General features: G+C 41.4%; 46 protein-coding genes and 2 pseudogenes (1 of these 48 running past the window's edge). 25 read left to right on the top strand and 23 right to left on the bottom strand.

Annotated features, from left to right (window positions below; translation table 11 throughout):
- Positions 1-896, top strand: partial view of a DNA helicase PcrA gene (gene pcrA / locus A4S05_RS08020; RefSeq protein WP_069069301.1) — the end only. It extends 1426 nt beyond the left edge of the window; only the last 896 of its 2322 coding nucleotides appear in the window; its start codon lies beyond the left edge, outside the window; it ends in the stop codon at positions 894-896.
- A gap of 51 nt (positions 897-947) precedes the next feature.
- Here pcrA and A4S05_RS08015 read toward each other — a convergent pair whose 3' ends face one another.
- The 5 genes from A4S05_RS08015 to A4S05_RS07995 form a co-directional block, all read right to left on the bottom strand.
- Positions 948-1241, bottom strand: coding sequence for an antibiotic biosynthesis monooxygenase family protein (locus A4S05_RS08015; protein WP_069069300.1), 294 nt, complete (start codon positions 1239-1241; stop codon positions 948-950).
- A gap of 93 nt (positions 1242-1334) precedes the next feature.
- Positions 1335-1985 carry a retron system putative HNH endonuclease gene (locus A4S05_RS08010; protein WP_069069299.1) on the bottom strand — a complete coding sequence of 217 codons (651 nt, stop codon included), beginning with the start codon at positions 1983-1985 and terminating at the stop codon, positions 1335-1337.
- Entirely contained in the window at positions 1982-3421 is a 1440-nt protein-coding gene (locus tag A4S05_RS08005; RefSeq protein WP_069069298.1) for an AAA family ATPase, read from the bottom strand. The genes A4S05_RS08010 and A4S05_RS08005 overlap by 4 nt, the downstream gene beginning before the upstream one ends.
- 58 nt (positions 3422-3479) lie before the next feature.
- Positions 3480-4013 (bottom strand): GAF domain-containing protein, encoded by a 534-nt coding sequence (locus A4S05_RS08000; protein ID WP_069069297.1) that lies wholly within the window; start codon positions 4011-4013, stop codon positions 3480-3482.
- A 4-nt stretch (positions 4014-4017) separates the two neighbouring features.
- A complete protein-coding gene (locus A4S05_RS07995; RefSeq protein ID WP_069069296.1) occupies positions 4018-4938 on the bottom strand; it encodes a metallophosphoesterase family protein in 921 nt (306 codons plus the stop codon).
- 135 nt (positions 4939-5073) lie between these two features.
- Here A4S05_RS07995 and A4S05_RS07990 point away from each other — a divergent pair, with 135 nt between their 5' ends.
- The 6 genes from A4S05_RS07990 to A4S05_RS07960 all read left to right on the top strand — a co-directional run bounded on the left by A4S05_RS07990 (position 5074) and on the right by A4S05_RS07960 (position 12116).
- Complete coding sequence (locus tag A4S05_RS07990) at positions 5074-5949, top strand: hypothetical protein (RefSeq protein ID WP_069069295.1); 876 nt, start codon at positions 5074-5076, stop codon at positions 5947-5949.
- A 37-nt stretch (positions 5950-5986) separates the two neighbouring features.
- Positions 5987-6820, top strand: a complete 834-nt coding sequence (locus A4S05_RS07985) for an ATP-grasp domain-containing protein (protein ID WP_069069294.1) — start codon at positions 5987-5989, stop codon at positions 6818-6820.
- 106 nt (positions 6821-6926) lie between these two features.
- On the top strand, positions 6927-9332 hold the full coding sequence (locus A4S05_RS07980; RefSeq protein ID WP_069069293.1) for a GH116 family glycosyl hydrolase: 2406 nt from the start codon (positions 6927-6929) through the stop codon (positions 9330-9332).
- 441 nt (positions 9333-9773) lie between these two features.
- The gene (locus A4S05_RS43050; protein ID WP_069069292.1) at positions 9774-10028 is read left to right on the top strand and encodes a cysteine peptidase family C39 domain-containing protein; all 255 of its coding nucleotides are present in this window, start codon (positions 9774-9776) and stop codon (positions 10026-10028) included.
- A 1354-nt stretch (positions 10029-11382) separates the two neighbouring features.
- Positions 11383-11562: a hypothetical protein gene (locus A4S05_RS07965; protein ID WP_069069290.1), complete on the top strand. Its 180-nt coding sequence runs from the start codon at positions 11383-11385 to the stop codon at positions 11560-11562.
- 83 nt (positions 11563-11645) lie between these two features.
- A complete protein-coding gene (locus A4S05_RS07960) occupies positions 11646-12116 on the top strand; it encodes a HetP family heterocyst commitment protein (protein WP_069069289.1) in 471 nt (156 codons plus the stop codon).
- Positions 12117-12895: 779 nt separating this feature from the next.
- Here the strand turns inward: A4S05_RS07960 and rpe are convergent.
- Complete coding sequence (gene rpe / locus A4S05_RS07955; RefSeq protein WP_069069288.1) at positions 12896-13603, bottom strand: ribulose-phosphate 3-epimerase; 708 nt, start codon at positions 13601-13603, stop codon at positions 12896-12898.
- A gap of 144 nt (positions 13604-13747) precedes the next feature.
- Between rpe and A4S05_RS07950 the strand changes: the two genes are divergently transcribed.
- Both A4S05_RS07950 and A4S05_RS07945 read left to right on the top strand, forming a co-directional pair.
- Complete coding sequence (locus A4S05_RS07950) at positions 13748-15343, top strand: S8 family serine peptidase (protein ID WP_069069287.1); 1596 nt, start codon at positions 13748-13750, stop codon at positions 15341-15343.
- 369 nt (positions 15344-15712) lie between these two features.
- Positions 15713-17044 (top strand): serpin family protein, encoded by a 1332-nt coding sequence (locus tag A4S05_RS07945; RefSeq protein WP_069069286.1) that lies wholly within the window; start codon positions 15713-15715, stop codon positions 17042-17044.
- Between the two features lie 50 nt (positions 17045-17094).
- Here the strand turns inward: A4S05_RS07945 and A4S05_RS07940 are convergent.
- Together A4S05_RS07940 and A4S05_RS07935 are read right to left on the bottom strand one after the other, a co-directional pair.
- Positions 17095-17445: pseudogene (locus tag A4S05_RS07940) on the bottom strand (four helix bundle protein).
- Between the two features lie 80 nt (positions 17446-17525).
- On the bottom strand, positions 17526-18692 hold the full coding sequence (locus A4S05_RS07935; protein WP_069069285.1) for an AI-2E family transporter: 1167 nt from the start codon (positions 18690-18692) through the stop codon (positions 17526-17528).
- Between the two features lie 109 nt (positions 18693-18801).
- Between A4S05_RS07935 and A4S05_RS07930 the strand changes: the two genes are divergently transcribed.
- The gene (locus tag A4S05_RS07930) at positions 18802-19266 is read left to right on the top strand and encodes a hypothetical protein (RefSeq protein WP_370684412.1); all 465 of its coding nucleotides are present in this window, start codon (positions 18802-18804) and stop codon (positions 19264-19266) included.
- Positions 19267-19552: 286 nt separating this feature from the next.
- Positions 19553-20977 (top strand): LCP family protein, encoded by a 1425-nt coding sequence (locus A4S05_RS07925; RefSeq protein ID WP_069069284.1) that lies wholly within the window; start codon positions 19553-19555, stop codon positions 20975-20977.
- Between the two features lie 84 nt (positions 20978-21061).
- Here the strand turns inward: A4S05_RS07925 and A4S05_RS07920 are convergent, their stop codons facing one another.
- From A4S05_RS07920 to A4S05_RS07900, 5 genes are all read right to left on the bottom strand, one after another.
- Complete coding sequence (locus A4S05_RS07920; RefSeq protein ID WP_069069283.1) at positions 21062-22108, bottom strand: anthranilate phosphoribosyltransferase family protein; 1047 nt, start codon at positions 22106-22108, stop codon at positions 21062-21064.
- A 112-nt stretch (positions 22109-22220) separates the two neighbouring features.
- Complete coding sequence (locus A4S05_RS07915; protein WP_069069282.1) at positions 22221-22865, bottom strand: FHA domain-containing protein; 645 nt, start codon at positions 22863-22865, stop codon at positions 22221-22223.
- On the bottom strand, positions 22843-24981 hold the full coding sequence (locus A4S05_RS07910) for a substrate-binding domain-containing protein (RefSeq protein WP_069069281.1): 2139 nt from the start codon (positions 24979-24981) through the stop codon (positions 22843-22845). Before A4S05_RS07910 ends, A4S05_RS07915 begins: the two co-directional genes overlap by 23 nt.
- A 43-nt stretch (positions 24982-25024) precedes the next feature.
- Entirely contained in the window at positions 25025-25705 is a 681-nt protein-coding gene (locus A4S05_RS07905; RefSeq protein ID WP_069069280.1) for a response regulator transcription factor, read from the bottom strand.
- Positions 25706-25753: 48 nt separating this feature from the next.
- Positions 25754-26872, bottom strand: coding sequence for a sensor histidine kinase (locus tag A4S05_RS07900; protein ID WP_069069279.1), 1119 nt, complete (start codon positions 26870-26872; stop codon positions 25754-25756).
- Between the two features lie 718 nt (positions 26873-27590).
- On the opposite strand from A4S05_RS07900, the gene A4S05_RS07895 reads away from it, so the two are divergent.
- The 9 genes from A4S05_RS07895 (at position 27591) to A4S05_RS07860 (ending at position 37037) form a co-directional block, all read left to right on the top strand.
- Positions 27591-28430 carry a Pvc16 family protein gene (locus tag A4S05_RS07895; RefSeq protein WP_069069278.1) on the top strand — a complete coding sequence of 280 codons (840 nt, stop codon included), beginning with the start codon at positions 27591-27593 and terminating at the stop codon, positions 28428-28430.
- A gap of 30 nt (positions 28431-28460) precedes the next feature.
- Complete coding sequence (locus A4S05_RS07890; RefSeq protein WP_069069277.1) at positions 28461-30122, top strand: phage tail sheath family protein; 1662 nt, start codon at positions 28461-28463, stop codon at positions 30120-30122.
- A 145-nt stretch (positions 30123-30267) separates the two neighbouring features.
- Positions 30268-30723, top strand: a complete 456-nt coding sequence (locus tag A4S05_RS07885) for a phage tail protein (RefSeq protein WP_069069276.1) — start codon at positions 30268-30270, stop codon at positions 30721-30723.
- Positions 30724-30745: 22 nt separating this feature from the next.
- Complete coding sequence (locus A4S05_RS07880) at positions 30746-31240, top strand: phage tail protein (RefSeq protein ID WP_069069275.1); 495 nt, start codon at positions 30746-30748, stop codon at positions 31238-31240.
- 11 nt (positions 31241-31251) lie between these two features.
- Positions 31252-31599 carry a hypothetical protein gene (locus tag A4S05_RS07875; protein WP_069069274.1) on the top strand — a complete coding sequence of 116 codons (348 nt, stop codon included), beginning with the start codon at positions 31252-31254 and terminating at the stop codon, positions 31597-31599.
- Between the two features lie 357 nt (positions 31600-31956).
- Positions 31957-32403: a phage tail assembly protein gene (locus A4S05_RS07870; protein ID WP_370684411.1), complete on the top strand. Its 447-nt coding sequence runs from the start codon at positions 31957-31959 to the stop codon at positions 32401-32403.
- Entirely contained in the window at positions 32367-32549 is a 183-nt protein-coding gene (locus tag A4S05_RS44170; protein ID WP_084227029.1) for a DUF6760 family protein, read from the top strand. The genes A4S05_RS07870 and A4S05_RS44170 overlap by 37 nt, the downstream gene beginning before the upstream one ends.
- Positions 32546-34537, top strand: a complete 1992-nt coding sequence (locus A4S05_RS38655; RefSeq protein ID WP_084227027.1) for an FHA domain-containing protein — start codon at positions 32546-32548, stop codon at positions 34535-34537. Before A4S05_RS44170 ends, A4S05_RS38655 begins: the two co-directional genes overlap by 4 nt.
- Before the next feature lie 319 nt (positions 34538-34856).
- On the top strand, positions 34857-37037 hold the full coding sequence (locus A4S05_RS07860; RefSeq protein ID WP_069069273.1) for a CHASE2 domain-containing serine/threonine-protein kinase: 2181 nt from the start codon (positions 34857-34859) through the stop codon (positions 37035-37037).
- Positions 37038-37160: 123 nt separating this feature from the next.
- On the opposite strand, the pseudogene A4S05_RS07855 reads toward A4S05_RS07860, so the two are convergent.
- Positions 37161-37415, bottom strand: a pseudogene (locus A4S05_RS07855) (Hsp20/alpha crystallin family protein); the annotation flags it as partial.
- 540 nt (positions 37416-37955) lie between these two features.
- Here A4S05_RS07855 and A4S05_RS07850 point away from each other — a divergent pair.
- The 3 genes from A4S05_RS07850 to A4S05_RS07840 all read left to right on the top strand — a co-directional run bounded on the left by A4S05_RS07850 (position 37956) and on the right by A4S05_RS07840 (position 44802).
- On the top strand, positions 37956-39050 hold the full coding sequence (locus A4S05_RS07850) for a TIGR03032 family protein (protein ID WP_069069272.1): 1095 nt from the start codon (positions 37956-37958) through the stop codon (positions 39048-39050).
- A 78-nt stretch (positions 39051-39128) separates the two neighbouring features.
- Positions 39129-43667 (top strand): beta strand repeat-containing protein, encoded by a 4539-nt coding sequence (locus tag A4S05_RS38650; RefSeq protein WP_084227026.1) that lies wholly within the window; start codon positions 39129-39131, stop codon positions 43665-43667.
- A 475-nt stretch (positions 43668-44142) separates the two neighbouring features.
- Positions 44143-44802: a hypothetical protein gene (locus tag A4S05_RS07840; RefSeq protein WP_256090869.1), complete on the top strand. Its 660-nt coding sequence runs from the start codon at positions 44143-44145 to the stop codon at positions 44800-44802.
- 176 nt (positions 44803-44978) lie between these two features.
- Here A4S05_RS07840 and A4S05_RS07835 read toward each other — a convergent pair whose 3' ends face one another.
- The 3 genes from A4S05_RS07835 to surE all read right to left on the bottom strand — a co-directional run bounded on the left by A4S05_RS07835 (position 44979) and on the right by surE (position 47222).
- A complete protein-coding gene (locus A4S05_RS07835) occupies positions 44979-45719 on the bottom strand; it encodes an MGMT family protein (protein WP_256090868.1) in 741 nt (246 codons plus the stop codon).
- Between the two features lie 69 nt (positions 45720-45788).
- Positions 45789-46448, bottom strand: coding sequence for a PAP/fibrillin family protein (locus A4S05_RS07830; protein ID WP_069069269.1), 660 nt, complete (start codon positions 46446-46448; stop codon positions 45789-45791).
- Between the two features lie 93 nt (positions 46449-46541).
- Positions 46542-47222, bottom strand: a complete 681-nt coding sequence (surE, locus tag A4S05_RS07825; RefSeq protein ID WP_069069268.1) for a 5'/3'-nucleotidase SurE — start codon at positions 47220-47222, stop codon at positions 46542-46544.
- 404 nt (positions 47223-47626) lie between these two features.
- On the opposite strand from surE, the gene psb32 reads away from it, so the two are divergent.
- Positions 47627-48364, top strand: coding sequence for a photosystem II repair protein Psb32 (gene psb32 / locus A4S05_RS07820; protein ID WP_069069267.1), 738 nt, complete (start codon positions 47627-47629; stop codon positions 48362-48364).
- Between the two features lie 171 nt (positions 48365-48535).
- On the opposite strand, the gene A4S05_RS07815 is transcribed toward psb32, so the two are convergent.
- The 3 genes from A4S05_RS07815 to A4S05_RS07805 form a co-directional block, all read right to left on the bottom strand.
- Positions 48536-48919 (bottom strand): DUF4346 domain-containing protein, encoded by a 384-nt coding sequence (locus tag A4S05_RS07815; protein ID WP_069069266.1) that lies wholly within the window; start codon positions 48917-48919, stop codon positions 48536-48538.
- Positions 48920-49007: 88 nt separating this feature from the next.
- Complete coding sequence (locus tag A4S05_RS07810) at positions 49008-50189, bottom strand: GNAT family N-acetyltransferase (RefSeq protein WP_069069265.1); 1182 nt, start codon at positions 50187-50189, stop codon at positions 49008-49010.
- Between the two features lie 138 nt (positions 50190-50327).
- Positions 50328-51068 carry a RibD family protein gene (locus tag A4S05_RS07805; RefSeq protein ID WP_069069264.1) on the bottom strand — a complete coding sequence of 247 codons (741 nt, stop codon included), beginning with the start codon at positions 51066-51068 and terminating at the stop codon, positions 50328-50330.
- Between the two features lie 294 nt (positions 51069-51362).
- Between A4S05_RS07805 and A4S05_RS07795 the strand changes: the two genes are divergently transcribed.
- Positions 51363-53480: a sensor histidine kinase gene (locus A4S05_RS07795; protein WP_069069262.1), complete on the top strand. Its 2118-nt coding sequence runs from the start codon at positions 51363-51365 to the stop codon at positions 53478-53480.
- A gap of 60 nt (positions 53481-53540) precedes the next feature.
- Here the strand turns inward: A4S05_RS07795 and A4S05_RS07790 are convergent, their stop codons facing one another.
- The 3 genes from A4S05_RS07790 to A4S05_RS07780 are packed head-to-tail and all read right to left on the bottom strand — an operon-like array spanning position 53541 to position 57532.
- Complete coding sequence (locus A4S05_RS07790) at positions 53541-54785, bottom strand: hypothetical protein (protein WP_069069261.1); 1245 nt, start codon at positions 54783-54785, stop codon at positions 53541-53543.
- A 3-nt stretch (positions 54786-54788) separates the two neighbouring features.
- Positions 54789-55514 (bottom strand): hypothetical protein, encoded by a 726-nt coding sequence (locus A4S05_RS07785; protein ID WP_069069260.1) that lies wholly within the window; start codon positions 55512-55514, stop codon positions 54789-54791.
- Positions 55511-57532: a serine protease gene (locus tag A4S05_RS07780; protein ID WP_069069259.1), complete on the bottom strand. Its 2022-nt coding sequence runs from the start codon at positions 57530-57532 to the stop codon at positions 55511-55513. The genes A4S05_RS07785 and A4S05_RS07780 overlap by 4 nt, the downstream gene beginning before the upstream one ends.
- Positions 57533-57671: the final 139 nt, after the last annotated feature.

Raw genomic sequence — 57671 nt, 5'->3', positions numbered from 1 at the left:
TTGGCAAAACCACTATTGATGCTTTGATGAACGCCTCCCAACAATTAGGCACAACCCTGTGGGAAATACTCAGCGACGAAACATCAGTTAATACATTAGCTGGACGAGCGACAAAAGCTGTAAATAACTTTGCCGCCATGATTAGCCGTTGGCAAGCACAAATCGGCACGCTTCCCGTGACTGAGGTTTTGCAAGGAATATTAGAAGATTCTGGTTACGTTCAAGACTTGATGAGTCAAGGCACAGATGAAGCCACAGATCGGGTACAAAACGTCCAGGAACTTTATAACGCAGCACTGCAATTTCAAGAAGAAAATGAAGAGGTTTCCCTCCGAGACTTTCTGAGTAGCGCCGCCCTCAGTTCCGATTTGGATAACTTAAAAGAAGGGCAAACAGCCGTTTCATTGATGACTTTGCACGCTTCCAAAGGTTTAGAATTTCCCGTAGTATTTTTGGTGGGATTAGAACAAGGACTATTTCCCGGCTATCGTTCGCTGGGTGATCCTGCATCTTTGGAAGAGGAACGCCGCCTGTGTTATGTGGGGATTACTCGCGCTCAAGAAAGGTTGTATTTATCACACGCGCGGGAACGTCGTTTGTATGGTTCTCGTGAACCTGCGATGCGATCGCAATTTCTCGACGAATTACCAGAAGAGTTATTATCTACCAAACGCGCAAGCCGTCAAAGTTATACCAAAAGCGCTTCTACTTCTAATGGTAAACAAGACTCAACACAGAATTGGCAAGTGGGCGATAGAGTATTACATAAAACTTTTGGGCTTGGTGAAATCACGCATGTATTTGGAACAGGTAATAAAATGTCTGTAGCAATTAAATTTGCCAGCTTGGGGCAGAAAATTGTTGACCCAAGAGTAGCACAGTTGCAAAAAGTTTGAAAATAAAACCATAGATTCCCAACTTTTCAAAAAAGTAGGGAATCTTGTTTTTCATATTTCAATTTCTTCAAAGTGTTCAACAGTGGGAAATGGTTCATAAAAATGATGCAGGAGTTTTTTCCACTCTTGATACTCAGCAGAATTTCTAAATCCTACAGTATGAGATTCTAAAGTTTCCCATCTGACAAGTAATAAGTATTTACCTTGGACTTCTATACATTTATGCAATTCATGGGATAAATATCCGTCCATTGAAGAAATAATTTTAGAAGCTTTTTTGAAAGCAGCTTCAAAATCCGGTTCTAGTCCAGATTTGACATTAAGAATAACTGCCTCAAGAATCATAAAGTTTTGCGGTGAGTATTAATGTAATGTTATTTAGTATAAAGTAAATGTGATATTTAAGGCGGGTTACACTTACGCAGACATTTTACTCAATCAAAAATAGTTTTTAAGTAAATAGCTAATTGCAGCACAAAACGGAGTATGTTGTCCATCAACATCAGGTTTTTCGTAACCTTCAGCAAGTAGTTGTATTTCTATTTCAGTCAAACCTTCAGTAGCTAGTAATGCAGCATCAATTGCTACTCTACGCATCTTTTGCAATTTGTCAATGTCAAGTGCAAGCTTCTTAATTGTTGTTTCAGCAACAGCTTTTTTGCCTGGATTATCTGTTGGTTGAATTTCACCTGAAGCAGGATATTTAAAAAAATTACCACAGTCTATTTCCAAAGGTGAAACCATCAAATTTTCGTCGTACCAATACTTTTTCTTATGTCCGCAATGCACCGGAACAGTAGGAGGTTCTTCACTTTCTCCTTGACATGAAGCGATCAGATTTGTGTACTCAAGTGCCAGATTTGGATAAGTACTACGAGGTTTTAGGTGTTCTATGTGGCTAGTTGCTCTAGTGATACGCATTCCACAATAGCAACAGATATATCCCTGTTCTTTTAGTAAAGCATCATGTACAACAGGTTTTTCTGGTGTTTGAAAATTATCATCCCAGCTAGGTTTCCAATCATCATTTTCCAGAGCCTTCCACTTGGTAAATTTTTCTGGTTCCTGACTCTTTTTAATGTACTTCATCGGTTTAGAATTTCCTTCCGCCGAATTAGTACATCCGCTTTAACAAACTCTGGCTCATCTGCTCCAATTTCAATAGCCAATTGTTGACGTAATTGCCTAGCACCTTCAATATTTCCAGCATCAATTAGTCGAAAAAGCTCTAAAAGACTTTCCTTAATTTCCTGTGGACGTTCTGGAACACCCATGAGGTCTTCTAAGATACGATTACTGTCTCTCCCAAAGGAACTTTCTGGTTTTTTGGCAATAACACCTTCGTCTGTTTTTTCTAGAATATAAATTCCTTCCGGTTTGACTTGGCTAAGTACTTGAGGCGAATGGGTAGTGACAATAAATTGGCAATTGGGGAATGTTCTTGTCAAAGCTGGAATAATTTCTCGTTGCCATTTGGGGTGTAAGTGTAACTCAATTTCATCAATTAAAACAACACCCTCACCTTCGAGTGGTTCTGTTAAACCTGGGTTAGCGATCGCTAATCGTCTTGCTAAATCTCCCACCATAGCCAGCAGGCATTTCTCCCCATCAGATAGCTGATTAACGATGAGTTTCTCATTTCTTTTTCTGACAGTCATTCGCAGAGGTGAACGCTCAACTCGTAAGTTTGAGAATTCTGGTATCAATGAAGATATAGCTTGTCTGACTGTTTCTAATTGTTTGTCTCGATAATCAGGATTATCTCTTCGTCTCTCGTTCTCTAAGTCTTCTCGATTTCTAAACCATTCAAAAAATGTTTTGAAGTCTATTCTTCCTCCTGTAAGTGCCTGATTATATGCATCCACTTGCTTAAATGAACTTACCTCTGAAATCTCTAAAGGCATGTCAATAACAGCACGATTAACAGGGTAGTAAATTACTAAAGGAATGTTGGCTTCAAAACTATTTTCTAACTGATGACGCAGAGCATCAACTACAGCTTGTAAACCTTTCGTGTATTGAAGACTAGAAAGAGTAGCAGGATTATCATTATCCAAACTAACAGGATCAGATATTTCAGGATCAATAGTTGTAAATATAGAGTTTAATATTGGTTGCAATTGCTGATATTCACTATTTGATATTTGTTGCATCTGCAACTTTTCCTTGAGCAAAACGCTAAACTGAAAAAGCTCTCTATGTCTTGTCAGAGATTCTTGAATAACACCTGAACTAATTTTAGTTATATTTAAAACTATCTCCTGCGAATCTATTAGAAATGTAATTTCATTATGTGTTTCCTCACAGCCATTACTAATGTCTTTATTATTAAAAAAACGTATGGAATCTGAAGAGCTTTGAATATATGCTGTAAACTGTGATAAAAAAATAGCTAGACAATCAAGAATGCTCGATTTCCCAACGCCGTTAATACCAATTAGTACCGTTGGCCCCGTTTCATCAAACTCCAGGGTCAAATCGCCAATTCCACGGAAGGATTGCATTTCCAAGCGTTTGACTTTCATAGTTTTAACAACGCTGAACGTAGTAATTCAATACAGTTAAGAAATCGGTAAAAAACAGCTAATCAAAAGCAGACTTGACATAAGAAACTGTCAAAGGTGTAATTTTTTCGACAAGATTATTAATCACCCCTCGTTCATATTCAGTCCAAACTCTGGGATTACCAAAAATGCATGGTTGTAAAATTCCCCAGAGTTGGCCATTTTGGCGGATATGGGCATGAATCAGGGCGCGATGTCCAAAATACTTCTGTTCAAATTCGCGATTTAAAACCTGAGAATCAGCAGTTTCTACATCTTCGACAAAGATTGAAGGTTCAGCACGTAGCGCAGCCGCAAACATTGGATCATCATCTACTAAAGTTGGGGGCTGCGCTTCCCATTTTTCATTGTAGACGGTAGGTACATCTGGAGTGCGAATCCAACAAAATGCAACTCTACCAAGGTTTGTCTGTGGATTGTGCAGGTATAGAAAACATCTGTCAGACTGTAAAAAATCGCCTATAGCTGGCAATAATGCAGAAAATATAGCATCTGGTGTTTGAGATGATTCTACAATATTGTTGAGTGCAGAAGGAAGTTCTGGCTGAGTCATCTAACTAAGCTGATTTTAATTGAATAATCCCTTTATCAAAAACGCGCTTATCAGTAGCGATCGCACTTACTTCTATTCTATCTGGATACACCTCATACGCTGCAAAACTCAGCTTCTCAGCAGAATGCTCTGTCCATTCTGAACGCCCTACAGGACGAGTACCTGCACCACCACCAGTAACTAAATAAGTCGTTCCATTAATAGTACGAGTGCGTTCATAATGGTGTTCGTGACCATTTATATAAACTTGAACGCCGTATTTTTGAAACAGCGGAGTAAAAGTTTTAATAAACTCTGTATTAGTCCCATAGACACCAGATGAATAAATTGGATGGTGGCCAAATACGACTTTCCAAGGGGCTTTACTAAGACTTAATTCTTTTTCTAACCAAGGTAGTTGATTTTTCCAATCAGCATTACTGTTAGTATCTAAAGCAAAAAATTGCACAGAGCCACGGCTAAATGTATAGTAGCGTCTTCCCTTCATATTAAAGCCGGCATACTTGACTTGTGGATCACCATTAGCAGTACGAATATCGTGATTACCTAAACAAGCCTGAAATTTCACACCTTGCTTTAGCAAAGATTGATAAGGACGCTCAAAAACTGCATTAATTTTCTCGATTTCGCCGTTATTGTAAATATTATCTCCAGCTAAAACGACTAAATTATAAGGATTTTGTTTGTGATACGCATTCATTGCTCCAGCCACAGCATACTGTCCTTTAGCTCCAGTCCCCGTATCTGCTACAGACAAAAAACGTAATAACAAGTCTTTTTTGACTGGGTTGGCGGCTATAGCTGTTGTTAAATCACTAATATCAGCACTTTGATTATTTTGACGAACTAACATCCAGGAAAAAAATCCTGTACTAATGGCGCTGAGGCTGCTTAAAAATAAAAATTGACGACGTTTTAGTTTCATAGCTCACCAAATTTAATAAATAGTCAGATTAGCCGAAGCAATGTGCAACGAAATGATACATTAAGGCAAAAGAAGGCAGCATCAGTAATAATATACGTTGTTTGTCTTTGATTCGCTGCTTTTGGTGAAAGTTCCATGTCACAAGACAATCAGTCAAAACCGACGGATGAGCAAGTAACTCAACCTCCCCAAAAACCTTACCAGAGAGTTCAGCCCTTTTGGAAGGCTAAAATTATCCAACTTCTCCGAGGGACGATTGGGGTTTTAGAAACAACGGTGGACAAACTGGAGACAGCACCCCTACCTGGTACTGAGGAAACACCCAGGTTTTTCCAGCAGCTTCAGTTGCGATGGGGTGGACTGTTAAGGACAATCCGCTTGTTTTTACCATCAAATTTGTCAACAAAGTTATCAGATACGGCTTTGACGGGAATTGTTACTGGAATTGCTGTAATTCTCGTTTGGACGACTACGACTGTCTTTACTGGTAAACCTACTGAAATAGCAGCAGTTCCCCCAGTTGAGGAGGTTCCTGTACCGACACCAACGATAACTACGCCACCGGAGTCAGTTGCACCTGAACCACAGCCACCAGAGGAAATTACGCCGCCGCCAGAAGTAGAAACCACCCCACCAACGCCGGAACCGGAACCAGAAGTAACTCCCACGCCAACGCCAACACCGACACCAATCATAGAATTGACACCAGAACAAGCCTTGATTGCGGCTATTGAAAATCAGGTAGCCGAAATTAGCGATCGCATTGCCTCTGGTCTGATAAAGTCAATTGAAGCCAACTTTCGCACGAGTAATCTGACAGTCAAAATTAGTGATGATTGGTATACTCTCCAAGAATCTCAGCAAGACAAACTAGCTGCGGAGATATTACAACGCTCTCAAGAACTTGATTTTACCCATTTAGAAATTATCGACTCCCAAAAGAGGCTAATAGCTCGTAACCCAGTTGTTGGTACTGAGATAGTAATTTTTAAACGGCAAACAACCAGTTAAAATAATTCGTAATTTAGAGGTTTAATTTTAATTATTTATGTTAGACAACGTTTCGCTATTGCTGCAAGCTTGTAACAACTTAAACATCAGCTATGAAGTTATTCATCCTGCTGAAAACTTAATCAAAATCAAACTCAATAATAAACCCCATTATTTTTGTAACTATAGTACTCCACTGATTAATCAAGCAGTATCACATCTTATGAAAGATAAGGAATACACTTATCATGTTTTAAATAAAAAAATTAAACTTCCTCGGACAGTAGGTTTTCTTTCTCCTTTTTGTGACATAGAGTATAAAATCTACTTAAAATTTCCAACTATTCAAAATATCGTATTAGAAATAAAAGAAAATTTTGAAACGCCAGTGATTGTTAAAAGGAATTCTGGCTCTAGCGGACATAATGTATTTTTATGTCAGAATCAAGATGAAATTGAAAATGCTTTAAAAGAAATTTTTAATGTGAATTTTAAAAAGTATGATTATGTCGCTCTTGCTCAAGAATTTATTGACATAAAATCTGAATATAGAGCAGTTTTCTTAAATAAAGAGTTAGTTTTGCTCTATGAAAAAGATATAAGTAATGCAGAGTTCGCAGGAAATCTTAGCCCTCTGCACTGGAATGGTGCAAAAGCAAAGTATATCAACGATCCACAAATATTGTCAGATATTGCTAATTTTGCTAAACCAGTTTTTGAAGAATTAGACCTTGATTATGGTGGCTTAGATATCGTATTAGACCGAGATAATCAATATTGGTTAATTGAAATCAATTCTCACCCAAATTTTAGCATTTTTACTAGGGACAATGGAGAGGAACATGTGCTGAAAATTTTTGAAAAAATGATAATTAGCCTAGCTTCAAAATAACCCCGTCTAATTGTTGCTCCAGCGCTGAAGCCTCTGAAGCGTCAAGAATCACCGAGGCTTCAGCCCGGTGAGTATTTCAAGTAACTGCACGCTGTAACATCAGGTGATGACAAATCAACTTTCCCCGAAAATTCCCTCTTGTACTTGGAGCCGTCCTATCGGCTTAGGCTGGGACAAACCTTATACCGTCCGCTACGCAAGTAATATTGATGATGGCCCTTGGCATGGTACGCCTTTAGGTGGCTTTGGTGCAGGTTGCATCGGTCGTTCTTCACGGGGAGATTTCAACCTGTGGCACATCGACGGTGGTGAACATACCTTCAAAAACGTTCCCGCTTGTCAATTCAGTGTGTTTGAATCCAGTGGTACATCTTCCCAAGCCTACGCTTTGTCTACGCAAGCACCCGATGATAGCACTCTCCAAGCTTGGCAGTGGTATCCGACACTTGCCGACACAAAAGGAACGGGCAATTATCACGCGCTATACCCACGTAGCTGGTTTGTGTATGAAAATGTATTTCAAGCACAGTTGACTTGTGAGCAGTTTTCACCAATCTGGGCAGGCAATTATCAAGAAACTAGCTACCCTGTGGCACTATTCCTCTGGAATGCCCACAACCCCACAGATGCACCTATTACTCTCAGCATTATGCTGACTTGGCAAAATATGGTGGGCTGGTTTACTAATGCCCTCAAATCTCCCCAAGTGCAAGTGCGCGATGATGGTAGTCCGGTTTACGAATACCAACCACGCTGGGGCGAAAGTCAAGGAAACTATAACCAAATAGTTGAAAATACACAACAGTTTGGTTGTGTATTAGGTCGGGTTGGTAGTGATGCTTTGCAAGAAGGTGACGGAACTTGGTGTATTGCCACGCTGAAGCATCCCCAAGTTGAATTATTTCACCACACCTGCTGGAATCCAGAAGGAACGGGTGAGGAAATATGGGAAAGCTTTGCGAAAGATGGTTCTTTGCCTAATTATCTAGATCCGACTCCAGCAACAGATAATACACAATTAGGGGCTGCGATCGCACTCCGTTTCACTCTCCAACCAGGCGAAACTCTCGAAATCCCCTTTGTCCTCGCTTGGGATTTACCCATTACAGAATTTGCGGCTGGGGTTGATTATTATCGCAGATATACGGACTTTTTTGGTAAAAGTGGAAATAATGCTTGGGCGATCGCATCTACTGCCCTACAAGAATACCAAACCTGGCGATCGCAAATTCAAAGTTGGCAAAAACCGATTATCGACCGGGAAGATTTACCCGACTGGTTTAAAATGGCTCTATTTAATGAGCTTTATGACCTCACCAGCGGCGGTACTCTCTGGAGTGCAGCATCAGAACTTGACCCCATCGGTCAGTTTGCGGTGCTGGAGTGCTTAGATTACCGCTGGTATGAAAGTCTAGATGTACGGTTGTATGGCTCTTTTGCCCTGCTGATGCTATTTCCAGAATTAGAAAAGTCGGTGATTCGAGCATTTGCAAGGGCGATTCCTCAAGGTGATGATACTCCCCGAATCATTGGTTATTACATGACAATTAAGGCAGAAAGCCCGATTGCAGTTCGTAAAGTCGCAGGTGCAACACCCCACGATTTAGGCGCACCCAATGAACACGTTTGGGAGAAAACTAATTACACCAGCTATCAAGACTGCAATTTGTGGAAAGATTTGGGTAGTGATTTTGTTTTGCAAGTGTACCGTGATTTTCTGCTCACGGGTGCTGACGATGTAGAATTCTTGGCAGATTGTTGGAATGCGATCGTTCAAACCCTTGACTACCTGAAAACTTTTGACCTTGATGGCGATGGGATTCCGGAAAATTCTGGTGCGCCTGACCAAACCTTTGATGATTGGCGGTTACAGGGTGTCAGCGCCTATTGTGGTGGGTTGTGGTTGGCGGCGCTAGAGGCTGCGATCGCAATTAGCGATATTTTATTAACTTACCAGACAGGTAACACAGCAGAGTTGGCAGCCCAAAAATCTATCTATGAAACTTGGTTACAACAATCTCTGCCTATTTACCAAGAAAAACTCTGGAATGGGCAATATTACAAACTTGATAGTGAAAGTGGTTCCGATGTGGTGATGGCAGATCAATTGTGCGGACAGTTTTATGCCCGTCTGCTGGATTTACCTGATATTGTACCGAGCGATCGCACCCTTTCTGCCCTAAAAACTGTTTATGATGCGTGCTTTTTGAAATTCTGCAATGGTGAGTTTGGTGCTGCTAATGGTGTTCGTCCTGATGGTTCACCAGAAAATCCCCAAGCTACTCACCCTCTAGAAGTTTGGACGGGAATAAACTTTGGGCTGGCGGCTTTTCTCGTGCAGATGGGAATGAAGGATGAAGCGTTAAAGTTGACGCAAGCTGTGGTGCAGCAAATTTATAACAATGGTCTGCAATTTCGCACACCTGAAGCTATCACCGCAGCGGGTACTTTCCGCGCTAGCACTTACCTGCGACCAATGGCGATTTGGGGAATTTACTTAGTTATTAATTGATTAACGGTCAAAGCCATTCTCGTTTTCATGCAACACACGTAGGGGTATACAGCTACCCCTAGCAATAAGGTTTGGTTAGAGGGGAAAAGGGAAAAGGTTTTGAATACATCTTTTTCCCTTTTCCCCTTCCCCTTTCCCCTATTCCACATATAATATGCGCGTTGCCAAATTTAGCCCATCTTCATCTGAGAAAGCAGAGTCTAGATTTGTGATTTTATTTTCCGAGTGTTTCCGGAAGCGGAGGAAAATTACAGTAATGGTAAGAGTTGAAGCATTGAGAATTCAAGACTACGTTTCAAAAAATGCGAATATTACTAGCTTTAGCGATAAATATTGCTAATATTTCCCAGACTATGTTCACAATCAAAGGCTAGGTTATGGCGTTCCTATTCCTTTACTCAAAAACAAAGTTCACCAGATCGTGGTGCTACGTGCTTGGCAATGATTAGCCAATACTGGAGCTTATGTTTAAATCTCTACACTTTGCCTCAGTTAGCGCGGGTAGATCATAGACGTGTATCTCTCCAGGGTTTAGCAAAAGTAGCCCAAACTTTGGGATATGAAGCGCTATTAGTGAGGGCGAGTCTTAGTAAGCCGGACTCATATTATAACCCACAGATAGCTCATTGGCAAGAAATTCATTATATAGTTGTCTGGAGAGTTAAAGGCGATCGCATATTGATTTCCCAACCATAGCCAAGGCGTGGCTTTCGCATCCAGAGTTTGGAGCTAGCTAAACAGGATAAAGCTTCTTTTCCGTTAATCTTTTTACCATCAGCTTCCTGATTTTGGATATCTGGCGCATTACCTTAACAGCGCAGTGTTCTAGACCGAGGTATTCTTGTTGAGCAAGGCATTCATGAAGAACTCATGGTAATTGGTGTTTTTACTACTATTTAGTCCAAGTACCACTACATTTTTAATCTCAAGTTTATAAATATTTTAAATATTAATACATAAAAAAGTACTACTAAATCAGCTTAATAATATTCTGTATTAGCTGCTTTATCTCTATTACAAAACTATTTAATGTTGTACAGACTTAATCTGCCACACCTTTTTGGGTAAAAGCATCCAGTTATGGTCATTTTACTTTAGTCATAATAATGATGATTAAAGCTATAAGATTATTATTTGTTTTTGAAATATATGTAGGGTGCGTTACGTTCTGCTAACACCCCATACAAGAGTACTGAGACTTTTTAAACAACTTACGATTCCTCTATTATTCATAACCAGTAATTTAATTTTAAAACTAGGCTATCTATAAATTCATGACTGACACTCATGAAATATTTATGATCAGTTTACAGCGTTTTCATGTAGATACGCTGAAGCTGTAGCTCTTGTAAATCAAGAAATACAAGGCTGATAGATATAGTCCTCTAATTGAACTTATTGAAAAATAGGCTCAACACCATGCCTGCTAACACTTTTTATTCTCTATATATACTATTTTTAGAAGTTGTTTTACATCAAATTTAATGGTAATATTTTCTAGTGACTTGACAATACTAAAGGGTTTAAATTGATATTGTGTGAGGGGTAAGACCCCCCATGAATTAGCAAAGAGGGACAAAAGTAAAAGTTGCACAATACGCAAGTAAGTATCAGAATACATTCAGTAAATTTAGCTTATAAATCTGCTAACTTAGTAGATGACATTAACGACAAAAAATAGTATAAATACGAATGACGTTGTTAATGCTCAAAGATAAATAAATTTTCTCCACTATCCAAAAAAATATGCAATTTTCCCGGAAAATGCCTAATTCAGCAGTAGTAAGAAATACAACCGTTTGAACAGAGACAATTTATTGAATTAGGAGTTGAGAAAGTTTAAGAAGATAAAACTACATCTACCAATAATCACACTGAGATTTTGTCCTATCAGTCATCCGACAAGACAAAAGATAAATTTTGAACTTTCACTTAATAACAAGTAAAAGCTACAGTTTCTTCCATTCATTGGAGGGAATCTGGATAATTAAGACTGAGCAGCCAACAAACTTGATTAAAAACAATCAAGTTTTTAATCAAAGGTCAGTTCATGGAAAGAAAGAATCATCAGCCTGAGTCTTTACCGCTCAAAGCTGCAAGAGTCAATCAGAGCTTGGGAAAGTTATGTACACGTCTGTTGATTCATAGATTTTTATCTCTTGTCAACATCCAACACAGTCCCATTGCTGATAATTTCCGAGAAGCGATTCCACAGCTGCAAAAAGGCTAGTGCAGTCTGTACACCTCAATTGAAACAGCAACAATCGCAGAACCTGAACTAGTTTACTTCATCCCAGATAACTAAAAACTATGATGAATCAAGACATTGCTGGCATTAGTAACAACTTAGATAAGACAGTCAAGGCTCAACAATTTGACAAAGTAGTTGAAGCAATTCTTGCTGGGAAGTATTCCTGGGCATGTGTTTTAATGCTGAGATTTGGTGGTTATAATCCTCTCCATTACATTCCATATCGCACCTACAATCGATTGCTCAAAGAAAACTCTCAAGCCAACAGAACCAAACAACAGCAAAGTGAAAATCTCAAAATGCTGAAACACGCTAATGATTCTAGGTCTGATAGTAATGTATCATCAAGCTGCTTGAGCAAAATTAAAGACCTAGCTTATCTGGAAGTCGTTGGAAAGAAAAAAACAGACATCCGTGGTGGTAGTTTAGACCAAAGATTGACACAGCACATTAACGAACATCAATCGAGCAAATCACCATTAAAACCAGAGAATACTCAAGATATATCCTTGAAATCTTGTGGATTCAATTAAAAAGTATTTTGAATCAATAGATTCTGCCCTAGAGGTGATTCCGTCTCTGAGAACCTGCTATGCTAATTTAAAATTTATAGCATGGCAGGTTTTCTATAGCACTCATTAATTTGATAACTTTTTGCAAAAATCTGCCAAAATGGCAAATATATACTGACAGTATTGGTAAACTAATAACAACTACAACTTGAACCAAAATAGAGGTGATTGGCAAGCAAGTTAATTTAATTAAATAAAATCAATGATTAGTTCTGACTATGAAATAAATCAAACTGATTACAAAAGTAGTCAGCATTTCATGGGGTAAATAACTCCTAAACCAAGACTGATGATCCAACCGTTGCTACTGGTGGTTCTATTTTTGAGGAAGTCTGAGCAAAGAAAATTTGGGGAGGTGGATTCCCCCAATCCAAATTTTATACAGCTTTAACCGACTGCAGACGGTGAGAGTAATGCTTATAAAACTTCCTATCCTGTGCTTGGTGTTGCTTTAGTTAATAAAGCAAACGCTTAACATCAATACCAGGAACAGAAAGAGAAAAGTTACGGTGAAATCGTTTCCTTGGCTGGTAGAACTAGTAGCTCATACGCTTCTCTTTCAACTATTGTAATCCTAGTCCTCCCAACCTGGATTATCTCTGGTTTCTAAACTTTCAATTTATATAGTAACTACTGGAGGTTCAAAACTTGAATAGCTTCCAGTTTTTTTATTTACACAAAAAAAAGGTGAGCAATTTACTCACCTTTTTTTTGTGAAGAATAGTTAATCCAAAAATGAATTAAACCTTAGCTAATTCTGGGCTAGGACGCTTGCTGTTGCGAATTGCTGTAATGGCTTCAGCATAATCCTTAGCGTTAAATACAGCAGAACCGGCGACAACTGCATTGGCTCCCGCTTCCAAAACTTGCCAAGTATTGTTTGCCTTCAGTCCTCCATCCACTTCAATCCAAGGGTCAAGACCACGTTCATCACACATTTGACGCAGCTTGCGAATTTTGGGTAACACACCAGGGATAAAGCTTTGACCACCAAAACCAGGGTTGACGCTCATAATCAGTACTAAATCGCACAATTCTAGAACGTATTCAATTAGCTCTAGAGGAGTGCCAGGATTCAGTACAACCCCAGCTTTCTTACCAAGCTCTTTAATTTGCCCCAAGGTGCGGTGTAGGTGTGGGGAAGCATTATGCTCTGCATGTACGGAGATAATATCTGCACCCGCCTTAGCAAATCCCTCTACATACTTTTCTGGCTCCACAATCATCAAGTGGACATCCAATGGCTTGGTTGTAACCGGACGAATCGCCTCCACAACCAGAGGGCCTATCGTAATATTAGGTACAAAACGACCGTCCATTACATCAACATGAATCCAATCTGCTCCGGCCGCGTCTATGGCGCGAATTTCATCACCCAGACGACTAAAATCGGCTGACAGGATAGATGGAGCAATTACAATGGGCTTTTGAGATAGGTTTTGGGTCATGGCTAGTGGGTTTTTAAGCGTCCTCGTCTGTATGCATTGTAACAAAACATTGAGCAAGACTCATAATTTTGGATTTTAGATTTTCCTTCAATCCCAAATCCCAAATTCAAAATCTAAAATTGAATGACTAATGACTAATAACTAATGACTAAAAAACTAACCTGGATAATTTTGGGATTAAGTGCTTCTTATTTGAGTGTGCCAGTAATTGCTTCAGCTTTAGAATCTGCGCTGGGAACTAACGGCATTGATGCTCTAAAGCTACACCAACCTCCTTATAATTTAATCGGTCGTAAGATTGCTATTGGTCAAGTGGAAATTGGCCGACCGGGAATGTTTGGGTGGGATAAGGCGGTGTCTAAAAATCGTGCCATATCATTAGCGGCAGTCTTCTTACGCAATGGGCCAGCTAAGTCTAATAGCGGTGTTGACCCTCACGCCTACAATGTCGCTGGTGTCATGGTGAGTCAAGACAAGGCTTTGCCGGGAGTTGCTCCGGGAGCGCGGCTGTATTCATCGGCGGTGGGTTCCACTAAAAATATGGGTCAACCAGAAGAGTGCTTATCGGCCCAGCACATAGCGCTACAAAATAGTGGTGATGTCCGTGCCATTAACTTTAGTTTTGGTGAACCTCTGAGCCGCGATCCTAGACCAGAGGCTACTTTAGACGGCAATGCTTTACTAACTTTATGTGTTGACTGGTCTAGTCGCGTTCATGATGTTTTGTATGCGATCGCAGGCAACCAAGGTAAGGGCGGTATTCCCATCCCTACAGATAATTTTAACGCAATGAACGTGGCCTTTTCATCCCGCCGAGGGGGAGTTTTTAACAAAGTAGACGTGGCTAATTTGGCTGGTGCTAACCAAGGAGTGAGTGGAAGGCTAGCTGGAAGAGAATTTAACCTTGATGGTCGTCGTGCCATCAGTTTAGTTGCTCCTGGAAATAACCTACCTTTGCTCAATCCAGATGGCAAATTGAACAAAGTGACAGGTACAAGTTTTGCAGCACCTCAAGTTACGGCTACGGTTGCTCTATTGCAGGAACTTGCTGACCGACAGATGCGGACAAAACAACGTAACTGGAGCATTGATGCTCGACGTCATCAAGTAATGAAAGCTGTATTACTGAATTCAGCAGACAAAATTTTAGATAGTGGTGATGGCTTACGGTTGGGAATGACGCGGACGCTAATTGATAAACAAAATCAAAGCTGGCTAGATTCTGATGCTTACAAAGATCCAAAGATTGCCTTGGATGCCCAAATGGGAGCGGGTCATTTAAATGTATCTCGCGCTTATCAGCAATTTAGTGCTGGTCAATGGCAAGCATCAGGTGCGGTGCCAGCTATTGGTTGGGATTATCGCACAGTCGACGTTGGAGCTTCTGTTGACTATATATTAGCAAAACCGTTAAAGCAGGGAAGTTTTGTTGCTGTTACCCTGAGTTGGGATCGATTGGTGGAACTCAACGATAAAAATAAAAACCAGCAATATGATGTGGGCGAAAGTTTCCGCGATCGCGGTTTGAACAATCTCGATCTTTATCTGGTAAAATCTGATGCTCAAAATTCAGAGGTTGGTGCTGTTTGCTCCTCAATCAGCCAAATCGATAGTGTAGAACATATTTTCTGCCCAGTTGCGGCTACTGGCAATTACAAAATCCGCGTCCAGTTTCGTCAAAAGCTCAATGAAGCGACTCAACCCTATAGTTTAGCTTGGTGGAGTGTACCTATCAATTGAAACAGGGATGCACAGCCGTGCGTCCCTACGAAAATTGTGTATTTCATACCATTGAGAAAAGTTATTCTATCTATCAGAATTCAACACAAGTGGTTATTTTGTGATTACGTAGCTTACAATACGTTTGTGTCTAAAATAGAAAAACTCCTAGAAATCAAAGTTTTTCATCACTCGTCTGTATAGCCGCCTCAATTAGGAGTTAGCAACTCTCAGAAGTTGTGTTTAATTGCTCTCAATCACTAACTTGTTGTTACAAAAACTGTAACAGCCGATTTTTCTATTAGAGCAAATGCAATAGTTAGTCATTGACACAGTATCTGCGTCAACTCTAAGCACAGATCGGGAATCTTTGGCAAGTGAGGTAGCAGAATGAATCGGCAAAAGTTTAGTGATGCAAAAGAAAATTTCCTGCAAAGACGTTACGGTGTTAGTCTGGGCAGACGTTATGCTTTGGCAGCTGCAAGTGTTGTTCTATTCAGTGTATTAGGGTGTTCTCAAGTCGAGAGTAATAAAAGTGCCCTTGCTCAATCTAATTTACCTCAGCCAGAAAATCCATTGCAAAAAAAAACAGTCAAGACGGATACAAAAATCGTTGAGTCTAGCAATAAGTTTGGCTTCAAACTATTTTCAGAAGTTCTGAGAAATGATCAAGGTGAGAATAATGTTTTTATCTCACCTTCGAGTGTCGCGATCGCTCTTGCTATGACCTACAACGGCGCTAGCGGCTCGACTCAACAAGCAATGGCAAAAACTCTAGAATTGCAGGGGATGAATCTACCAGAAATCAACTCTTCTTACGCGGCGGCATTAAAACAGCTTTTAGACAATTCGGATGCGAAAGTGCAACTGAATATCGCTAACTCACTTTGGGCAAATCAAGATGTTAGCTTTGCGCCAGACTTTATCAAAAGAACCCAGGATTTCTATCAAACTAAGGTCAGTAATTTAAACTTTAAAGATGCCGCCGCATCTAGTACTATCAATAATTGGGTAAAAGAAAATACTAATGGCAAAATTAATAAAATAGTTGAAACGATTGAACCCAATCAGGTGTTATTTCTGATTAATGCCATATATTTTAAAGGTAATTGGAGCAACGAGTTTGACAAACAAGAAACTGCTCAACACCCTTTTTACATCACATCTGGGAAGCAAAAACAACACCCAATGATGTCGCAAAAGGGTGACTATAGATATTATGAAAGCGAACAATTTCAGGCTGTTAGTTTACCTTACGGCAAAGATGGTAAAGTCAGTTTTTATATCTTCCTACCCAAAGAAAACTCTAACCTCAAAACTTTTTATCAAAATTTAAATGTTGAGAACTGGGAAAAATGGATGACTCAGTTTAACAAACAAGAAGGATTTATTCGCTTACCCCGCTTCAAAACAGATTACGACGTTACACTCAATAATGCCTTGAAAACTTTAGGCATGGAAGAGGCTTTCAGTAACAAAGCCAATTTTTCTGGCATGGGTAAAAATTTTGCTATTAGCCAAGTTAAACATAAAACTTTTGTGGAAGTGAACGAAGAAGGAACCGAAGCGGCTGCGGCTACTTCAGTGGGAATAGTAGCAACATCTTTGAGAGATGAACCAGAACCATTCCGAATGATTGTTGATCGTCCCTTCTTCTGTGCGATTAGGGATAATCAGACGGGAAGTATTTTGTTTATGGGTTCCATCATCGAGCCACAGTGAGAAGGCAGAAGGCAGAAGGCAGGAGGCAGGAGGCAGGAGGCAGGAGAAATTTAAGACTTAATCTTTTGAATAGTTGACACCAAGATTCCTTGAAACCTATCAACTTCCTCCAAAATAGGAGTAAATATTTCCGGGGATGTCAATCCAACTTATTTGGCAATAATCAACTGTGTATCGAGTTCTCGAAGCGAACCTAGAGCAATATGAAGAAACTGGATATATTCGTTCTGTGTTCTTCTGCCATAGCCTTCTGCTATATTGGATGGCACAGAGACTGCCGAACGTCTAATCTGACTAGTTAATCCGTAAAGTTCAGACTTAGGAAATTTTTCGGTAAGTCGATAGCAGTTAATAGCGAGCTGGACTCCACGTTTCCATATAAATTGCTCTCTATAGCTCATGATTTAGAACTTTGAAGTAGGAAGTTGGAATAAACTAGATAATTTTACACCTCCTGCCTCCTGCCTTCTGCCTTTTTCAATTAGGGTAATGTCGCTTCAGAAATGCTTAAAGTGTTTTTACCTTCAGCTTTCGGGGATTCATTTGCTGTAACTGATGCAGCTATAGCGCTATCGTCTGTTTCGCTGCTTAAGCTACCAAGACGCAAGGCGCTTAAAGCAGTCTTAATCACTACAGCGGTGGGTACTGCCACAATTACACCCAACAGTCCGCCAATTCTTGCTCCTGTTAAGACCGAAATTAAAATCCAAACTGGATTTAAACCTGTAAAACTGCCTAAAATTCGGGGCGCGATTAAGTTTTCAAGAATTTGCTGTATGATTACCGCCGCTATCAACACTCTCACACCCATTGAGAAATCTTGTAACGCTACCAATAGTGTAGTCAGGGCGATGCCCACAGAACCGCCAAATGGGACAAGAGCCATAAGTCCAATAGTTAGTCCAAATAGCAGCCCAAATGGCACTTTCAGCCATAAAAAGGTAGGAATTAGGGCTGAGGCCATACAGGTAGATAAAATCAACTGGGTGATGAAGAAATTTTGGAAGCTGAGGCGGACTGTTTTAGAGAAAGGATCGCGAAATTTATTCGGTAGCCATTCGACTAAACTTTGCCAGAGTTCACCGCCATGCTGTAAAAGATAGAAGGTCAGAACCATCGTTAAGAGAATATCTAGCAGACTAGTAACTGTGAGTACAGCCAGATTTAAAACTTGTCCAGCGATCGCTTGCAATTGTCCTTTGACGCGATCGTTGATTTGCACTACCAGAGCATCAAGGTTAATCGGCAAGCCAAAAGTCTCAGCTTTTTCGTTTAATATCATTAACTGGGAGCGTCCAGAGTCGATCAATTCTGGCAAACGAGCCACCAGTTGTTGAGCTTGGGTAAGGGCCAGAGGAAAAAGTGTCACACCCAACGCCAATAAAATCGATACAGCCAAGAGAAATACTAGGATAGCGACTTGTTCTCGCCTAGCACCATGATGCACCATCCAACTCACGGGGTAGTTGAGCAGAAATGCTAGCACTGAGGCTCCAACTAAAATGACTATGAGAGAATGGAAATAATTGAAAAATACCGAAAGTGCCCAACCATTGAGAACTAGCAGCGGAACGAATAGCGCGATCGCCACGATTCGCGCTATTGGAGTAAATGTTTGCCACCAGTCGAGTAGCTTGCGTGTCTGCATTTTGAACTGATTGCGGGATAGAACTAAGTTAAATCTTTCTTTACAGCTTATTATCTCTAACTATATGAGTCTTGTTCATCCTTCTAGTTTAGGAGTTAGACTAACCCCGATGGAAAATTTTGAACCGAAAGAGACTGGGGAGTGGGGAGCAGAGGAGCAGAGGAGCAGGGGAGCAGAGGAGCAGGGGGAGAATAATACTCCCCAATCCCCAATACCCAGTACCCAATCCCCAGTACCCAATCCCCAGTACCTTTTACATTTAGTTCCGATTATCGGCTTTTTCCCATCCTTATGGACTCTCTATCGGGGCCAGGGTAGTCGGGAACAAGTTGCTATTAGTCGTCTGTCTATTACTTTGGCACTTACTTGGCTGTTAGGATATCTATTATTAGTCACCGGAGCCGCAACTTCAGATTTTTTTCCGCTACGTCTATTTATCCTGAATAGTTTTCTCACATCTGGTTATTTTTTAGTAAGTGTCTGGTTGATTTTGCGCCTGATGCAAGGCAAATCTGGACGTTTACCAGGGTTTAGTAATTTAGCAGAACGAGTAATTGGCAAGTATTTATCTTAATTTTTTCAGGTAATAAATTATCCGTATTTGTACTTATTTAGTCACAGATTACGGTTAATTTATCTATATATCTAGTCAAATCTAGTTTATTATTGCCATACTTCAGTAAAACATCTCCAAGTTGGCCCAAAAGAAGGAAAAATGCTGCTATAAGTGTTGTGGTTGACACTACATTAAAAAAGTTAGCACTGATAATTAAGAGTTAGTTATTATGGGTTGATTTGTTTGGATGTTTTTAGTCTGCAAATTTACCAAATTTGATTATTGAGTAAGTGTGAGGAAGTCTGTGACCATTCAAAGAAGTTCGGCGGAAGAAAACCAGTCGGGAAAAGCCTCAAAGTCCAGTAGAAAAATTTCCCTTTCCCAGAACTCGAAATCAGCACGTTGGCTGTGGTTTTGGGTAGGTATGAGTGGTATTGCAATGGTGTCCGCAACAGCGGGGGCACTTTTGGCGGTGTCTTTGACCAGTACGCCTTTGCAACAAGCCCAGCTAAGTCCACAGGATGAGGCTGTCTTTGATAGCGATCGCATCTCTGGAGGTGTGATGCGATTTTCAGAATTAACTCGCCCAGTCAATCTCTTAGTGATGGGGATGAGCGTACTTCCTCCAGATGTCCAAAACCCTCCCGAAGAAACCAAAGACCTCAAATACCTGCCCCAAGTAAACTCCTTTGATGGTCTTGCTGATGTGATGCTCATGGTCAAATTTGATCCAGAGACGAAAAAAATAGTTATGCTCTCCATTCCCAGAGATACCCGTACACGAATAGAAGGGTCTGGAGTAAAAAAAATTAATTATGCCAATGTTGAAGGTGGCCCAGCTTTAACTGCTAAAACCGTCAGTAATCTCTTAGGTGGGGCGGGAATTGATCGCTATGTCCGAATTAACGTTCTGGGAGTTGGCAAGCTAATCGATGCTTTGGGTGGTGTAACAGTTTACGTCCCCAAAGATATGAAATATCAAGATGATTCTCAGCATTTGTACATCAATTTGAAGGCGGGTAAGCAGCATCTCAACGGCGATCAAGCACTACAATTGCTGCGGTTTCGTCATGATGAACTTGGTGATATTGGTCGGATTCAGCGGCAGCAAATGGTTATGCGTGCCTTGATGGATCAAACACTCAACCCTGCTACTGTTGCTCAATTACCTAAAGTTCTTGATGTCGTTAAAGACTACATTGATACCAACTTGACTGTTGAAGAGTTAGTGGCACTATTGGGTTTTGGAGTCCGGACAAATCGCTCTAATATGCAGATGTTAATGCTGCCAGGTCGCTTTAGCGAGAAGAATGAGTATGATGCTAGCTATTGGTTGCCCAACAAAGATGGAATTGCCAAACTCATGGTTCAGCACTTTGGTTTGGAATCAGACCAGGAACAGCAGATGGCTAATCCACGCTATTTGCGTGTAGCAATTCAAGATAGTACAGGTGGCGATCGCTCTAACCTCCAACCGTTAATTAGCACCTTGGAAAAATCTGGATATCGCAACATCTATATAGCCAAAGCATGGGGTGAACCTCTAGACGTAACTCACATTGTCGCCCAACAAGGAGATGGTGAAAGTGCCGAATCAATTCGCAACACTTTGGGATTTGGAGAAGTGCGCGTGGAAAGTACGGGTAACCTCGGCTCGGATATCAGTATCCAAGTGGGTCAAGATTGGTTGCAACAAAAATCTATTTTGGAGGATTTGTTGAGTAAGTAATTCGTAATACTCGCCAAGGGCGAGAAGCAAGCTACGTAATTCGTAATTCGTAATTAATGACACTGGTGCAAACACTGGTGACGGCTAATTTACTGACTGGCAGAGTTCTTGGAGTTTAGCCTCTACTACACCATTGGTTAATAATTCTTCTGCTTTAGCTAAACCCTCTGGCATATCTGGACAAATACCACTCCGCCATAGATAAAATCCGCCATTCCACAAGGCTGTTTGCATTAATTCACCTGGTTTACCTGCTAAAACTTCCTTAATATCCGCCACCAATTCTTCAGTAGTTCCAAGGGGTACGTTCTTGGTAGTAAAGCCGTAATCGCGCGGTACGAGGTGCAATCGCTCTACCTCTTGGGAAGCTACGGATGAAGATAAGCTGATAATTGCAGTGCGATCGCGTGGTAAGTCGCAACTACCTTCCAATCCTTTCACTAATGTAAATTTTTTTACTCCCCGCAGCCCTAAAGCAATTTTAAACATTCCTTCTGTCGGCGGATGAACAAACCCAGCAATTACATGAGCATCGCCGGCATAAGGACACCAAATTAACTCCATTGTCGCCAAGGGCGGACGTTTGCCAAGTTGGTCGCGGTACTCCCAAATACTTGTAGTTAAGGGAAAATGCTGAGGTAGATAAATAAAGCCAATTCCCGTTTGCTCAAACACTTTCTGAGTTTTTGCCAGTGGTAGGGTAGTCCAATCGACTCCTAAACCCTGCCAAATATCTATTAGGGGTAAGCCGTACTTAGTTGGTAGGCGATCGCCACCGTGCATTATCACTGGTTGTCCCACTGCGGCGAGTAATAAAGCTGTTACCGGACTAATTGGTGCTGTGCGTGTTCTGCCATCATAAGGAATGCCAAGTGCGATCGCTGGTCGCTCAGAGGCTATTGGTTGTAGTTTTGGCCCCAGTTCATCATAAGCATCCAACATTCCGGCTAACTCTTCCCCCGTGGGACGCTTGATTCGATGAGCAATCAAAAACGCGCCGATTTGGGCTGGTGTCGCTTCACCCAGCAGCATCATTTTAGTAGCGGTGGCTGCTTCTATACGAGTTAAATTTTCGCTCGTGTGACTTCCACCGCCTACCTTTTGCAAGAATTCCCGAAATATATTGCTCATTTGTCATTGGTCATTGGTCATTTGTCATTTGTCATTAGTAACCTTGAATTACGAATTACGAATTACGTAGCTTGCTTCTCGCCCTTGGCGAGTATTACGAATTACGAATTTACTACACAATATATACAGTGAAGTTAACTAGGTTATCCTGACCAAATCGCAGTGAGTCACCGTTAAGTAGGCGATATTGCATACCAGGAGTTAGAGAGGTGTTGTTTAAATAAATACCATTTGTACTCATGTCAACAATCATGTATGAATTTTGCGACCAGTCCCAATCGACTCGCGCATGACGACGAGAGACTATTCCTTCACTGGGAATGCCGGTTAAGTCAATTTCTGGCGGCGCTATTCCTGGACTCTGACTGCGGCGACCAATATAGCCTCCTTCCCCAACGAGGTTAAATTCTCTTCCAGTGCTATGAATCAGCTTTAAGACTGGCGCTCTTTGAGGCGGGGGAGTATAAACAGGCGGTGTTGGTGGATAAGAAACCCGTGGCTGATAAACTGTTGAATAATCAACGGGAGCTTGTTGTGGAACCTGATAATTAGGTTGGTCTGTTGCTGGTCGTTGATACTGAACTGGCGGTTGTTGACTGGGTGGTTGTTGACTAGGCTGTGGTTGAATAGGTGGTTGTGGTGTAGGAGAAACTACATTACCCACGGGAGTGGAACACCAGGGACAAACCTTAGCATTGTTAGGCAGGGCACGGTTAAAATATTCGCAACTGGGATTAGGGCACCGATTTGCAGGCATAGGAGTTTATATCATCAGGCATAGGTTGTAAAGCTACAAGACCTACTTTACTAAGTAAACACTGACCCTGACGAGTAGTTAGCATCTGGGCAAATGTAGAACCACCAGGCAGGCGGTTGCTGTCTTTAGGGTACACTACAAAAATAGGGTATCCCAGAGGGTAGCTTTGGAAAGTTGTGACATCAACATAATAATCATCATGCTGACATAAGTCATCTGAGGGATTAATTGAGCGGCGATCGCGTTTTTGAAATAGAGGTTGAACAGCTGACTTTTTATCATCTGCGATCGCTAGCGGATAACCAGTACACTGTTTCCAAGTTTTACTGATAATGCCAAAACTAATAATCCCAGTGGTTCGCCCCTCTAAAGTTTCACTGCGGATCTGATTTTGGGTTTTTGTTGTATCAAGTTTAGTAACCTTCGCTGCAAATAAAGCTTCGTCTTGAGGAGAGTTTTTGAGAACTATTTCTTGAAATTTACTGATTGCTTCTGGTTCATTTGGAGCAAAAGGTTTCACCGGTAGATTTGGAAGTTTGGGATTAATTTGCTGCCAATTAGTAATTTTGCCTGTGTAAATTTGATGCAATTGCTCAAGATTGATTTGTCCCCCCAAAGCATTAGCTAGATTTGAGTCTCTTTTATTAAATGCTACAAAAACAATTAATCCATCATAAGCAACTTGTTTTTTAGCAAGTTTATCTGTGATGTTGTCTACTAAACTAGTAATTGCAAAATCTTTTTTGTTTGTTTGGATTTCTTCAATACTTTTAATTGGATTACTTATATTTGCTGATAAAACAGATTCATACTTAAATGTTGCTGTTGCATCTGGCTTTGGTCTGGTTAATAAATCTCCTAAACGACTGTTGTCTACTGGTTGCGTTAAAACATAACTCCATGTACTTTCTTTTTCTCCTGTGTAAATAAATTGCCCAGAAGGAACGTTGGGAACTTCTGAGAAATTACGTACAAGTCTAGACCATAGTATATATTGATTAAGACTATCAGGTTTTCTGCCCCAAAGCCAATACCAAATTCCTCCACTTAGTAGTAATAAGGCCATAATTACTAGCAATATTAAGGGCATTGGGAAACGCTTTGCTGTTTCTTTAGAAGCTGGCGAACGTAGGGAACTTGAACCTTTGCCATGATCTTCTTTGGGAAGTTGCAGCAATGCTTGACGAGCTGCTTCTGCATTCTCGAAAGGAGTTTCTAAACCAATTAGTCGATAAATAAACTGCTTTAAATGGCTATCGGTATCTGGCCATTGTTGATTATCTCTAGGATCAATAGGCTGGGTTGATAAAAAATTAGTTGTACGTCCTGTCCATAAATAAAAGGCTAGTAATCCTAATGATTCTAAATCTTGCTCAGGTCTAGCGGGAGTGGGTTGAGCAATAATAGGTGGAATAAATAAGTTTTCCCAAATAGCTAAATCACAAAAGTATATAGAAAACTTTTGATTATTTTCTATTTTAATTAAGGTACTATCTAAACTGATGTTGCCGTGAGTTATACCGAGTTGTGTTTGATTCGAGGGAAAACGCAGCTTTTGGGTATGGAGAAACTGGAGAGTTTGCAAACCTTGGTTTAGTACCTCACGCACATCGGCAGATGTCATTGCTCCTTTTTCTATGAGATAGTTAGCTAAAGTTTGAGATGACTCTATTCCTTGAGTAACTAGATAACAGCGTTCTCCTTTTTCATCTGCGATCGCTTCTTTAGTTTCCACAAGACGGAAGTTTTGAATTCGACTATCGGCTAAACTTATCCCACCCACTCGTTTGAAAGTCTCTTTGCGCTTTTGAGTCTCGTTTTCATTAAAACAACGATTGGGTAGGAGGTATTCTTTGATGATGACAGGCTGTTTGTCCTTGAGTTGAACACCTGAGTATAAGCGGCCTAAACCCCGCACACCAATAAAACTAGCTATTTGATAAGTCCCCTGACTTCCTTTAATCTCAGCCTCCTGCGGTAAAGTTGCTGGAAAACCACATTCCAAGCAAAACTTAGCGCCCTTAATTTGCTGCGCCGTTTGGAAAGGGCGATCGCAACTTAAGGGAGAATTGTACGAGCAGGGGTATTCTTGATATAAAGATTCAAATGAAGGCATATACAAAGAGTTTCGTGAATTGCGCCGATTACTTCCGTCGCGCTCAAGCGTGAACTAATCCTAACTTGAGGGCTGTCACAATCGCTTGAGTCCGGCTAGTAACCTTCAATTTTTCAAAAATACTGGTGAGATGCGCCTTAACAGTAGCAACTGTTACATATAGATGTTTAGCGATTTCTTCATTAGAAGCACCTTGAGTTAACCAGTATAAAACCTCTTGCTCTCTTTCGGTTAAATGCACTTCATGACACGCTTTTACACAAGAATCTGAATAAGCCTGAAAAAACCGGAAAAATCGACTAGCAACTTCTGAAGGTAGATAAATTTCCGACCTTGTAACAGTGTCAATAGCCTCACACAATTGGGTTGCTAAACGATTTTTAAACACATAACCTGCGGCTCCCCCTTGCATTGCTCTAAAAATCCAGTCGTCTTCTTGATGAGCCGATAATACTAAAACCTTGCCAGTATAAGCAGTTTCCTTAAGACGTGCTAAAACTGTAATCCCATCACATCCTTTTAATTGCATATCCAGCAAAATTAAATCTGGACACTTCTGGGCTGTAAACTTTAAAACCTGCTCTACAGAATCCGCATCACCCATAACTTCTACAGGTAATGCAGAATTAATACTATAAAAATTCAGGAGAGTACGTAACCCTTGACGAAAGCGTTCTTCGTCGTCTACCAGCAAAACCGAAAGTTTCTTACTATCATTAGCCATCTTTATTAATTACAAACTACGAATTAAGAATTAAGAATTACGAATTATTTATCCGCTTCTTGGTCGAGGCAAAATCATCGAAAATTGTGCCCCACTTTCTGATAAAACTTGCGCCCAGATACTTCCTTGATGATCCAGAATAATTTTTTTAGCAATAGTTAAACCCAGTCCTGTGCCTCCTTTCCGCCGGGAATAAAATGGGGTAAATACTTTTTGTAAATCTTCTTGAGATAGTCCTGACCCTTGGTCAGAAATTTTAATTAAAACTTCATCTTGAAAAATTTGCCAGTTACAGGTTATAGTTCCTGAATTAGGGCTGAAATGAACAGCATTACTGAGGATATTGTCAAATACTTGTTTTATTTGTAATCTGTCTATCTTGAGTATTGTCGATGTATCGGGAATCAATATTTTAAGTTTTTTCTGATTAATTAGAGGCTGTAAATTTGTGATGCTTTCAACCACTATGCTTCTTAAATCTTGAAGTGTGATCCTTAATTTTGCACTTTGACCGCAATCAATCAGTTCGTTTAAATTAATATCTAAATTTTGTATGCTTTCGCCAATGATTGTTGCTTGTTCTTGCCAAGGGCTATCCTTTAATCCTAAGCATAAATTATGTGCATACAATCCTATGAGTCCTAGAGAGTTACGCAATTGATGTCCTACTCGATGCAGGATATCTTCCAGGAGTTGAATTTCAGTTTTTTGTCTTCCATAGTCTAAGTAAATATCTACATAGTTACTCAGGAGCATCGCAGAACGTTTTACATATAATTGCAAATTCAATGAGAGAGGTTCACGAGTAATAATTTGAATGTATTCAGGTTTTTGATTTCTATAGGATATGGGGCAAATGTAGGAAATGCATGAAAAGTCCTTAAGTCTAAATTTATGTAAAGTCAAAACAGGCGGAAAATCTGTCAGCCATACTTCTGAGCGCAAATAAGCTAAAGTCTTTTGGCAAAAAGGAGCTTGGTCTTGACCATAATTGATAATTTCCTGATTAGCTCTCAATAACGAATCATGATAGACAATCCGAGCGAAAAAAATTGGATATTGACTAGTTAACTGCTCAGACTCAAGCTGACAAAAGCTCTGAATTTCTGAGGAATTCAAATAATTAGAGCCATTGTCTAGTTTTTGTACAGAAAAGCTTAGTGTCATAGCTTCACTCGCTTTTTGCAACCAAATGTTTTTACTCTTCTGCTGACCAGTATAAAATTATGCAGTCTCAGGAATGTTTATTTTTTTGTTAAGTTATCTTTGTAACTCATTAATACAAAGAATTATTAAGTTTACATTCAAAACCGCATGTGATTTTTCTAAGTATATACAAGTATTTAATAGTTGTATTAGTCACAACTCAATAACTTTTGTGAGATAAGTGTGTCGCTATTGGTGTCAACTTAAAGTAAAACCCTTTTCAAATCTCGTTTCCAGCCTATGGCTAGAAATGCAACTCAAAAGCGGCAGAGCCGCAAGTCTAGAGGCGGAGCCTCAACGATGGGCATTCCCAGTCGGAGACTGGGAACGAGACATATCTAAAAGCTTGTTCTAATATGGCTTTCACATTTAACACCAATGGTAAAATTGCCCGCCCCACAAAAAATGTAGTGCGTCCGATTAAGAACTATTCCAGACTAATCTACAAACTGAAGTTACCGCTTTTCGGATTTTTGAAAATCTAAATCTTCTCTAATGGTCTGTCAAATTCATTTTGACGGTTAGAGAGACGCAATAAATCGCCGTCTCTACAGGGAATTTATCCATGAGACAATGCCCAATGCCCAATCCCAAAATATCGACAAAAGTCTAATTAACTTTAGAAGGCTGATACATATACTGTAGATGCATCTGGATTAGCTACCAGCAGAACACCTTCATGCTTATCTTTGTTCTTCAAACTTTAGCCGAAATTCTCGCTGGAGGAACCTCACTTACCAGTACAGAGCAAATTGACTTTAGCCATCCTGGTAATCGGAGGGAAGAGGGAGCAGGCCCGACTCTCAATTTATACATTTTTGATATACGTGAGAGTAAGCAGGTACAACATTCTGGCAGGCAAGTTGAACGCAAACTAACACGCGCTCTACAACCTGCTACTGTAAATTGGGCACCTGCTTGGTTTGATGTTTCGCTGCTATTAACAGCGTGGGATAGAACAGCTTTAGGTGAGCATCACTTTATTAGTGAGGCGTTGACTGTGCTGTTGCGCCATCGCACCTTGGAAGAAGAGTTTTTGGTTCCGGAATTACGGGGCTATGGTAATTTGAACCTGACAGTTGCCCTAGAGCCACCAATTGAGATTGGCTCTTTATGGAGCGCTCTCAACGTGCCATTGCGTTCAGCCTTATATTTGACAGTTACAATTCCCTTCGAGCCACAACCTACTCAAGTACCTTTGGTTTGGGAGCGAATTTTCAATTTGCGAAATCAATTGTCTCGCGATAGTGACAGTTTAGTTCTAACTAGGCGAGTTGCGATCGCAGGTATTGTCAAAAGTGCGGTGACAAATCTGCCGTTGGTAGCGACAGAAGTGGCTGTGAGGGGAACTGAAAAATCCATATTAACCACTAAAGAAGGGCTGTTCTTCTTTGAAGACCTTCATTTAGGTAATTATGTTTTGACACTGAATCATCCTGGCTATTTACCCCAAAACGTCAATGCATTGGTAGATAACCAAAGTCATACTTTCAAAGAAATATTTCTAACTCCTGAATAATTAGATTTTTACTGACTTGGAGAGACTTTCATGGCTAGACTTGATTACTTTGCTCCTGGTGTCTATATCGAAGAAATTGACCGGGGTAGCCGACCAATTGAAGGTGTTAGCACAGCAGTTGCCGGATTTGTAGGCTTTACTGAAGATGTCCGAGGTGGGGCTGAGTTATACAAGCCCATGCTAGTAACCACTTGGACGCAATTTTTAAACTACTTTGCCCGTCCCAATTCTGATGGTTTCACCGACTTCAACGCTTATTTACCCTTTTCAGTCTACGGCTACTTTATGAATGGTGGCGGTCGCTGCTGGGTGACAAGCATTGGGACTCAGTTACCAGGCGCACCCAGACAGGCGACTCCAGAACCGGCTACCCTCAGAATCAACTCTAGAGGTAATCGTCCAGCCCTGCGCTTTACTTTGCGTCCTGAGCAAGCATCAGGTGGATTAGTAAATATTGTAATTATTGATGGTTCGCCCCGCGCCTTACCTGAAGGTACTGAAGGAGAAGCACCTCCAAATACAGGTGAATATTTCACCATCCAAATTCGTCGGGGAGATGAACTTCTAGAGGAATACGAAAACTTGAGCATGAACCGCGAACCGAATGCTCAAGTTGCAACTTATGCGCTGGCGGCATTGAGAAATTCCATGTATGTCACTGTAGAAGACATCACTCAAAGTGGACAACCTTTAGCTCGTCGTCCCGTTAATGGTCAATATGAGCTAGCGCCGCCCATTGTCGCCGCCCCACCCGATAGATTTTCGCAAAATTTAGAAGGGGTTAGAGACGATCGCACCGGAGTACGCGGTATCTTTGAAGTTGATGAAATCACAATGCTGGCTTGTCCTGATGTGATGCGGGCTTATCAAGAGCAAGTACTGAATTTAGATCAAGTCCACGGCATCATTGAGTTGATGATTAGTATGTGCGAGGGTTCTGCCAGTGGCGATATTCCCAATCCGCCCAACCGGATGGTTGTACTTGATGCGCCACCAGATGCCGTCAAACCTCAACAAGTAGTGGAGTGGTTGAATAGATTTAACCGTCGTTCGATGTTTGCGGCCCTTTATTATCCTTGGATTAAAGTACCCAATCCACGCGATCGCGGTAATCCAATTTTAGTACCTCCTTGTGGTCATGTAATGGGTGTTTGGGCCCGCACCGACGAAACCAGAGGAGTTTACAAAGCCCCTGCAAATGAAGTTCCCAGAGGCGTAATTGGTTTGGGTTATGACACCAACTTCCGCGAACAAGAACTATTAAACCCCCTTGGAATAAATTGCATTCGCAGCTTCCCCAACCGAGGTATCCGTATTTGGGGCGCACGCACTTTAGTTGAGCCAGATAAAACAGAGTGGCGTTACATCAGTGTGCGTAGATTAATTAGCTATATCGAAAAATCCTTAGAATTGGGGACTCAGTGGGTAGTTTTTGAACCGAACGACCAAGATTTATGGGCGCGTGTAACCCGTACTGTCAGTAACTTCTTAGAGCGCATCTGGCGTGAAGGTGCTTTGTTTGGGGCGTCTCCAGCCCAAGCATTTTATGTCAAGTGTGACGAAGAATTGAACCCACCAGAAACCAGAATTTTAGGACGTTTATACATCGAAGTCGGCGTTTGCCCCGTCAGACCGGCTGAATTTGTTGTTTTCCGCATCAGCCAGTGGAATGGCATTGAAGATAGCGAATAGGGCATGGGGCATGGGGCATGGGGCATGGGGTATTGGTCACAACAATAATCAATAGTTCTTCTTCCCCTGCTCCCCCTGCCTCCCCTGCTCTCTACTCCCCATTCCCCATTCCCAAAATTAACCACACACAAAGGAGTCTAAAAGTATGGCAGGCGAATTTTTAACCTCTTGTAAGTTTTACTTCGAGGCTGACGGCATTACTGATAAATTCATCAAAGAAATTAGCGGACTAGGCGTTGAGAATACACCAGCGCAAGAAGTTCACGGTTCATCTAAAGGCGCTAAACTAATGCGTCAAGCTACACCAACTGTTGTTAAATTTACCAACATTACAGTAAAAGTCATCGCCACTGATGATATAGACCTTTACAAATGGTATCAAGACTGTAACGAAGACATGGGAGACCCTCGGAAGTGGGCACAGAATCGTAAGACTGGTTCAGTGGTTGCTTACGACCAACAAGGTTCTGAAAAAGCACGCTGGAACATTGTCAATTGTTATCCCTGCAAATACACCGGGCCTACCTTAACTGCTTCCGGTGGTGAAATGGCGAATGAAACTATTGAATTGGTTCACGAAGGAATTAAACGAATCAAATAATTAGCATTTGCAGTAATTAACAGTGGTACAATCCGCAAGCCGAATTCCAGAAGTTCTGACAGCCCATCGGTTCTATTTGGAACTGACACTAGAAGGTCAAAACGATGCCAATTGCTTTTTTTTGGAGTGTCAAGGCTTCAAAAGAACCCAAGAGGTAATTGAAATTTCTGAAGTTACTTCTCAAACCTGGGGTACAAAAGGGCAATCAAAAGGTCAGGTGGTGAGAACTAAGCTTCCTAGCAATCCCAAGAGTGGTAATCTCATTCTGCGTAGAGGTACCACCAACTCTATGGATTTTTGGAAGTGGTTTGAAAAAGTCGAAAAGGGTAATTGGTCACAGCAACGTAGACTTGTTGCTTTGTCTATTTATAATCAGGCAAATCAAGAAGTAGCTAGATTTGAATTAGCCGGTGCTTGGCCCGCAAGTTACAAAATTGCTGATGTCAATGCCCGCAGCCATGACATCGAAATTGAGGAGGTGGAGGTTGCTTTTGAGGAATTTAAACGCGTGAAGTAATTAGGAGGATTATGTTTCCCACAGAGTTTGAATTTACACTGCCAAAGGGGTATCTAGACTCTGAAGGCAACCTCCACCGTAAAGGTGTAATGCGGTTATCAACGGCGATAGACGAGATTGCACCCTTGCGTGACCCCCGCGTTAAAGCTAATCCCGTTTATGCCACAATTATTATCTTGGCGCGAGTGATTACCCACTTGGGTGCTTTATCAGAAGTGACTCCTGCAATTGTGGAAAACTTTTTTTCCCAAGATTTGAACTACCTCCAAGATTTTTACCGACGAATCAATGGCTTGGAAGGCGAAACTTCCATCCCAGAAGATAAAATCAATTCCCCCGAAGCACTTCTTCAAAATTGAATTGGGGAAAGGGGACTGGGGACTGGGGAATTGGGATGAAGGAGCAGGGAGCAGGAGAGTAGAGAATAAAAATAAAAACTCATTAATGGAGTTCAAAGACTCATTAATGGAGTTCAAAGCCTCATTAACGGAGTTCAAAGACTCATTAACGGAGTTCAAAGACTCATTAACGGAGTTCAAAGACTCATTAACGGAGTTCAAAGACTCGTTAACGGAGTTCAGAGGCTCATTAACGGAGTTCAGAGGCTCATTAACGGAGTTCAAAGACTCATTAGCCTCGTTCCCAGCCTCCAGGCTGGGAATGTATTCGCAGAGGTTCTACCTCTTGTCAACAAAGAGGAGGCGGAGCCTCCCAGAATGGGTTCCCAGCCTGAAGGCTGGGAACCAGTCAATTTCCAATTCCCAATGCCCAAATTACCTATGCGCCGTAAAAAGGATACTCTCTGCACAGAATTTGCCTTCACTCTTCCTAGAGGATTGAGTGATGGTGAACACCGAGTACATCGTCATGGGGTAATGCGTTTAGCCACCGCCAAAGATGAAATTTTGGTGCAACAAGAACGCGGAGTTCAGGAAAATCCAGCTTACGGTGTATTGGTGATGCTTGCACGAGTTATTACTCGCTTGGGTAGTTTCAACTCTGTTAGTCCTGATTTACTCGAAGGACTGCTTTTACATGACATTGCCTATCTCCGAGAATTTTACAATCGAATTAATCAGCAAGGCAATGTACATATTCCGACACAATGTCCCCACTGTAATAATCAATTTTCAGTGGAGCTAGAACTAGCGGGGGAGTCCTAAGCTACCCCTCTGATACTTTATATGAGGAGGTAGCTTTTATTGCTTATCATTTCCACTGGTCGCAAGATGATATTTTAAATTTAGAACATACTACCCGTCAGCGCTGGGTAGCGGAAATCAATAAAATTAACCAAAAATTAATATGAAAGTAAAAGTTAGCTACTCACCAACTTTAAATGAAGTCAATGAAGTTGACCTTACCATAGAAAATCCAACGAGAGGAGAATGGCTAATAGGTCGTTCTCCTGATTCTGATTTACTACTAGACAGCCCTGATATTAGTCGGGTACACGCTAAGTTTTTTGTGAAAGGTGGAAATTACTACTTCTCTGACCTTGGCAGTAGAAATGGATCAATATTTAATGGGAAACAAGCTGAAAAAGATCGACCATATTCTTTGAGCGATGGAGACGTTATTCGGATTGCAGATTATGTTTTGATCTTAGAAGCAGTTGCTCCTGCTTATGAGCAACCAGAGACAGTCTTTAGAATTATAGATCCTTCACTGTTTTCTCGGCCGCGATCGCCTGAAAATGTCAGCACTCCCAACGTTGCTACACCAGCGCCAGAAATAGTCAACGAAGTTCCAGCGCCAATTACTCCCGAAGTAGAAACACCTTCCCCAGAAATCAGCGAAATCTCCGAAGTTGTTTCTACTCAAGATGATGATGTCATCCCGGTTGTTGAGATAATCGCCCCTGAAAACATCATTCAGTCACCAGAAGCAGTCAGCGAAGTTCCACACGATGTTCGTGATGAAATTGTGGATTTGCGTTTAGTTACAACAGAAGTCAGCGAAGATGTTGAGGAAGTAGAAGTTCCAGCAGTCAGCGAAGATAGTGAGGAAGTTTCTTTTACTCTAGCTGATGATGCGATCGCTGCACCTAAAAACATTATTGAAACTCCTGAAGAGGAAAGTATTCTTCCAGAAGCTACCGACGACGAGATTGCAGACTTGGAAGCAGCACTAGCGGCAGAATCTACTATCGTCCAGCAGCGTGATACAAGTGCCATTCCAGAAGCTACCGACGATGAGTATGCAGAGTTAGAGGCAGCACTGGAAGCGGAAGTCACCTTCGTACAGCCGCGTGATATTTTCAACGAAGTTCCTGCACAGGAGAGTACCATTGCAGAATCTATTTCCGATGAAGATGCAGAATGGGAAGCAGCACTAGCAGCAGAAGTCACTTTTGTGCAGCCGCGCGATATTTTTCACCAAGTATCTAAGGAAGAGAGCTTCGTTCCAGAAGCTACTCATGATGAAGTAGCAAATTTGGATACGCCAGTAGTAGAAGAAGTTAGTGCAGATGTTGATGAGGCTATCAGTCAAATTCCTGAAGAAGCGGACATTCAGCCAGAAGAACCCTTGAGCCAAGCGACACAGGATATCAGTGATGAAGTAGTAAATTTAGATACGTTATTAACAGCAGAAGACAGCGCAGATGTTGATGAAGTAGAATCTAGTTCTGCTGCTGATGAAACAGTCAATGAAGTTCCTGAAACATTGACTACGCTTGATGATAACGTCCCGGAAGTTTTCAGCAGTCAATACATTGATTCGAGTAATACAAGTACTGAAGAAGTCAGTGTAGATGTTGATGATGTTTCTGAACAAGCAAGTGAAGTTTTTAACTCCGCTGATATTCAATTCTTGAAAACAATAGAAAGTGGAGCTACTGAGAGTATCAGTCAGACTATTGAAGAAGTTTCGGAAGTAAAAGAAGATGAGTTTGAGGAAACTCCGGAAGAAACGCTCATTGAAAGAAATATAGTCCTCATTGCTCACGAAAGCAAGAAATTAGAACTTGCTGAATTTGTTTCTCAACATCAGGAATTTTTCTCAGAGAGCTTTACAATTGCGTGGCCATCTGTTAGTGAAGTCTTACATCAACAAGCAGGAATAACTATTAGTCAACAAACCCCTGCACCAACTTCTGGAGGATATCAAACAATTGCTTCATTGGTTGGAGCCGGAGAAATTTTAGCAGTTATTTTCCTGAGAGATTTGCTGCAACCTCAGTCTGGTCAAGCAAATGAAGAAGCATTGTTGAGATTGTGTACTATTAATCAAGTTTTACTGGCAACTAATTTGCCAACAGCAGAGGCGATCGTGCATTATCTTAAAGAGGGATAGAAATCTGCTTTGATTTTTGAATTGATTTGCGTAGACAGGCAATAGGCAAGAAGGCAATGGGTAAGAAGGGTTTTTGAGTTTTACGGAGTTTTTTCAGCAATCAAATATGAGTCTTATGTAGCCCTACTTAATGATTCATAAACAATAAGATTCCCGATTTTACAAGAAATCGGGAATCTTAGTCTTAAGCTTAAGATTTTCATACGTAAAATATAATTACTATATTTTTTGAAAAGTTGCAAATTGCATAGAATAATTTCAATAATAAAAATTAATCTAAAAATATTCGTATATTTTAAAGTAAAACCTATTTAAAAAGATGGTTGCAAATTTTAAAAGTTTATTTAGACAGCCAGTTATTCTTTCAAGTGCGATCGCTACACTTTTACTAGTAGGCATTCAAAAACTTGGGGTTTTCGAGCCTCTGGAAATGAAGGTCTACGACCAAATGATGCAATTACGTGCCGACCCAGGCCCAGACGCTCGTCTGTTGATAGTTGCTTTAAGTGAAAAAGATATCCAAAAATGGAATTGGCCCCTGTCTGGTGAACTTCTAGACCAACTGTTAGGCAAACTTGAAGCTTATGAACCGCGAGCCATTGGTCTAGATATTTTTCGTGACTTACCAGTACAGCCTGGTCACGAAAAACTCCTACAACGCCTACAACAGAGCGATATCATCATTCCTATCTGCAAACATTCTGGTTCTAACAATCCGGGAATAGCACCTCCAAAAGGGGTTGAAGCAGAGCGAGTAGGATTTAATGATGTCGTAGAAGATACTGATGCCACAATTCGCCGCAACCTATTATTGGTAAATGCAGAAGAGTCTGATTCTTGTCAAAGTACCTATTCTTTTAGCTTGCAACTAGCACTCAAATACTTGGAAGTTGGAGGCATCCAAGTAGAATTTACCCCAAAAAAGGAATTACAACTACGAGATACAGTATTTAAACCTCTGCAAAGTAACGCTGGCGGTTATAAAAAAGCCGATACCAACGGCTACCAAATTCTGCTTAACTACCGTTCTGGTCATCAGGTCGCCCAGCAGGTAACTATTACAGAAGTACTTGCAAATCAAGTTAAACCAGATTTGGTCAAAGACCGCATCGTTTTAATTGGTTCAACAGCCAATAGTTTAAATGATATTTTTAATACACCATTTGCTAGTGGTAAGTCAGATAATTCTGGCAAAATAGCCGGAATTGAAATTCATGCCCACAGCGTTAGTCAAGTTCTCAGTGCTGTTCTTAACAAACAGCCTCTATTTTGGTTTTTGCCTGAGTGGGGTGAAGTCCTTTTGATATGGGGATGGACTTTAGTTGGTGGGTTGTTAGTATGGCGAATTCAACATCCACTAGGCTTAGGATTAGCAGGAGCAACAGCCCTTGCAGTGTTATTTGGAGCTAATTTTGTCATTTTTACCCAAGCTGGATGGTTGCCAGTAATATCTCCGGCGTTGGGGTTAGTATTTACCGCCGGGAGTGTCCTTGCCTATACTGCTCATCAAACTAAGCAGGAGCAAAAAGAAATTACCCAACGGGTTCAAGAACACCAACAATTAATTGTGGAATTGCAAGGTCTTTTACGACAGCGCGGCAATGCCGCAAATGAAGCGCCAACGGTAATTGCTGATTCCATTGGGCAGGAAATTTCGCTAGGCACGCTACTAAACAACCGCTACAAAATTACTCAACCCTTGGGTTCTGGAGGATTTAGCAATACTTATTTGGCTGACGATATCCAGCGCCCTGGTAATCCGCAGTGTGTAGTTAAACAGTTGCGACCTCCCCGCCAAGATGCAGAATATTTAAATGTCGTCAGACGCCTATTTGACGCTGAAGCAGAAATTTTAGAAACTTTGGGTAAGCATCCACAAATTCCCCAACTGCTAGCTTTTTTTGAAGAAAATCGACAATTTTCTTTAGTGCAAGAATTTGTTCGAGGGCACGCTATGGATAAAGAGCTATCCTCTGGGAAGCAACTCAAACAAGCTGAAGTTGTGGATATGCTTAAAGAAGTTTTAAATGTGCTTGTTTTTGTTCACAGCTATGGCGTTATCCATCGAGATATTAAACCTAGCAACTTGATTAGGCGAGAATCAGATGGGCATATTGTTTTAATTGACTTTGGTGCTGTTAAGCAAATTCAGCCTCAGCAGCAAGAAGCTCAGACCATTTCAATTGGCACTCCTAATTATGCACCTTCTGAACAAATGAGTGGATTGCCAAAACTCAACAGCGATATTTATGCGTTGGGAATTATGGGGATACAAGGTTTAACTGGGGTAGAACCAAGAGAATTTCGTAGAGACACAAACACTGGTGAAATAATTATTTCAAAAGAATCTGATGGGAATCAACAGGTTTGGCAACATTGGCGCGAACTAACTGAGGCTACAAATGCGTTAGTTATTATTTTAAATAGAATGGTACATTTTGACTTCACTCAACGATATCAGTCAGCCACAGAGGTGTTTAAAAATCTCGAAAGTCTTTAGTACTTTTTTATCAACGCTAAATTGCTTAGAAAAAAGCCTGGTAACTCCCATGACCAAGCTCTTAACTATTTCAATCAATCATTGGAGGTAAATTAATCTGAGCGCAAACCATTAGTTAGCAGGTTATTCTAAATTAACCTTGACAACTTTGTTCTTTTCTTGCTCAGTTTTAGGCAGTTTCAGATTCAAGATGCCGTCTTTATAATCTGCCGTAACGTTAGTATTTTGAATTCGAGTCGATAGAGGAATTACGCGTTGAAATTTGCCGTAATGAAACTCACTTCTGGTAACACCTTTTTCCTCAGTTTTAGTTTCCGACTTCCGCTCACCGCTAACGTAAACAGCATCTTCCGTGACTTGCACATCCAGGTCTTTCGCTTACGCAAAATTAAGGACAGCGATCATACCAATTCACAATTCGCTTTTTCGCCCATTCGCAATTAAAAAAATTAGATGCAGGAAAGCTTTCAGGGGTTAAATCTGTATCATATTTTTCGTGAATGGTATCACCTATTGTGACAGTCCTGGGTACGGAAGGGGAATATAAAGCTTGTATGAACTTGATTCTTGCTGATGCGAGATTGTTCTCTATTTATATTTATAGAATTTACTTATGTATTTTTAGTAAAAACTAATATCACATAATGAGCCATAACACAAACAGAAAATGTGTTTTCGTCAATAAACACAGAGAATTTCATAGTATATGGAATTTATAATCAGTAAAAAAAATATTCGCAAACGAATAATAAAGTTAATTTAATGTAAATTTGATCATTTATCAAATTAGATAAAAAGTTATATCTTCAAGATTTGGTGAAGCAGGTTATGTGATCTTACTGAAGAAAGAGATAATTCAAGAGTGAATAAACCTACATCGGGATAGGATCGTGTTTAATTCTCCTCCCTGATAGAAAAATGAATCAATTTCCTGTAGCTGCAACTAAAAGCTTAGAAATAAATGCCTCACGGCAATTCACACCTTGGCTGTTAGAGCAGAATCTCAGTCTAGCTTTCAGCACCTATCAAGCAGGTAAATTATTTTTCGTTGGCTTGCAACCAAACGGCAAACTCTCAGTCTTCGAGCGCACCTTTGAGCGCTGCATGGGTTTGTACGCCTGTGGGAGGAGTTTGTATATGAGTACGCTTTATCAACTGTGGCGCTTCGAGAACATACTACAGCCGGGACAAGTTCATGACAACTACGATGCTGTTTATTTGCCCCAGATGAGTTATGTAACAGGCGACTTAGATATTCACGATATTGCTCTGAGTAATTCCCCACTCCTAAACGGCAAAATTGCCAGTGGTGGTTTAAATGAATCAGAGAATCTAATATTTGTCAATACGCTATTTAGCTGTTTATCAAAAGTTAGCCCCACCCACAGTTTCATACCCCTGTGGCAACCGCCATTTATTAGTAAATTGGCAGCGGAAGATAGGTGTCATTTCAACGGTTTGGCAATGCGGGATGGTCAACCCAAATACGTCACTGTTGTTAGTCAATCAGATGCGGCGGAGGGATGGCGGGACAGGCGGGTTGATGGTGGTTGCGTCATTGATGTAGAGAGTAACGAGATAGTACTAAAGGGGCTTTCTATGCCTCATTCTCCTCGGTGGTATAGAGACAAGCTGTGGTTACTCAACTCTGGGACAGGCGATTTTGGGTACGTCGACTTAGAACGAGGCAGCTTTGAACCCGTGGCTTTTTGTCCAGGATACATGCGTGGTTGTGCATTTCATGGCGACTTTGCGATCGTGGGGATTTCTCAGCCGAGGCACAATAAGACCTTTAGTGGGTTGCCCCTAAATGAGAAATTGCAACAAAAAAACGTCGAACCTCGGTGTGGATTGCTGGTGATTGACCTGCGGAGTGGGGATATTGTGCATTCCCTGCGAATGGAAGGGGTGGTACTGGAATTATATGACGTGGTGGCACTTGGGGGGGTACGTCGTCCAATGGCGATCGGCTTCAAGAGTGATGAAATTCGGCGGATGGTGACAATGGGATGAGTCCAGAGGTGAAATTTTGCCTCTTTACACCTGATAAACAACACAACCTAAATTCATTCATAAAGAGAATCAAGAATAATGGCGAATACATTTTTAAATCTATCTGACCTCAATGGCAGCAACGGCTTTGTAATTAACGGCATTAATAGGGGTGACGAATCAGGCACATCTGTCAGCAGTGCGGGTGACATTAACGGCGATGGCTTTGACGACCTGATTATTGGGGCATCTCGTGCCGACCCCAACGGTCAGAATTATGCCGGGGAGAGCTACGTAGTCTTTGGTAGCGGCAGTGGGTTTGGAGCTAGTCTCAACCTTTCTGACCTCAATGGCAGCAACGGCTTTGTAATTAACGGCATTAATAGGAGTGACGTATCAGGCGGCTCCGTCAGCAGTGCGGGGGACATTAACAGCGATGGCTTCGACGACCTGATTATCGGGGCAGGAAGTGCCGACCCCAACGGTCAGTATAGCGCCGGGGAGAGCTACGTAGTCTTTGGTAGCGGCAGTGGGTTTGGAGCCAGTCTCAACCTCTCTGACCTGGATGGCATCAACGGCTTTGTGATTAACGGCATTGATAGCTATGACAACTCAGGCACATCCGTCAGCAATGCGGGGGACATTAATGGCGATGGCTTCGATGACCTGATTATCGGGGCAAGAAGTGCCGACCCCAACGGTCAGGATAGAGGCGGGGAGAGCTACGTGGTGTTTGGTAGCGGTAGTGGGTTTGGAGCCAGTCTCAACCTCTCTGACCTGGATGGCAGCAACGGCTTTGTGATTAACGGCATTGATAGCGATGACTTCTCAGGCAACTCTGTCAGCAGTGCGGGTGACATTAACGGCGATGGCTTCGACGACCTGATTATCGCGGCAACAGGTGCCTCCCCCAATGGTCAGTATTATGCCGGGGAGAGCTACGTGGTTTTTGGTAGCGGCAGTGGGTTTGGAGCCAGTCTCAACCTCTCTGACCTGGATGGCAGGAACGGCTTTGTGATTAACGGCATTGATAGCTATGACAACTCAGGCAACTCTGTCAGCAATGCGGGGGACATTAATGGCGATGGCTTCGATGACCTGATTATCGGGGTAAGAAAAGGCTTCTCCACCCTTCAGTTTAGGTCTGGGGAGAGCTACGTGGTTTTTGGTAGCGGCAGTGGGTTTGGAGCAAGTCTCAACCTCTCTGAACTGAATGGCAGCAACGGCTTTGTGATTAACGGCATTGATAGGGATGATTATTCAGGCTTTTCCGTCAGCAGTGCGGGGGACATTAACGGCGATGGCTTCGACGACCTGATTATCGGGGCACCTGGTGCCGACCTCAACGGTCAGTATAGCACCGGGGAGAGCTACGTGGTGTTTGGCAGTAGCAGTGGGTTCGGAGCTAGTCTTAACCTCTCTGAACTGGATGGCAGCAACGGCTTTGTAATTAACGGCATTGATAGCTATGACTTCTCAGGCTTTTCTGTCAGCAATGCGGGGGACATTAACAGCGATGGCTTCGACGACCTGATTATCGGGGCAAGAAGTGCCTCGCCCAACAACGGTCAGTATAGCGCCGGGGAGAGCTACGTGGTGTTTGGTTTTGCATCTCCTACGTCTATGCCAGTTAATGACACGGCTACCACTGACGAAGACACTGCCGTTAATATAGAGATTTTAGCCAACGACAGCAACTCCTTAAGGGTGACGGCTATTGATGGTAAGGAAGTTGTTGTTGGCACTGCCATTACCGTGAATTCTGGTGCTTTAATTACCCTTAATGCTGATGGCAGCTTGACCTACGACCCAAATGCTCAATTTGAAAGTTTGGCTGTGGGTGAAAGCGCTAGTGATAGCTTTACATACAGCGCTAACAATGGCAAGTTGAATAATACAGCTAGCGTCAATTTGACCATTAACGGAGTCAATGACGCACCCAAACCCAAATTTATTTCAGTTTTGAACCTTTCCACACTCAACGGCAGCAACGGCTTTGTAATTAACGGCATTGATGGTTCTGACAACTCAGGCTTTTCTGTCAGCAATGCGGGGGACATTAATGGCGATGGCATCGATGATCTGATTATCGGGGCATATCGTGCCAACCCCAATGATCAGAGTTTGGCCGGGAAGAGCTACGTGGTGTTTGGCAGCAACAGTGGGTTTGAAGCTAGTCTCAACCTTTCTGACCTCGATGGCAGCAACGGCTTTGTAATTAACGGCATTGATGCGGGTGACTACTCAGGCATATCTGTCAGCAGTGCGGGGGACATTAACGGTGATGGCTTCGATGACCTGATTATCGGGGCAAGAAGTGCCGACCCCAACGGTCAGGATAGAGCTGGGGAGAGCTACGTGGTGTTTGGTAGCGGCAGTGGGTTTGGAGCCAGTTTCAACCTTTCTGACCTCGATGGCAGCAACGGCTTTGTAATTAACGGCATTGATAGCTATGACTTCTCAGGCGGCTCTGTCAGCAGTGCGGGGGACATTAACGGCGATGGCTTCGACGACCTGATTATCGGGGCAACAGGTGCCGGAGAGAGCTACGTGGTGTTTGGCAGCAGCAGTGGCTTTGGAGCCAGTTTCAACCTTTCTGACCTCGATGGCAGCAACGGCTTTGTAATTAACGGCATTGATAGATATGACAACTCAGGCAGCTCCGTCAGCAATGCGGGGGACATTAACGGCGATGGCATTGATGACCTGATTATCGGGGCACTTAGTGCCGGTCAGCAGCGTGCCGGAGAGAGCTACGTGGTGTTTAGCAGCAGTGGCTTTGGAGCCAGTTTCAACCTTTCTGACCTCGATGGCAGCAACGGCTTTGTAATTAACGGCATTGATGCGGGTGACTACTCAGGCATATCTGTCAGCAGTGCGGGGGACATTAACGGCGATGGCTTCGACGACCTGATTATCGGGGCACCTAGTGCCGACCTCAACGGTCAGTATAGCGCCGGGGAGAGCTACGTGGTGTTTGGTAGCGGCAGTGGGTTTGGAGCCAGTCTCAATCTTTCTGACCTCGATGGCAGCAACGGCTTTGTGATTAACGGCATTGATGCGGGTGACTACTCAGGCACATCTGTCAGCAATGCGGGGGACATTAACGGCGATGGCTTCGACGACCTGATTATCGGGGCAAGAAGAGCCTCGCCCAACAACGGTCAGCAGGGTGCCGGGGAGAGCTACGTGGTGTTTGGCAGCAGCAGTGGCTTTGGAGCTAGTCTTAACCTTTCTGACCTCGATGGCAGCAACGGCTTTGTAATTAACGGTATTGATCAATTTGACTTGTCAGGCAGTTCGGTTAGCAATGCGGGAGATATTAACGGCGATGGCATTGATGACCTGATTATCGGAGCATCTCGTGCCACCCCCAACGGTCAGATTTTTGCCCAGGCCGGGGAGAGCTACGTGGTCTTTGGCTTTGCCACTGCGGCTAACACCAACGAAGATACTGCCGTGACAATCCTTGCTAAAAACGTTCTAAGTAGATATGCAGATCCAGAAAATGATGTCTTCAACATCAGTGACTTCACTAACCCCACTAACGGCACCCTAACACTCAACGACAACACTACTCCAGATAACCTTAGTGACGATTTCTTCATCTATACTCCCAATGCCAACTTCAACGGTACTGACAGCTTCAACTTTACTGTCAGTGATGTTAATGGCGCTAGCGCTACGGGTACTTTTAATCTCAATGTCAAGCCTGTCAACGATGCACCCATTGCCATCAATGATAGTCTGACTAGTGGTTTTAATACTACTAGTACTATCCTTGCTAGTACTTTGCTGGCTAATGATACCGATATTGATACTATCAACCTCAGCATTACTGCTGTAAGTGGTGCGACCAACGGTACTGTTATATTGAACGATAACGGTACTCCGGGGAATTCGGTAGATGATTTTATTGTTTTTACCCCATTAAATGGAGTGAGTGGCAATGCCCAGTTCCACTACACTATTAGCGATGGTAGCTTGAGTAGTACTGCTACAGTTGCGATCACAGTTGGTGCTAACATCACTGGCACTAGGCAAAACGATAATATCTCTGGCACTCCAGGGGATGACGCGATCGCTGGCGTGAATGGCAATGATACTATCTCTGGTGGTAATGGCAATGATACTATCACTAGCGGCAATGGCAATAATACCATCTCTGGCGGTGATGGCAATGATACTATCGCTGGCGGTAATGGCAATGATACTATCTCTGGCGGGGACGGCAATGATACTATCGCTGGCGGTAATGGCAATGATACTATCTCTGGCGGCAATGGCAATGATACTATCTCTGGCGGTAATGGCAATGATATCCTTACAGGTGGTAAGGGCAATGATACTATCGCTGGCGGCAATGGCAATGATATCCTTACAGGTGGTAAGGGCAATGATACTATCACTGGCGGCAATGGCTCAGATAAATTTATACTTTCCTTTGGAGAAGGTACTGACATAATTACTGACTTTAGAAAGTCTACTGATTTGATTGGATTATCTGGTGGCTTAACCTTCGATAAACTGAGTTTTTATGGTGACAATATTCTAGTGACTTCTACCCATGAAACCTTGGCAACACTGACGGGAATTAATACCACTACCCTAACTGTTTCTGATTTTGTAATTGTCTAATCTTTAGGATTAGCCCTTTCAAGGTGAGTAAAAATATTGAACAATCATTCCTTTTTTATCCCCTTCTACCTTGGAGGGGTTTTTAGTTGGCGCTATGGTTGCTGCTTGCTCTAGCGCACCTTTTTGAGAGGAAAACAGGGAGGAAATGCGATCGCCACTTTGCACCGTGCATTTGAAGCCTAGTGTTTACTTTTGGAATGCTTCCTGCTACCACCAAGGTACGTAGGCGTAGCCCGTTAAAGACATCGCTCTCACAGTGGGGCTATATCACACTCCTGAAAAAAAGTGTGGAGTCACAAATTATTTACTGTTCTATCAAATTAACGTTGTTAAGTTACTCAGCAGGTGTAGTTCTCACCTCCAGGCTGTACTAAATATTGTGACGCGAAACAGGAGTATAGATACGTTGCTAAAGCTTTCTCCAGACTCCCCTCTATTTATTGTATTAATTATTATTAGTTTTCTAGTAGTAACTTTGTCAACTTGGTTATCATCTAAACCATTTGTTTTAAAACCATTTGGGCTTAATGATATTGTCCAACTACTCTCATTGCAACTATTTATTTCTTTATTATTAGAACGTTCATTAGAAGTTTTTCTAACTACTTGGCGCGGTTCATTTATCGAGCAATTAGATATTAGTATTCGGCAAGAAAAGACTCTAGTCTCGGAGAAAATAAGACTGATGGAATCCCAACAGAAACAGTTTTCTTCTTTAGAATCAAATCAAATCAGTGGATTACCGCCTGAAGGAATGAGTCTAGAACAGCAAATAATTCAAAATTTTACCCAAAATCAACAAGACTCATTAAAAATATTCAAGCCACAAATTGATGATATAAATGAAAAAGAGCGCCAAAGAGCAGCCTATAAATCTGATACACGAATAATTGCCCTATGGACATCCCTTTTATTCGGTCTTTTAATGAGTGCAATAGGTATTCGCTCAATTGAACCACTTGTAGTTATTGATTTAGATAATTCAATCCAAATAATTATTTTTCGTTGTTTAGATGCATTACTGACAGGAGGTTTAATTGCAGGAGGTAGCGAGGGAATTCATAAGCTCATAAAAGTTTTTATTGACTTTATGGAAGCTACATCTAAACAAATCAAAAATCAGGGGTTATCTTGATGAAATTAAGCATTTTCCCTGCAAAAATACCAGGTCATATCACAAATATCATGAAAACAAAAGTACTATAGAAATCCGCTTTGATTTCTGAACTAATTTGTGTAGGCAGGCAATAGGGAATAGGCAACAGGCAACAGTCAAGAAGACTTCTTAGTTGTACTGAGTTTTTTCAGAAATCAAATATGAGTTCTATATTCTAAATATAGAGTGTAATCTTCCCATAGATAATCTTTAATATCTACAAAATTTTTGTTTAAGTTTCCCAATGCATCTGTCTCAGATAAAACCTTAATTCCTTCAGCCTCTAACTGATTTTTTTGTTGATTAACATAAGTTATCAAATAGCCTTTAGAGTCTAATATTCTATGTACCGGATAATCAGTAGCCGAGGTTTTTTTCAGGTAGGTAGGAATAGCTCTTAGATAACTATTATCTACTCCCATCCCTTTGATTATCTGTTTATATGTAACTACTTTTCCACTTGGGATTTTGATGATAAAATTTAGGAATCGTTGATATGGATTTTCAGATAATGCAGGAAATTCATTAGTTTCAAGCTGAAAATTACTACCAACTTGGATTTTACCTGATTTAATAACTACGCCTAAAATTCCTCTTTTATATTGGATGCTTTTTAATGATTCTACCAAGTGGGCTATTCGCTTACAAGGTTCGCAGTGAAAAGTTAGACGAATTGCCGCACCACTTTCAAAGGTTAATAGAGATCCAGGGATAAAATTATCAAATTCTATCCCTGTAACCACAATATTTTCTCGCAATTCTCCTGGCTGAATTGATAAGTCTAAAATATCTTCATTCCTAACAATTAAAATTTGCCTGGGACTTATAGGATCAGCATTAATATCTCCTTCTATACCATGACCTACCTTTAAATTTAATGTTTTAAGCTCTACCATTGTAGAACCTGATTTTACCTTACTGAAAAGATGCGTTATTGAGAGAGCCATATTCATTCGGTGGCGCGATCAATTTGAAGTTGAGGAGGTGAATTCAGGTAAATCATCGGATTTATGAAGAATGAATAAACTGCCATCTCCTCCCCGTCCAATTCTTAAGCTTTCATCTAAATAACTAATATCCAGTGTGGGAGTTCTACTAGTAGGATTATTAGCTGGGACAACCTTAAATGGATTGAGTTGAGGCGTATTAATGCCAAAAATCTTCTCAATCGATAGGTAACGTTTGTCAAAATAGACGTTGATACGTTTGTTCGGTAGAGGCTCGAAATCTTCTTTGGCTGGCTCAAAGCTAGCTGTCACTTTTACATATCCCGATACTATCCCCAGAGGATGTTTAACTTGAGCTAGATTGAAAAACAATTTATTTGCAACATCAATCACTTGATAAACTTTACCCAGCTTTAATCCGAGTGGGAGAGAAACTAAAGAACGGATTTCTCTAGCTGTGGAGTATTGCAATTGCCAAGTTCCCTCCAGCAAAGAAGTAGCGTAGAGAAGAGGATGGAGATTGGGATTGACGCTCTCTAGTTCCGTCGTCAATTGTTCAATTTCTGCGGCTAAGGTTTTATCTAGCTGCAAATCGGTAATGGGAGAGCCATCGCTTTTTGTTTGAATCTTTTCAAGCGTGGCTTGTAATTTTTCCTTAATTGAAAGTTGATTGTTCAATGGTTTTACCAGATTTCAAATTCTTGAAAATTTTGATAGCGATCGCGCTCTCCCCAATGTCCAAATACCCCTGAAATTAAGCCTAACTGAATGTCAAACCCTTAACTGAGTTACGGCGATATTACCGGAAAAACATACATCTACATCACTACCAGGAGTGCGATCGCGTTTGCCATATTCCCCTACATAATAAAAATTATCGCCTTCAATTCGATAGTTCACAGGCAAAGGTTTGGTACAAGCTTGGCAAAACACCACATTAGGATCTGCTTCTCCTGGTTGCAGATGCGGTAAGTTCACATTCCAAAAGCTTCCTAGTTCTAGGGGACGCTTGAGCAAGTCCACTAAAACTTCAGCTGTGAATTTGGCAGCTAGATCCCAATCAAAATCCTGCTTGGCTTTGCGATAGTGAGAAATAGCAATTCCCGGTATGCCGTGCATTGCAGCTTCCCGTACAGCCGCAACTGTGCCAGAAATATAAGCATCGACTCCCAAGTTACCCCCAGCGTTAATACCTGAAAGTACAAATTTGACATCTGCGGTAATTTGTGTAATTGCAATTCTCACACAATCAGCGGGAGTACCTGCGATCGCATACTCAGTCTCAGAACGTCGCTGGAGGTTGATGGCACGAGTGGTAGTAACTTGATGTCCACAGCCAGACTGGTGATCAGCAGGAGCAGCGATAATAGTATTTTTGCCGTTTACAGCTTTTAGCAGCGCTCGGATACCGGGGGCATCAATGCCGTCGTCGTTAGTTAAAATTATGGTCATGTATATATTATTGATATAGATTTAGCTAAGGTATCAGAAAAATGCAGATATCATCCATCAAAGGGTATAACAGCAAAAGCTACTTGCAGATATGAAAAAATATGCTTGATTCTGCCCAAAATATTGATCATACGATATGATTTCTAGATGGTTTGCAAATTCCGCCCTCAGTATTTGGGTTAATCCCCAAAATGGGCGGTATTTCTTTTCACTAGCGAAAGTGTTAGCGTCAAGTTAATGCTTGCAACCGCCCTAATCACAAGTTTGTGCAATCAAAAAATCGCGTACAATCTATAATCTGCTAGCAGTAGCAGAAATTTAATACTTGAGAAAACTGGGAACGAGGTGATTTTTGCAGTGGTTCTGTAGTATTTTGGGTGCAAGTCTGTCTTAGGGATCACACAATGAAACAGCTCCTCAAACAACTATTTAGCAGTCAAAAATACCTCATCCGGCTAATTCTACCTTTGGTGATGGTTATTTTAGCAGCCTCGCTGTTTGCCACACCTGCTTTAGCCACAGGTGTGTATCAAATACCCAATCTCAAAGCAGGGAATGACACCTGGGTTTTGGATCAAGCTGAAGTCATCAGCCGTCTGAATGAAGGTAAAATTAGCAACGCTTTCGAGGATTTGGCAAAGCAAACAGATAAGGAAGTTAGAATTGTTACTGTTCGCCGCCTCGATTATGGCGAAACACCAGAAAGCTTCAGCAAAGAACTGTTTAAAAAATGGTTTCCTACAAAAGAAGCCCAAGCTAATCAAACCTTATTGATTATTGATACGGTTACCAATGGTACTGCCATTATTTCTGGGGATCAAGTCAAGCCTTTACTCACAGACTCTATTGCCGAGAGTGTCGCTACTGAAACAGTAAGTGTGCCGTTACGCAATGGTAACAAATACAATCAGGCATTTCTAGATGCGAGCGATCGCCTTGTTGCCGTTCTCTCTGGCAAAGCCGATCCAGGCCCACCCAAAATAATTGATAATGTCCAGGTTGGAGGCACTTTCAAGAAAGCAGAAGAAACTGACCAAGGTAACGCTACTGCTTGGGTAGTAGGATTGTTAATTGCCGCCACCGTTATCCCAATGGCGACTTACTATATCTATCAGATAAATCAGCCATCATCTGATGGGTAATGGGAGAGTTGTTCAATTTTAGATTTTTAATTTTGGATTTTGGTGAAGCAGCACGGTCTTCTCCCAAGGGGAGACGCCAAGGGCGATGGGGGTTTCCCCCATGAGTGACTGCTGAACCCGAAGGGATTGAAAGAAAAATCTAAAATCTAAAATCTAAAATCTAAAATTGGCTTAATCCTGAACATACTCTTGTTCTGTAACTAAAGCCACCTCAGCCCGAACAAATTCTCGACCCAAATAAGCTGCATGATTTAATTGAGTTACTGGAGAGGGCTGAGTTTCTTCAAAAATTTTCACGCAAAGTTCTTTAGCCGTCCTGGCGCTAAAAACTGTCGTATGAGTTCGTTCTACCTTTTCTCGCGCCGGAATTACCTTTCCCGTTTCGGGATCGACAGCTAAACCGCGATCGTCAATTATATTTGTAAAATGCTTGGCATAGATTAACCTTGCATCGCGATCCAAGTAAATAATGAAATATCCACCGGGATCAAGGTCAATATGACGCTGGGAAAGTTTATCATCAATTGCGACCAAATTTTCAACTATTAAATCCATAAGTATTATAAAAAGAAATTTTCTTTCTTGAGGGTTTTATACTCTATATCAAGTGTAATTCGTCGTTCACCCTCTACCTTGGCAAATATTAAGAATCTCGGTTACTAAATGGCAACTCTGCATTAATGTCCTCAATCTGCTGCTGTTCGAGTTGATTAACTTCCTTGATATAGGGACGGATAATTTGTCCTAAACGATTATTGTAAAATCTGTGCAAACTATGATTGGGCATAGCTGGGAAACCTCGCCGTTTTTTGTGTCGCCCGCCCGCGCCAGGGTCAAAAATTTGGATGCCGTTAGCGATCGCCCACTCAATTGGCGCATAATAGCAAGCATCAAAATGTAAGCAATCTATTTCTTGAAAACTCCCCCAATAGCGTCCATAGAGTTTGTCATCTTTAAACAAACAAAAGGACATTCCTAAAGGATAAGAGTTATCTTGTTCGCTATATGCAGCAATAAACAAGACTCGATGGCGATAATCGGTGTATAGCTGCTCAAAAAACCGCTGTGTCAGATACTTGCTACCCCACCAGCCAAACTTATCACAGGTGTCAGCATAGAATTGATGCATCAAGGGAAACAAAGACTGAGGAATTTGATCACCAGTCAACGGTTGTAATCGTAAACCTGCTTTCTCCACAGCTTTGCGTTCCCGCTTGATATTGCGGCGCTGATTGGCGTTAAACACCTTCAAGTAGTCATCAAAAGTTTTAAAGCCAGCATTTTCCCAGACATAGCTGTGGTGCAGCCAAGTTGTAAAGCCATGCTGTTCCAGCATCGGACGCCATTGGGGATCAACGTAGAGAAAATGACACCCAGAAATTCGATTTTTGGTGCAAAAAGTGTCAATTTCATGCACCATAATCGCAGTGATTTCATCCTCATCTTCTCCTGGAGCAATTAGAAACCGATAACCTTCAGCAGGAGTAAACGGTGTCATTCCCAGTAATTTTGGGTAATATTGGACTCCAATGCGATCGGCTAACTCTGCCCATTGGTGATCGAAAACAAATTCACCAGAACTATGTCCTTTAAGATAGAGTGGCGCAGCAGCAATCAGCGTTCTATCTCGCCACAATGTCAAGTGATTTGGCAACCAACCAGTTTTAGCCGTAACACTCTGGGAAGTTTCGAGATTGTTTAGCCACTCCCATTCTAAAAACGGCGTTTTGAGTGGCATTGCCAAAGCATTCCAGGCATTTTGGGGTACTTCAGCTATTTTGTTCGTCCAAAGGACAGAATAGCGGGGCTTAAGTTGTTCCACCATCTTAGAGGAGTAGGGAGTAGGGAGTGGGGAGTGGGGAGCAGAGGAGCAGGGGAGCAGGGGAGCAGAGGAGCAGAGGAAAATAATCAATGCCCAATGCCCCATGCCCAATACCCAATAAATAACTTAACTTAGCGTAATCTAATCTGCTGGTCGTTGTAGGCGATAGTGCAAAAAGACTTCTTGCTCAACGGTATGAACTTCTAGAAGCTGCAACTTGGGAGCTAAATCGGGTAAAAATCCTTTCCCTTCTACAGGTGTTGGTGCGGTATTACCACCTAAAATCAGCGGACAGACAGTCAGCCATAATTCATCAATTAAATCTAATTGCACTAAGGAAGCGACTAATTCACCTCCACCTAAAACTACCAAGCGTGTTATATGTATATTGGCTAGATGTTTTAAAGCTGCGGGAATGTCAATTTCTCGTGTTGGTGTTTCAAAAACTAGAATCTGCTCAAATTCTAGAGGGCACTCTTGTGCTCTGGTTCCTAGAGTTGAGTGAAATGTCTCTAAGCGTTCTTTCCATGAAAGTGATCCCGCTGTTGTCGTGAGTAGCCAGCGTCTAACTGGTTGCTTAAAAAAGTTAATTTCCGGATTGAGGTTTGCAGAGTGTGTAGTCACTATATGAACTGGCTGCGGAAGTTTCCCTTCTTGTGCCCGAAGTTCTACTAAAGTTGGATCTGATACAGTAAGTGTTGTTCCGTAGGCCCGGAGAGTACCAGCACCGAATAAAACGGCATCAGCGGCAGCGATTTGTTTTTCTAAGTGTGCTTTATCAACCCTTGAGCCAAACCGGGCAGGCGATCGCTTAAAATCTGCTATTTTGCCATCCGCACTCATTGCTAAAACAACTGTAGTATGAGGACGATGTTGCAACATTAGATTGATTTGATAGTTTGAATATTCTCTTTGTTAGTGTATAGATTCTCAAAAAAATCTATGCTCGCAAGGTAATATTTCCCGATTTTACCACTGTATTTATATGCAATACAAATCGCTTTTACATCTGCCATATATGAGTTTTGGTATACTACGTTTCTTTTTAAATTATAGCAATTTGTTATTTTTAAACATTGAAAATAAAATTCTGATAATTTAATAAAATGTCTCATCTAGCTCGTTTGATTACATATCTTTGCTGTTGTGGTTTGCGGATGCAAAGTGAGACACTTGATGACTAATTCCCGCCAATCTTCCTTTCGTCGAATTTTAGTAACGAGAATATTGCTGCTATTCGTTCCAGTTTTATTGATAGGTGAGATTGTTGCCTTGAATAAGGCACGTTCTAGCATATTGGGAACTGCACGTCAAAATTTAACACAAAGCGCCACCAGTAAAGGACAGAGAATTGAAGATGCGATCGCTCTCTTAAAAGCTCATTTGTTGACTGTAAGTAAAACAACAGTAATTCCATCGGGTTCACCCATACAAGAGCAAGAAATTCTCACCCAGTTAAAGCAACAACTTCCAGCAAGTGTTGAGTGTATCCAATTAACGGATCTGCTAAACCAGAAAATAATTGCTAGTAGTTGTGGGGATCAAGCAATTGGAGAATTGAGATTACCTTTACCTAGTGACGGAATTGATGTCAAAACAATCTTCCCGTCAAAGACAGGAATGACTGGTAAAAGAAACACACAAAATCAACTGCAAGTAGTGTTATCTGCACCAATCTCTGATAGCCGCAGAAGTTCAGTTTACAGTTTAAGTATTCAGTCTGCATTGTACCAACAGACCTTTAATCCGCCGGGATCGCTCACAGGCGCTACGATAGTGATTGCTGAAGATGGGACGTTTTTGGCGCATCCATTAACAGGCTGGGTGGGAACTAACATCAATCAGCATCCGAATTTTTCTCAATTAAAGAACGTAATTAAAAATGCCATTGCCGGACAAAATGAGCCAATAAATTTGTCTTTTACAGATGGTCAAGAATTATTAGCTGGCTATACAGTTATTGCAAATCCACTTACTCAACAACAGCAGCAAAAATGGATAGTCTTAGCTGTTACTAGCGTCGATAATGCACTTTTTGGTTTAGAGGAAATCAAACTAATTCTCATCGTTTTGACAGTCGGTTTAATTGGTGCAAGTTTATTAGCATCCTTATATTTAGCTCCTTACTTGGCACGTCCTGTAGAAGAATTGCGAGACTACGCTCTCAATATTCACTCTCACCATGCCGCACAACCAGTTCCGCAGAATTTTCAAATCCGGGAATTCAACCAACTAGCCCAAGCATTAAACCAAATGGTAGAACGGCTCAAAGCTGGGGCAGAAGAACTAGAAATAGCTTGGAAAGAAGCAAAAAGCGCAAACCAGATTAAAAGCCAGTTTTTAGCTACGACTTCTCATGAATTGAGGAATCCATTACATACTATTATTAGCTGCATTCGCGTGGTTAAAGATGGCTTATGTGATAGCCGCGAAGAAGAAATGGACTTCCTCAAACGTGCCGATGAAACAACGATTCATTTGCTAAATATTATTAATGATTTGCTCGACATTTCTAAAATAGAAGCAGGTAAACTTTCTGTAACCACTACACCTCTTGACCTCCGACAAATATTGTTAGAGGTGATTAATTTACAATCAGTTAATGTTCAACAAAAGGGCTTGCAATTAAAATGCGAGTTAGATCCTCAAGTAATACCAATTAAGGCAGACGCAGCAAAACTAAAGCAGGTATTGATTAATGTGATCGGCAACGCCACTAAGTTTACCGACACAGGAAGCATCACTATTACTACAGAAATTCAATCTAGCAATGTGGTGGTAATAGTTAAAGATACAGGTATAGGAATTGATCCCACTCAACAGCACAAACTATTTCGCCCATTTGTGATGGTGAATGGCACAACCAGCCGCCAGTTTGAAGGCACTGGACTGGGACTAGCAATTTCACGAAACTTAATCGAACTTATGGGAGGCAGGATTACTCTTGAAAGTACGGGACTTCATCAAGGTACGACACTGAAAATTACTTTACCCTTGATTGATATCTCCTTGTTACCTGTTCCCAAGAAAGAAGAAAATGTCGGGGATCTTGGATTTTCCCGTGGGAATGAGGGGACAAAAGCAAGCCACTACCCTAGCTTACAAGAGTCTGGGAGAAGTCCCTCTTTGAAGATTAACAAATCTGTAAAAGCAGGTGTAGACAAAGAGAAACCCTCAAAGTTCCAGTTACTACTTGGAAACGAGACTTACGAGATTAGTCTTTCGCCGCAGCAAACTCTCTTGGTAACTCTTCCCAAAGCAGAAGTTTATGCAAATTGGACTTCTAAAATATAGTCATTGGTAGATTGTAATTTAAAATTCAAAAAAATAAATTGGAATCCTCACTCCTAACAGCTATGGTTTTGACGCAGATTTAGAAGTGTTACTAAATAGCCAAGACACAAGATTAGGAATTGTAGCAGCCCCAAAAGAGAACAGCGCAATAATTGCATCACGAGGTAAAACACCATCTAACCAGCTACCCTGGATTCTGGAGACAGGGAAATCCTGATCTAGACCAATTTGAATCTGTTTAGTTTTACCAGAAAAGCGTGCTTCTATGCCTTTTTTGGGAACAATTTGCAAATGGCGGATAAGTTCAATATTTAGAGGAATATCAGGCTTTTCTCCCATGAGAAATTGATTTTTTTTAATTTCTTGCTCCTGCCCTACCATGCGGATTTTGCCTTCTACAATAGTAGAAACATCTAAATCATCTCTGAGATCGCTGCCATTTCTATCTACATCTACAAACTGAACATTTTTGGTTTCTATCTTGCCCCGAAACCATTGCTCTGATTCAAATTTGGCAGGTTTGGCTAAGGTAATATAAATATTGGTGTTTTGTGGAAATTCTAAGTTAAATTCTTGATTATCTGGATTTAAAATAAATTCTAGAGGTGTTTGATTATCTAGTTGTTTTTGTAAATTAGAATCTGGTAATTCATAGCCTTCTACTATAACTTTGATTGGTTGTTCACCTAAATACAGTTTTAATATATTAGCGTTATTTTTTAGGTCTAGTTTAGGATTTCGCTGTAGGGAGAAAGCCAACTGATTACGATAAAAGTCATAATTTAACTCAGTTACTTTTGTATTCGGTTGTAGCCGCAGTTCATTCAAATCTATTTCGCTTGTCACGTCCAGATTAGCTGGAGCAATAATCCATTTACTTTCGCGGTCTTTAAGTTGGATTGTTAACGACTTTAACTGATTAACTTGGGGTAATTCACTTTCAAACTTACCCGTGAAAGTTAAGGTTTGGATGCCTTCACTTTCTAATTCTTTAATGCCACGAATATTTTCAATAAAGCGTTTGGGTTGCTGACCATTATAGACAAAGCTCATTTCTTGAGAAATGATATTACCTTCAAATGTATGAGTCCCAGGTGCGATCGCAGCAATAGTGCCGATAGTCAAAAATAAAAGTACTACCAGCCCCAGCAATAAACTTTGATGATTTGAAATAGTTCGTAGTAAGCGCTTCAGCGCTAAAATGCTGACTCCAAACCACGCAACTAGATGTGTTTTCAGAGAATTCAACCATTGGCGAATCTTAATGAAGTCGGGAAATTGTTTGGCTTTTTGCCGAGATGCCATGATTTATTTCAACCAATTTGGGTTATGTTCAAATACTATTCGCCTTTCGATGCGATCGCTAGGTTCATTTCTGCGCTCAATATTAGCAACGTAACGCAGTTCATAGCGCCCTGCTGGAGCATTACCATCCCAGGTAAAAACAGTTTCACCCTTTTTCGGGTTAGGGCGGGAAGTACTATAAATTGCTTTTTCACCTTGGGGAAGGATTTCAAAGGTGGTAAATCTGACTCGATCCTCAGAATAAAAGACAAATTCATATTTACCAGAAGTTTGCCCCAGGATGACTGGAACATACACAGGTTGGGAACCAAGGCTATAGGATGCCACAGCGCGGAGTTTATTTGCTGGTATTTTGGCTTCTCTGAGAACGTAAGTATCCCAGCTAAAGCTGAAACCTGAACCATTCTTAGACAATAACAAGTCATCCATCTGATAGTGATAATTATCGTCCAATGATTTCACTATTACTTGGGGGTTGTTTCCACCATTTATTTGGGGAATTTGTACTGTGAGAGTGTTGCCGAAACTGGCAAGGTTACGAGTAGCAATAGAAATTAGACTCAAGCTATTACCGCTTAAGGGTTCGAGTTTGATACCTTCGCAGCGATTGGGTGGTTTGCGGCGGATATATTCAGTAGTGCGAGGATTTCCTTCTGGGCAAGAAGCAGCAGCCGGAAGATGGCTGATGCTGAGAATTAATAAGCTGGCAAGGATAATTTTATAATTCATGGTTTGTTGTATAGACGCGATGAATCGCGTCTATATATAATGTTCCAAGTGGATAGTTGTTTTTGAATTTCAGACATGGGATAAGCGAAATCTCGGTCTTCACTTTTTTTGCGGGCAAAAACGATGCCTAAAAGTTGATTTTGCGGGTCAAGCACAGGACTACCAGAATAACCAGGTGTAAGTGCAGCTTGAGATATTTCTAATCGCTGGTTTTGATAGTTGATTTGTCCTGATTCCATAGACCAAGATTTATCCTCACCCCTTTGAGCAGAATGACCGATAATCCGAATGGGCATTTTTGGGCTGATGGCAGTTGAGGAGATAGGTAAGGATCGGATATCCTCTGGCAGATTATCGGTAACTTCTAAAACGGCTAAATCGAGTTCTTTGTCTGTAGTCATTTTGAACAGCTTGGCATCTCGCCGCATTCGCACTCGGTTGGGCGGTGGTGAACTGAAAAATTCCACTTGAATATTTTTACCTTGTTCATAGCCATCAAAAATCACATGACGATTAGTGAGGATTAATGTCCGGTTGCCTTCTCGCTGAATTATTACACCAGTCCCAATCTCTATTCCCTGGCGATCGCTGTTAAAAAACTCCGCAGTGATGCGAACTACAGAACGCTTAATGGTTACGGTTGGGTCATTCTTAGGCAACCATTGGCGATCGTCTTCTACGCCCTTAGCTTGGGTATCGTCTTTCGTTTTCCATACCTGCCTTGCTTCTATATTGTTGTTACTGGCATAGACATAATTGGGGTCAATTTGTTCTGCTTTGTCAAACTGTTCAATGGCTTCTTTTAGTTTCTCTTGCAGTTTGAACACTAAACCCAAATTATTATGAGCAGCAGTATGAGCAGTGGTTGGAGTTCCAGAATTATCTTCTGGCAATGTTAGGGCTTTTTGGTAGGCGGCGACTGCTGCATCTAATTTCTTTTGCTTACTCAAAGTATTGCCAAGATTGTTATAAGCAAGAGCAAAGTTGGGGTTGAGTTGAATTGCTTTTTGGTAGGCGGCAACTGCTGCATCTAATTTCTTCTGCTCACTCAGGGCAATGCCGAGATTGTTATAAGCAAGAGCAAAGTTGGGGTTGAGTTGAATTGCTTTTTGGTAGGCGGCAACTGCTGCATCTAATTTCTTCTGCTCACTCAGGGCATTGCCGAGATTGTTGTAAGCAATATCAAAGTTGGGGTTGAGTTGAATTGCTTTTTCATAGGCAGCAATAGCTTCATCTAATTTCTTTTGATCATACAGCGCGATGCCAAGGCCGTAGTAAGCATTAGCAAGTTTAGGGTTGAGTTGAATTGCTTTTTCGTAGACAGCAATAGCTTCATTTATTTTTTTTTGGTTATACAGCGCAATGCCGAGATTATTGTAAGCATAAGCAAAGTTGGGGTTGAGTTGAATTGCTTTTTCGTAGGCAGTAATAGCTTCATCTAATTTCTTTTGGTCACTCAGCGTCATGCCAAAATTGTAGTAAACATCAGCATCGTTAGGGTTGAGTTGAATTGCTTTTTTGTAGGCAGCAATAGCTTCATCTAATTTCTTTTGGTCACTCAGCGCCGTGCCGAGATTGTTATAAGCAATATCAAAGTTGGGGTTGAGTTGAATTGCTTTTTGGAAGGCGGCAACTGCTGCATCTAATTTCTTTTGCTCTCTAAGCGCATTGCCGAGATTGTTGTAAGCATCAGCATTGTTGGGGTTGAGTTGAATCGCTTTTTGGTAGGCGGCAATAGCTTCATCTAATTTCTTTTGGTCACTCAGCGCCGTGCCGAGATTGTTATAAGCAATATCAAAGTTGGGGTTAAGTTGAATTGCTTTTTGGTAGGCGGCAATAGCTTCATCTAATTTCTTCTGCTCATACAAGGTATAGCCGAGATTGTTGTAAGCAATAGCCAATTTAGGGTTGAGTTGAATTGCTTTTTGGTAGGCGGCAACTGCTGCATCTAATTTCTTCTGGTCATACAAGGTATAGCCTAGACCGTTGTAAGAGGATGTTTTAAAAGTGGGGGGCAATTGTAAGAAAGCTCACAAGGCTTAAGCTGAAATTATAAGCATCAGCACCTTGTGAGCAAATGACTAAAGCATATCGTAGTAACCTGAGTTGGGAACAGTGGGAATTGATTGAAAAAGAGTTTCCCTTACCGAAAGCAGG

This window comes from Nostoc sp. KVJ20 (assembly GCF_001712795.1).
In the GTDB taxonomy this organism is placed as follows: Bacteria; Cyanobacteriota; Cyanobacteriia; order Cyanobacteriales; family Nostocaceae; genus Nostoc.
The sequence above is the reverse complement of the archived record's forward strand: the minus strand, read 5'-3'. Positions and strand labels throughout refer to the sequence as shown.

Bases quoted from the DNA above. Each gene is read 5' to 3' on its own strand.
- A4S05_RS08015 (WP_069069300.1), bottom strand. From the start codon at position 1,241: ATGATTCTTGAGGCAGTTATTCTTAATGTCAAATCTGGACTAGAACCG.
- A4S05_RS08010 (WP_069069299.1), bottom strand. From the start codon at position 1,985: ATGAAGTACATTAAAAAGAGTCAGGAACCAGAAAAATTTACCAAGTGG.
- A4S05_RS08005 (WP_069069298.1), bottom strand. From the start codon at position 3,421: ATGAAAGTCAAACGCTTGGAAATGCAATCCTTCCGTGGAATTGGCGAT.
- A4S05_RS08000 (WP_069069297.1), bottom strand. From the start codon at position 4,013: ATGACTCAGCCAGAACTTCCTTCTGCACTCAACAATATTGTAGAATCA.
- A4S05_RS07995 (WP_069069296.1), bottom strand. From the start codon at position 4,938: ATGAAACTAAAACGTCGTCAATTTTTATTTTTAAGCAGCCTCAGCGCC.
- A4S05_RS07990 (WP_069069295.1), top strand. From the start codon at position 5,074: ATGTCACAAGACAATCAGTCAAAACCGACGGATGAGCAAGTAACTCAA.
- A4S05_RS07985 (WP_069069294.1), top strand. From the start codon at position 5,987: ATGTTAGACAACGTTTCGCTATTGCTGCAAGCTTGTAACAACTTAAAC.
- A4S05_RS07980 (WP_069069293.1), top strand. From the start codon at position 6,927: ATGACAAATCAACTTTCCCCGAAAATTCCCTCTTGTACTTGGAGCCGT.
- A4S05_RS43050 (WP_069069292.1), top strand. From the start codon at position 9,774: ATGATTAGCCAATACTGGAGCTTATGTTTAAATCTCTACACTTTGCCT.
- A4S05_RS07965 (WP_069069290.1), top strand. From the start codon at position 11,383: ATGGAAAGAAAGAATCATCAGCCTGAGTCTTTACCGCTCAAAGCTGCA.
- A4S05_RS07960 (WP_069069289.1), top strand. From the start codon at position 11,646: ATGAATCAAGACATTGCTGGCATTAGTAACAACTTAGATAAGACAGTC.
- rpe (WP_069069288.1), bottom strand. From the start codon at position 13,603: ATGACCCAAAACCTATCTCAAAAGCCCATTGTAATTGCTCCATCTATC.
- A4S05_RS07950 (WP_069069287.1), top strand. From the start codon at position 13,748: ATGACTAAAAAACTAACCTGGATAATTTTGGGATTAAGTGCTTCTTAT.
- A4S05_RS07945 (WP_069069286.1), top strand. From the start codon at position 15,713: ATGAATCGGCAAAAGTTTAGTGATGCAAAAGAAAATTTCCTGCAAAGA.
- A4S05_RS07935 (WP_069069285.1), bottom strand. From the start codon at position 18,692: ATGCAGACACGCAAGCTACTCGACTGGTGGCAAACATTTACTCCAATA.
- A4S05_RS07930 (WP_370684412.1), top strand. From the start codon at position 18,802: ATGGAAAATTTTGAACCGAAAGAGACTGGGGAGTGGGGAGCAGAGGAG.
- A4S05_RS07920 (WP_069069283.1), bottom strand. From the start codon at position 22,108: ATGAGCAATATATTTCGGGAATTCTTGCAAAAGGTAGGCGGTGGAAGT.
- A4S05_RS07915 (WP_069069282.1), bottom strand. From the start codon at position 22,865: ATGCCTGCAAATCGGTGCCCTAATCCCAGTTGCGAATATTTTAACCGT.
- A4S05_RS07910 (WP_069069281.1), bottom strand. From the start codon at position 24,981: ATGCCTTCATTTGAATCTTTATATCAAGAATACCCCTGCTCGTACAAT.
- A4S05_RS07905 (WP_069069280.1), bottom strand. From the start codon at position 25,705: ATGGCTAATGATAGTAAGAAACTTTCGGTTTTGCTGGTAGACGACGAA.
- A4S05_RS07900 (WP_069069279.1), bottom strand. From the start codon at position 26,872: ATGACACTAAGCTTTTCTGTACAAAAACTAGACAATGGCTCTAATTAT.
- A4S05_RS07895 (WP_069069278.1), top strand. From the start codon at position 27,591: ATGCTTATCTTTGTTCTTCAAACTTTAGCCGAAATTCTCGCTGGAGGA.
- A4S05_RS07890 (WP_069069277.1), top strand. From the start codon at position 28,461: ATGGCTAGACTTGATTACTTTGCTCCTGGTGTCTATATCGAAGAAATT.
- A4S05_RS07885 (WP_069069276.1), top strand. From the start codon at position 30,268: ATGGCAGGCGAATTTTTAACCTCTTGTAAGTTTTACTTCGAGGCTGAC.
- A4S05_RS07875 (WP_069069274.1), top strand. From the start codon at position 31,252: ATGTTTCCCACAGAGTTTGAATTTACACTGCCAAAGGGGTATCTAGAC.
- A4S05_RS07870 (WP_370684411.1), top strand. From the start codon at position 31,957: ATGGGTTCCCAGCCTGAAGGCTGGGAACCAGTCAATTTCCAATTCCCA.
- A4S05_RS38655 (WP_084227027.1), top strand. From the start codon at position 32,546: ATGAAAGTAAAAGTTAGCTACTCACCAACTTTAAATGAAGTCAATGAA.
- A4S05_RS07860 (WP_069069273.1), top strand. From the start codon at position 34,857: ATGGTTGCAAATTTTAAAAGTTTATTTAGACAGCCAGTTATTCTTTCA.
- A4S05_RS07850 (WP_069069272.1), top strand. From the start codon at position 37,956: ATGAATCAATTTCCTGTAGCTGCAACTAAAAGCTTAGAAATAAATGCC.
- A4S05_RS38650 (WP_084227026.1), top strand. From the start codon at position 39,129: ATGGCGAATACATTTTTAAATCTATCTGACCTCAATGGCAGCAACGGC.
- A4S05_RS07835 (WP_256090868.1), bottom strand. From the start codon at position 45,719: ATGGTAGAGCTTAAAACATTAAATTTAAAGGTAGGTCATGGTATAGAA.
- surE (WP_069069268.1), bottom strand. From the start codon at position 47,222: ATGACCATAATTTTAACTAACGACGACGGCATTGATGCCCCCGGTATC.
- psb32 (WP_069069267.1), top strand. From the start codon at position 47,627: ATGAAACAGCTCCTCAAACAACTATTTAGCAGTCAAAAATACCTCATC.
- A4S05_RS07815 (WP_069069266.1), bottom strand. From the start codon at position 48,919: ATGGATTTAATAGTTGAAAATTTGGTCGCAATTGATGATAAACTTTCC.
- A4S05_RS07810 (WP_069069265.1), bottom strand. From the start codon at position 50,189: ATGGTGGAACAACTTAAGCCCCGCTATTCTGTCCTTTGGACGAACAAA.
- A4S05_RS07805 (WP_069069264.1), bottom strand. From the start codon at position 51,068: ATGTTGCAACATCGTCCTCATACTACAGTTGTTTTAGCAATGAGTGCG.
- A4S05_RS07795 (WP_069069262.1), top strand. From the start codon at position 51,363: ATGACTAATTCCCGCCAATCTTCCTTTCGTCGAATTTTAGTAACGAGA.
- A4S05_RS07790 (WP_069069261.1), bottom strand. From the start codon at position 54,785: ATGGCATCTCGGCAAAAAGCCAAACAATTTCCCGACTTCATTAAGATT.
- A4S05_RS07785 (WP_069069260.1), bottom strand. From the start codon at position 55,514: ATGAATTATAAAATTATCCTTGCCAGCTTATTAATTCTCAGCATCAGC.